The organism is Parapusillimonas granuli (assembly GCF_013416525.1).
In the GTDB taxonomy this organism is placed as follows: domain Bacteria; phylum Pseudomonadota; class Gammaproteobacteria; order Burkholderiales; family Burkholderiaceae_B; genus Parapusillimonas; species Parapusillimonas granuli.
This window is the reverse complement of sequence record NZ_JACCEM010000014.1, coordinates 1-56973: the sequence shown is the minus strand read 5'-3', so window position 1 is coordinate 56973 and position 56973 is coordinate 1. Positions and strand designations below refer to the sequence as shown.

Annotated in this window: 51 protein-coding genes and 1 pseudogene (1 of these 52 only partly in view); 21 read left to right on the top strand and 31 right to left on the bottom strand. The window is 65.8% G+C overall.

The window, feature by feature from the left end; genetic code table 11:
• The 5 genes in view from H0A72_RS20400 to alr are tightly spaced (at most 51 nt apart) and all read right to left on the bottom strand, a layout consistent with a single transcriptional unit that may run on beyond the window.
• A protein-coding gene (locus H0A72_RS20400; RefSeq protein ID WP_180158356.1) for an ABC transporter permease crosses the window boundary here: on the bottom strand, nt 1-1715 show its 5' portion. It extends 790 nt beyond the left edge of the window; 1715 of the gene's 2505 nt are visible here — the first part of the coding sequence; it begins with the start codon at nt 1713-1715; its stop codon lies off the left edge, out of view.
• A 4-nt stretch (nt 1716-1719) separates the two neighbouring features.
• The gene (locus H0A72_RS20395) at nt 1720-2508 is read right to left on the bottom strand and encodes a sulfite exporter TauE/SafE family protein (RefSeq protein WP_343060240.1); all 789 of its coding nucleotides are present in this window, start codon (nt 2506-2508) and stop codon (nt 1720-1722) included.
• Nucleotides 2509-3870, bottom strand: a complete 1362-nt coding sequence (radA, locus tag H0A72_RS20390) for a DNA repair protein RadA (RefSeq protein WP_180158355.1) — start codon at nt 3868-3870, stop codon at nt 2509-2511.
• A gap of 51 nt (nt 3871-3921) precedes the next feature.
• A complete protein-coding gene (locus H0A72_RS20385) occupies nt 3922-4638 on the bottom strand; it encodes an SDR family oxidoreductase (protein ID WP_180158354.1) in 717 nt (238 codons plus the stop codon).
• Nucleotides 4639-4681: 43 nt separating this feature from the next.
• Nucleotides 4682-5809 carry an alanine racemase gene (gene alr, locus H0A72_RS20380; protein WP_180158353.1) on the bottom strand — a complete coding sequence of 376 codons (1128 nt, stop codon included), beginning with the start codon at nt 5807-5809 and terminating at the stop codon, nt 4682-4684.
• A 75-nt stretch (nt 5810-5884) separates the two neighbouring features.
• Here alr and hpnC point away from each other — a divergent pair, with 75 nt between their 5' ends.
• Genes hpnC through hpnE form a run of 3 tightly spaced genes read left to right on the top strand, consistent with a single transcriptional unit; the run spans nt 5885 to nt 8987 of the window.
• On the top strand, nt 5885-6736 hold the full coding sequence (hpnC, locus tag H0A72_RS20375) for a squalene synthase HpnC (RefSeq protein WP_180158352.1): 852 nt from the start codon (nt 5885-5887) through the stop codon (nt 6734-6736).
• Between the two features lie 41 nt (nt 6737-6777).
• A complete protein-coding gene (gene hpnD / locus H0A72_RS20370) occupies nt 6778-7641 on the top strand; it encodes a presqualene diphosphate synthase HpnD (RefSeq protein ID WP_180158351.1) in 864 nt (287 codons plus the stop codon).
• On the top strand, nt 7638-8987 hold the full coding sequence (gene hpnE, locus H0A72_RS20365) for a hydroxysqualene dehydroxylase HpnE (RefSeq protein WP_180158386.1): 1350 nt from the start codon (nt 7638-7640) through the stop codon (nt 8985-8987). Before hpnD ends, hpnE begins: the two co-directional genes overlap by 4 nt.
• Before the next feature lie 58 nt (nt 8988-9045).
• On the opposite strand, the gene crcB is transcribed toward hpnE, so the two are convergent.
• From crcB to alaC, 4 genes are all read right to left on the bottom strand, one after another.
• Complete coding sequence (gene crcB, locus H0A72_RS20360) at nt 9046-9429, bottom strand: fluoride efflux transporter CrcB (protein ID WP_180158350.1); 384 nt, start codon at nt 9427-9429, stop codon at nt 9046-9048.
• A 12-nt stretch (nt 9430-9441) separates the two neighbouring features.
• A complete protein-coding gene (gene thrC / locus H0A72_RS20355; protein WP_180158349.1) occupies nt 9442-10857 on the bottom strand; it encodes a threonine synthase in 1416 nt (471 codons plus the stop codon).
• Nucleotides 10854-12158: a homoserine dehydrogenase gene (locus H0A72_RS20350; RefSeq protein ID WP_180158348.1), complete on the bottom strand. Its 1305-nt coding sequence runs from the start codon at nt 12156-12158 to the stop codon at nt 10854-10856. Before H0A72_RS20350 ends, thrC begins: the two co-directional genes overlap by 4 nt.
• A 67-nt stretch (nt 12159-12225) precedes the next feature.
• The gene (alaC, locus tag H0A72_RS20345; protein WP_180158347.1) at nt 12226-13413 is read right to left on the bottom strand and encodes an alanine transaminase; all 1188 of its coding nucleotides are present in this window, start codon (nt 13411-13413) and stop codon (nt 12226-12228) included.
• A gap of 160 nt (nt 13414-13573) precedes the next feature.
• Here alaC and H0A72_RS20340 point away from each other — a divergent pair, with 160 nt between their 5' ends.
• Genes H0A72_RS20340 through pdxA form a run of 4 tightly spaced genes read left to right on the top strand, consistent with a single transcriptional unit; the run spans nt 13574 to nt 17227 of the window.
• On the top strand, nt 13574-14023 hold the full coding sequence (locus H0A72_RS20340; protein ID WP_180158346.1) for an MTH938/NDUFAF3 family protein: 450 nt from the start codon (nt 13574-13576) through the stop codon (nt 14021-14023).
• Nucleotides 14020-14490 (top strand): peroxiredoxin, encoded by a 471-nt coding sequence (locus tag H0A72_RS20335; RefSeq protein ID WP_180158345.1) that lies wholly within the window; start codon nt 14020-14022, stop codon nt 14488-14490. The genes H0A72_RS20340 and H0A72_RS20335 overlap by 4 nt, the downstream gene beginning before the upstream one ends.
• 50 nt (nt 14491-14540) lie before the next feature.
• A complete protein-coding gene (locus tag H0A72_RS20330) occupies nt 14541-16217 on the top strand; it encodes a PhoH family protein (protein WP_180158344.1) in 1677 nt (558 codons plus the stop codon).
• A gap of 2 nt (nt 16218-16219) precedes the next feature.
• Entirely contained in the window at nt 16220-17227 is a 1008-nt protein-coding gene (gene pdxA, locus H0A72_RS20325; RefSeq protein ID WP_180158343.1) for a 4-hydroxythreonine-4-phosphate dehydrogenase PdxA, read from the top strand.
• 23 nt (nt 17228-17250) lie between these two features.
• Here pdxA and H0A72_RS20320 read toward each other — a convergent pair whose 3' ends face one another.
• The 6 genes from H0A72_RS20320 to htpX form a co-directional block, all read right to left on the bottom strand.
• Nucleotides 17251-18618, bottom strand: coding sequence for a replicative DNA helicase (locus tag H0A72_RS20320; RefSeq protein ID WP_180158385.1), 1368 nt, complete (start codon nt 18616-18618; stop codon nt 17251-17253).
• A 132-nt stretch (nt 18619-18750) separates the two neighbouring features.
• Complete coding sequence (gene rplI / locus H0A72_RS20315) at nt 18751-19206, bottom strand: 50S ribosomal protein L9 (protein ID WP_180158342.1); 456 nt, start codon at nt 19204-19206, stop codon at nt 18751-18753.
• A 16-nt stretch (nt 19207-19222) separates the two neighbouring features.
• On the bottom strand, nt 19223-19495 hold the full coding sequence (rpsR, locus tag H0A72_RS20310) for a 30S ribosomal protein S18 (protein WP_180068302.1): 273 nt from the start codon (nt 19493-19495) through the stop codon (nt 19223-19225).
• A 94-nt stretch (nt 19496-19589) separates the two neighbouring features.
• On the bottom strand, nt 19590-19907 hold the full coding sequence (gene priB, locus H0A72_RS20305; protein ID WP_180158341.1) for a primosomal replication protein N: 318 nt from the start codon (nt 19905-19907) through the stop codon (nt 19590-19592).
• Between the two features lie 19 nt (nt 19908-19926).
• Nucleotides 19927-20304: a 30S ribosomal protein S6 gene (rpsF, locus tag H0A72_RS20300; protein ID WP_180158340.1), complete on the bottom strand. Its 378-nt coding sequence runs from the start codon at nt 20302-20304 to the stop codon at nt 19927-19929.
• Nucleotides 20305-20529: 225 nt separating this feature from the next.
• Entirely contained in the window at nt 20530-21411 is an 882-nt protein-coding gene (gene htpX / locus H0A72_RS20295) for a protease HtpX (RefSeq protein WP_180158339.1), read from the bottom strand.
• A gap of 194 nt (nt 21412-21605) precedes the next feature.
• Between htpX and H0A72_RS20290 the strand changes: the two genes are divergently transcribed.
• Nucleotides 21606-22496 carry a DMT family transporter gene (locus H0A72_RS20290; RefSeq protein WP_246437046.1) on the top strand — a complete coding sequence of 297 codons (891 nt, stop codon included), beginning with the start codon at nt 21606-21608 and terminating at the stop codon, nt 22494-22496.
• Nucleotides 22489-23361 carry a rhodanese-like domain-containing protein gene (locus H0A72_RS20285; RefSeq protein ID WP_180158337.1) on the top strand — a complete coding sequence of 291 codons (873 nt, stop codon included), beginning with the start codon at nt 22489-22491 and terminating at the stop codon, nt 23359-23361. Before H0A72_RS20290 ends, H0A72_RS20285 begins: the two co-directional genes overlap by 8 nt.
• A gap of 42 nt (nt 23362-23403) precedes the next feature.
• On the opposite strand, the gene H0A72_RS20280 is transcribed toward H0A72_RS20285, so the two are convergent.
• Nucleotides 23404-24555, bottom strand: a complete 1152-nt coding sequence (locus H0A72_RS20280) for an aromatic ring-hydroxylating oxygenase subunit alpha (protein ID WP_180158336.1) — start codon at nt 24553-24555, stop codon at nt 23404-23406.
• A 279-nt stretch (nt 24556-24834) separates the two neighbouring features.
• On the opposite strand from H0A72_RS20280, the gene H0A72_RS20275 reads away from it, so the two are divergent.
• The 4 genes from H0A72_RS20275 to folE2 all read left to right on the top strand — a co-directional run bounded on the left by H0A72_RS20275 (nt 24835) and on the right by folE2 (nt 28946).
• A complete protein-coding gene (locus tag H0A72_RS20275) occupies nt 24835-25104 on the top strand; it encodes an exodeoxyribonuclease VII small subunit (RefSeq protein ID WP_425502539.1) in 270 nt (89 codons plus the stop codon).
• A gap of 2 nt (nt 25105-25106) precedes the next feature.
• Entirely contained in the window at nt 25107-26021 is a 915-nt protein-coding gene (locus H0A72_RS20270; RefSeq protein WP_180158335.1) for a polyprenyl synthetase family protein, read from the top strand.
• 73 nt (nt 26022-26094) lie between these two features.
• The gene (dxs, locus tag H0A72_RS20265; protein ID WP_180158334.1) at nt 26095-27969 is read left to right on the top strand and encodes a 1-deoxy-D-xylulose-5-phosphate synthase; all 1875 of its coding nucleotides are present in this window, start codon (nt 26095-26097) and stop codon (nt 27967-27969) included.
• Nucleotides 27970-28136: 167 nt separating this feature from the next.
• Nucleotides 28137-28946: a GTP cyclohydrolase FolE2 gene (gene folE2 / locus H0A72_RS20260; RefSeq protein WP_180158333.1), complete on the top strand. Its 810-nt coding sequence runs from the start codon at nt 28137-28139 to the stop codon at nt 28944-28946.
• A 102-nt stretch (nt 28947-29048) separates the two neighbouring features.
• Here the strand turns inward: folE2 and H0A72_RS20255 are convergent, their stop codons facing one another.
• The 3 genes from H0A72_RS20255 to H0A72_RS20245 are packed head-to-tail and all read right to left on the bottom strand — an operon-like array spanning nt 29049 to nt 31676.
• The gene (locus H0A72_RS20255; RefSeq protein WP_180158332.1) at nt 29049-29381 is read right to left on the bottom strand and encodes a hypothetical protein; all 333 of its coding nucleotides are present in this window, start codon (nt 29379-29381) and stop codon (nt 29049-29051) included.
• A gap of 55 nt (nt 29382-29436) precedes the next feature.
• Nucleotides 29437-30471, bottom strand: a complete 1035-nt coding sequence (locus H0A72_RS20250; protein ID WP_180158331.1) for a PI-PLC domain-containing protein — start codon at nt 30469-30471, stop codon at nt 29437-29439.
• A 53-nt stretch (nt 30472-30524) separates the two neighbouring features.
• Nucleotides 30525-31676 carry a lactonase family protein gene (locus tag H0A72_RS20245; protein WP_180158330.1) on the bottom strand — a complete coding sequence of 384 codons (1152 nt, stop codon included), beginning with the start codon at nt 31674-31676 and terminating at the stop codon, nt 30525-30527.
• A gap of 153 nt (nt 31677-31829) precedes the next feature.
• Here H0A72_RS20245 and H0A72_RS20240 point away from each other — a divergent pair, with 153 nt between their 5' ends.
• Nucleotides 31830-33500: a Na/Pi cotransporter family protein gene (locus tag H0A72_RS20240; RefSeq protein ID WP_180158329.1), complete on the top strand. Its 1671-nt coding sequence runs from the start codon at nt 31830-31832 to the stop codon at nt 33498-33500.
• A gap of 43 nt (nt 33501-33543) precedes the next feature.
• Here H0A72_RS20240 and H0A72_RS20235 read toward each other — a convergent pair whose 3' ends face one another.
• Complete coding sequence (locus H0A72_RS20235) at nt 33544-34332, bottom strand: dienelactone hydrolase family protein (protein WP_180158328.1); 789 nt, start codon at nt 34330-34332, stop codon at nt 33544-33546.
• 36 nt (nt 34333-34368) lie between these two features.
• The gene (gene polA / locus H0A72_RS20230; protein ID WP_180158327.1) at nt 34369-37092 is read right to left on the bottom strand and encodes a DNA polymerase I; all 2724 of its coding nucleotides are present in this window, start codon (nt 37090-37092) and stop codon (nt 34369-34371) included.
• Between polA and H0A72_RS20225 the strand changes: the two genes are divergently transcribed.
• The 5 genes from H0A72_RS20225 (at nt 37091) to pdxR (ending at nt 42455) form a co-directional block, all read left to right on the top strand.
• Complete coding sequence (locus H0A72_RS20225; RefSeq protein WP_484555948.1) at nt 37091-37771, top strand: LOG family protein; 681 nt, start codon at nt 37091-37093, stop codon at nt 37769-37771. The genes polA and H0A72_RS20225 overlap by 2 nt on opposite strands.
• Nucleotides 37772-38037: 266 nt before the next feature.
• Nucleotides 38038-39075, top strand: coding sequence for a taurine ABC transporter substrate-binding protein (tauA, locus tag H0A72_RS20220; RefSeq protein WP_180158325.1), 1038 nt, complete (start codon nt 38038-38040; stop codon nt 39073-39075).
• A gap of 77 nt (nt 39076-39152) precedes the next feature.
• Nucleotides 39153-39977, top strand: a complete 825-nt coding sequence (locus tag H0A72_RS20215; protein WP_425502537.1) for a taurine ABC transporter ATP-binding protein — start codon at nt 39153-39155, stop codon at nt 39975-39977.
• Nucleotides 39970-40797, top strand: a complete 828-nt coding sequence (locus H0A72_RS20210; protein ID WP_180158324.1) for an ABC transporter permease subunit — start codon at nt 39970-39972, stop codon at nt 40795-40797. Before H0A72_RS20215 ends, H0A72_RS20210 begins: the two co-directional genes overlap by 8 nt.
• A gap of 146 nt (nt 40798-40943) precedes the next feature.
• Nucleotides 40944-42455, top strand: a complete 1512-nt coding sequence (pdxR, locus tag H0A72_RS20205) for a MocR-like pyridoxine biosynthesis transcription factor PdxR (RefSeq protein ID WP_180158323.1) — start codon at nt 40944-40946, stop codon at nt 42453-42455.
• Nucleotides 42456-42471: 16 nt separating this feature from the next.
• On the opposite strand, the gene H0A72_RS20200 is transcribed toward pdxR, so the two are convergent.
• On the bottom strand, nt 42472-43881 hold the full coding sequence (locus H0A72_RS20200; RefSeq protein ID WP_180158322.1) for an NAD(P)/FAD-dependent oxidoreductase: 1410 nt from the start codon (nt 43879-43881) through the stop codon (nt 42472-42474).
• Nucleotides 43882-43909: 28 nt separating this feature from the next.
• The gene (locus H0A72_RS20195) at nt 43910-44302 is read right to left on the bottom strand and encodes a nuclear transport factor 2 family protein (RefSeq protein WP_180158321.1); all 393 of its coding nucleotides are present in this window, start codon (nt 44300-44302) and stop codon (nt 43910-43912) included.
• A 333-nt stretch (nt 44303-44635) separates the two neighbouring features.
• On the opposite strand from H0A72_RS20195, the gene xsc reads away from it, so the two are divergent.
• Nucleotides 44636-46432: a sulfoacetaldehyde acetyltransferase gene (gene xsc / locus H0A72_RS20190; RefSeq protein ID WP_246437045.1), complete on the top strand. Its 1797-nt coding sequence runs from the start codon at nt 44636-44638 to the stop codon at nt 46430-46432.
• Between the two features lie 20 nt (nt 46433-46452).
• A complete protein-coding gene (gene pta / locus H0A72_RS20185) occupies nt 46453-47460 on the top strand; it encodes a phosphate acetyltransferase (RefSeq protein WP_180158320.1) in 1008 nt (335 codons plus the stop codon).
• 18 nt (nt 47461-47478) lie between these two features.
• Here the strand turns inward: pta and H0A72_RS20180 are convergent, their stop codons facing one another.
• The 8 genes and pseudogenes from H0A72_RS20180 to infB form a co-directional block, all read right to left on the bottom strand.
• A complete protein-coding gene (locus H0A72_RS20180; RefSeq protein WP_180158319.1) occupies nt 47479-49185 on the bottom strand; it encodes a cobaltochelatase CobT-related protein in 1707 nt (568 codons plus the stop codon).
• A 6-nt stretch (nt 49186-49191) separates the two neighbouring features.
• On the bottom strand, nt 49192-50139 hold the full coding sequence (locus H0A72_RS20175; RefSeq protein ID WP_246437052.1) for an AAA family ATPase: 948 nt from the start codon (nt 50137-50139) through the stop codon (nt 49192-49194).
• A 43-nt stretch (nt 50140-50182) separates the two neighbouring features.
• Nucleotides 50183-50986, bottom strand: a complete 804-nt coding sequence (locus tag H0A72_RS20170; RefSeq protein ID WP_180158317.1) for an IclR family transcriptional regulator — start codon at nt 50984-50986, stop codon at nt 50183-50185.
• A 135-nt stretch (nt 50987-51121) separates the two neighbouring features.
• Nucleotides 51122-51421: a DUF4351 domain-containing protein gene (locus H0A72_RS20165; RefSeq protein ID WP_180158316.1), complete on the bottom strand. Its 300-nt coding sequence runs from the start codon at nt 51419-51421 to the stop codon at nt 51122-51124.
• A gap of 196 nt (nt 51422-51617) precedes the next feature.
• On the bottom strand, nt 51618-53438 hold the full coding sequence (gene typA / locus H0A72_RS20160; protein WP_180158315.1) for a translational GTPase TypA: 1821 nt from the start codon (nt 53436-53438) through the stop codon (nt 51618-51620).
• A complete protein-coding gene (gene truB / locus H0A72_RS20155) occupies nt 53435-54193 on the bottom strand; it encodes a tRNA pseudouridine(55) synthase TruB (protein WP_180158314.1) in 759 nt (252 codons plus the stop codon). The genes typA and truB overlap by 4 nt, the downstream gene beginning before the upstream one ends.
• 33 nt (nt 54194-54226) lie before the next feature.
• On the bottom strand, nt 54227-54640 hold the full coding sequence (gene rbfA / locus H0A72_RS20150; protein WP_180158313.1) for a 30S ribosome-binding factor RbfA: 414 nt from the start codon (nt 54638-54640) through the stop codon (nt 54227-54229).
• Nucleotides 54641-54644: 4 nt separating this feature from the next.
• A pseudogene (gene infB, locus H0A72_RS20145) lies at nt 54645-56789 on the bottom strand (translation initiation factor IF-2); the annotation flags it as partial.
• Nucleotides 56790-56973: the final 184 nt, after the last annotated feature.

Below are 56973 nucleotides of genomic sequence, written 5' to 3'. Positions count from 1 at the left end.
TCCCGGTCCACCATGCGCTTGGCCCGGTCGTCCTGGTAGTGGTCCGCATCCACGGGCTGCCGGTTGATCGCGACCAGCCGGCCCCTGATCATGGGCGCGAGGACCGGGTCGGCGACGCCGGCCGCGCCCAGGGCCTGGACCACCGCCTCGCGCTGGTCCGGCTGGATATTGATCACGAAGGTGTTGGGCGCGTCGGGCGGCAAGGTGTTTTGCCAGCCCCGCAGCAAATCGTTGCGCATCAGCGCAAGCAGCAGCAGGATCATCAAGCCCATGGACAGCGCGCACAGCTGCGTGACCGTCAGGCCGCGCCGCCGCGCCATGCCGGCCAGCGCGAATCGCAGCGAAGGCGAGCCGGCCAGGCGCTTGCGCACGGCATCGAGCGCGCGCAGCAGCGCCCAGGCCAGGGCGGCGAAGGCCAGCGCCGAGGCCAGGAAACCGCCTCCGACGATGAAGCTGAGCGTGAGGTCGCCCGACATCCACCAAAGCAGCAGCAGGAAGGCGGCGGCCCCCATGGCATAGGCCGGTCCCCGCCGGACCGGCGACAGCGGGAGGTCGCTGCGCAATACCCTGATGGGCGGCACGCGAGGCAGCCCCGCCAGCGGCGGCAGGGCGAAGCCCAGTAAGAGCAGCAGGCCGGCGGCCAGGCCTTGCAGGGCCGGCAGCGCCCCGGCGTCCGGCAGGCTGGTCTTCAGCCATTCGGAGACGATCGCCACCAGCCCCTGGTGGGCGAGAAAGCCCGCCACGCAGCCCGCCGCGCCGGCCGCCAGGCCCAGCACGGTGAATTCCACCCACAGCATGGCGGACAGCTGGCGGGTGCGCGCGCCCAGGCAGCGCATGACGGCGATGCCGTCATGGTGGCGCCGGCTGAAGCGCCGGGCGGCCAGGGCAATGGCGACGGCCGCGATCACCACGGTGAGCATGGCGACCAGGAGCAGGAAATTCTTGGCGCGCGCCAGCGTGCGCTGTATTTCAGGGCGGCTGCTTTCCAGCGTGCTGATGCGCTGCCCGCGCTGCAGCCGGCGCTCGACCCAGGAACGGAAGCCGTCGACCGCGCCGGCCTCGCCCGCCACCAGCAGCTGATGGCTGATGCGGCTGCCGGGGGCCACGAGCCCGGTGGCGGGCAGATCGTCCGCGCGCATCAGCAGGCGCGGCGCCACGTTGATGAAGCGCATGCCGCGGTCGGGCTCATAGGCGATGATGCGCCCGATCTTCAAGTGCGCATCGCCCACGGCCACGCGGTCGCCCACGTTCAGCCCGAGCAGGTTCAGCAGCTGGCCGTCGACCCATGCCTCCCCCGGCGCGGGGCCATGCCCGGCGGTCTGCGCCGCCCCGTCGGGGGCGGCGGCCACGCGCAATTCCCCGCGCAAGGGATAGAGGTCGGTGACGGCCTTCAAGGCGACGAGCTGGGCGTGTTCGCCGCTGCTGGCCATGGAGGGGAACTGCAGAGTCTGGACCACCCGCAGGCGCCGCTCGGCCGCTTCCCGCAGGAACTCGGCCGGGATGGGGGCGTCGGCGTCGATGGCCAGGTCGCCGCCGAGCAACTGGCCCGAGTCCCGCTGCAGGGCGCGGTCCAGCCGGTCGGCCAGGAAACCGACCGCCGTCACCGCCGCGACGGCCAGGATCAGGGCCAGCAGGAGCAGCCGCAGCTCGCCCGAGCGCCAGTCGCGCCGCAGCGCCCGCAGGCCGAGCAGAAAGTGGGACAGGAAAATAGGCATGGGATCAGGTCTTCACGAGCAGGAGCACCATGATAACAAGCAGCATGCAGGCGAAGATCAGCTTCAGCCTGGGCTCGGGCAGCGCATAGGCCAGCCTGACGCCGTAAGGCACCATCAGGACGCTGCCCAGCGCAAGCGGAATGCCGATCAGCCAGTCGGCCTGCCCGTGCGCGGCGTAGGTGGACAGCGCCACGAAGGTGCTGGGTATCATCATGGTCAGGGCCAGCGCCTGCGCGCTGGTCTGGCTCAGGCGGAACATCGTGGTCAGGATGGGAATCACCAGCACCGAGCCGCCGACTCCGAATATGCCGCCCGTCATGCCGGCGATCATGCCGATCAGGGCGAACCAGGCCGAATGGTAGTCCTCCGGCCGGCGCAGGCCGCCGGGGCGGACGGCCTTGCGGCGCTTGCGGGAGCTCTGGTGGAAGTAGAACATCGCGATGCACAGGACGAAACCGGCGTAGACGCGGCGCAACAGGACGGGTTCTATGCCCAGCGCGACCTGCGCGCCCAGCCAGGTGAAGACCATCGCCCCGGCCGCGCCGGCGCCGGCGGCGCGCAGGTCGACCTTGTCGTGCTGGTTGTATTTGCGCACCGTCAGCAGTACGGCGGGCGCGACCATGATCAAGGCCGTGCCCTGGGCCGCCTGCTGCTCCATGCCCAGGACCAGGCCCAGGAGCGGGATCGCCAGCAGCCCCCCGCCTATGCCCAGCACACCGCCGGTGAAGCCGATGAGCGCCCCCACCGCCAGGCAGGCCGGAATCAGCACATGCCATAAAGACGCGTAGTCCACTCAGCCGGCCTCGCGCAAACGTGAAATGGCGTCGCCGACGCGGTCGACGGCCCAGATCTCCAGCCCTTCGATGGCCTGCCGGGGCGCGTTCGCCTTGGGGATGAGGGCGACGCTGAACCCCAGCTTGGCGGCTTCGCGCAGGCGCTCCTGCCCCCGGGGCGCCGGGCGGATCTCGCCGGCCAGGCCGACCTCGCCGAACACCACCAGGCCGGGCGGCAGAGGCCTGTTGTTGAGCGAGGACATGATGGCCAGGAGCACCGCGAGATCCGCCGCCGGTTCGGTGATCTTCACGCCCCCGACCGCATTGACGAAAACGTCCTGGTCGAAGGTGGCCACGCCGGCGTGCCGGTGCAGCACCGCCAGCAGCATGGCCAGGCGGGTGGATTCCAGTCCGACGGACAGCCGGCGCGGATTCGGGCTGTGGGCGCTGTCGACCAGCGCCTGGATCTCGACCAGCAAGGGGCGCGTGCCCTCCTGGGTGGCCATGACGCAGGAGCCCGGGACGTTCTTCTCGTGCTGGGACAGGAACAGGGCCGAGGGATTGGCAACGCCGCGCAGGCCGCGGTCGGTCATGGCGAAGACGCCCAGTTCGTTGACGGCGCCAAAACGGTTCTTGAAGGCGCGGATCAGCCGGAACGAGGAATGCGTATCGCCCTCGAAATAGAGCACGGTGTCCACGATGTGCTCCAGCACGCGGGGGCCGGCCAGGGTGCCGTCCTTGGTGACGTGCCCGATCAGGACGATGGCGACGCCCGTCTGCTTGGCCAGGCGGGTGAGCTGAGCGGCGCATTCGCGCACCTGCGAGACCGAGCCCGGCGCGGCGCTCAGTTCGCCGGAATAAAGCGTTTGTATCGAATCGATGACGGCGACGGCGGGCTTTTGCTCGTCCAGGGCCGCCATGATGGCTTCCAGCCGGATCTCGGCCAGCAGGTCGACCCCGCCCGTGGCCAGCTCCAGCCGGCGCGCCCGCAAGGCCACCTGTTCGGCGGATTCTTCGCCGGTCACGTAGAGCACCTTGGCCGCCCGCGACAGCGAGACCAGCGCCTGCAACAGCAAGGTGGACTTGCCTATGCCCGGGTCGCCTCCGATCAGGACCACGGCGCCGGGCACCAGGCCGCCGCCCAGCACGCGGTCGAATTCGGCGATGCCCGTGGGCTGCCGGGGCAATTCGCGCGCTTCGATTTCGGCGAGGCTGCGCACGGGGCTGGCGCCCGCCAGCGGCGCGAAGCGATGCGCCGGCGCCGCGGATTCACGGGTTTCCTGCAGGGTGTTCCAGGCGCCGCAATGGGGGCACTTGCCTTCCCATTTGGGGCAGCTTCCCCCGCAATCGCTGCATACGAATGAAGTTTTAGACTTGGCCATCGCCCGAGTTTAACCGGCGCGGACGGGATCGGAGGGCGGGACGGAGCCCCTTCAGCGCCCCGCCAGGCTGCCGCCGCCGTCCACGCCCAGCACCTGCCCTGTGATGAAGCCGGCCTCGTCGCCGAGAAGGAAGGTGACCGCCGCGGCGACGTCCGCCGGCGACCCCAGCCGGCCCATGGGGATGGACGCCAGCGCCTTTTTCTCGGCCTCGCTGCCGGCGGGGTGGCCGTCGCGGAAGAGTTCGGTTTCGATGGGGCCCGGCGAGACGGCATTGACGGTGATGCCGTAGGGCGCCAATTCCAGCGCCCAGGTGCGCGTGCAGCCGATGAGCGCGCTCTTGGCCGCCGAATAGCTGCTGCGGTTGACGCCGCCGTGGGTGGCACGGCTGCAGATGTTGACGATGCGCCCTTCCTTGCGGGCCTTCATGGACGCGACGAACGTCTGCGTGACCTGGACGGCCACCCGCACGTTGAGGTCGAACACCTGGTAGAGCGAGCCCAGGTCGATTTCGCCCAGGGGTTCGGGCCGGACCATGCCCACATTGTTGACCACCGCGTCGACCGGGTATTTTTCGCGGATGACGCGCAGCATGTCTTCGGTTTCGCCGGCATTGCTGAGATCACAGGAATACAGATAGCCGGGAAAATCGATGTCCTGCGTATTGCGCGCCAGCCCCACGACATGGCAGCCCAGATCGGCGAGCCGCTGGCTGATGGCCCAGCCTATTCCCTTGGTCGCACCCGTCACCAGTACACACTTGTTCTTCACGCGATTTCCTCGATTCTGGGATTCATCAGATGCATCGGTGTGTTCAAACCGCAAATTTTGGCACACGCGGCGCGATTGCGCACAACAATTCGTAGCCTATGGTGCCCGCCGCCCTGGCGACTTCGTCGACCGAGGGCCCGCCCTCGCCCCACAGGACGACGCGGCTGCCCACGCGGGCCTGCGGCACGGGCGTGAGGTCGACCATGAGCATGTCCATGGAAACGCGGCCCAGCAAGCGGGTGCGCACGCCGTCCACCGTGACCGGCGTGCCGGTGCCGGCATGGCGCGGATAGCCGTCGGCATAGCCGCAGGCCGCCACGCCGATGCGCATGCCGGCGGGGGCGGTGAAGGTATAGCCATAGCCCACCGAGGCGCCGGCAGGCAGGTCGGCGATGCTGATCAGCTTGGCCGCCAGGGTTTGCGCCGGCAGCAGCCCGAGCTCCTGCGCCGAACGGCCGCCGAAGGGCGAGCCCCCGTACAGGCAGATGCCGGGGCGCACCCATTGGTCCTGGTCGGCCGGCAGCGCGGGCCACAGCGTGGGCGTGAGCGTCGCGGCGGAATTGCACAGGCTGAGCGCCCCCGGCAGGCCGCGGGTCGCTTCCAGGAAAAGGGCCAGCTGCCGGCTGGTGGCCTCCGGGTCGTCGTCGGCCCGGGCGAAATGGCTCATTTTGCCGACGATGTTGACGATGCCGCGCTCATGCAGCGCCTGCAGGCGGCCGAAGGCGTCGCGATACTGGCCGGGCGCGAAGCCCAGGCGGTTCATGCCGCTGTTCAGCTTGACGAAGACGTCCAGCGGCCGGGACACCTTGGACGCGGCCAGGATGTCGATCTGTTCCCGGCAGTGCACGGTCGATGCCAGCCGATACCGGTCGAGCACGGCGACGTCGGCCGGTTCGAACAGGCCTTCGAGCAGCAGCAGGGGCTTGGCCCAGCCCAGGTCGCGGCACAGCACAGCTTCGTCGAAATCCAGCATGGCCAGGCCGTCGGCCTGCGCGAAGGCCGGCACCGCGTTCCGCACCCCGTGGCCGTAGGCATCGGCCTTGATGACCGCCCAGATGTTCGGGCGCTTGCGGCCGTCGCGCGTGCACGCGGCTTCCAGCCCGCGCCCGACGGCGGCCAGGTTGTGGGTCAGGGCGGACAGGGATATCGTCGCCGAAATAGGACGAGGCATGGCAGCTCCAGAATAGAATGGTGAAGTCTAAACCAAGACGAGGCGCATGACGACCTTGACTTATACTGCGCAGCTATGGCCGTCGACCACTACGAGAACTTCCCCGTCGCCTCCCTGCTGCTGCCGCGCCGCCTGCGCGCGGCGGTCACTGATATCTACCGCTACGCCCGCAGCGCGGACGACATCGCCGATGAAGGCGACGCGGCGCCCGAACAGCGGCTGCGGCAGCTGGCGGCCTATCGCGAAGCGCTGGCGCAGATCGGCGGCGGGCGCTTGCCGCCGGACCACCCGCTGGGCGCGGTCTTCGAGCCGCTGTCCGGCACCATCCGCCGGCACGCCCTGCCCCTGCAGCCCTTCTACGACCTGATTTCCGCCTTCGAGCAGGACGTCACGGTGCAGCGCTACGACGGCCTGCCCCAGCTGCTGGACTACTGCCGGCGCTCCGCGAACCCGGTCGGCCGCCTGATGCTGCACCTGTACGGGCGGGCCGACTCCGGCAACTTCGAATGCGCCGACGCGATCTGCACCGGGCTGCAGCTGGCCAACTTCTGGCAGGACGTGGCCATCGATTGGCGCAAGAACCGCCTGTACATCCCTTTGGACGCCTTCGAGCGCCATGGCCTCGCGCCGGACTACATCGGGCGCAGGATGGCGGGCGGGCCCGGGCGGGACGCCGCCGATGCGGCCTGGCAGGCGTTGATGCGCGAGCAGGTCGGCCTGGCGCGGCGCATGCTGCGCTCGGGCATGCCGCTCACCGGGCGCCTGCCGGGCCGCATCGGCTTCGAGCTCAAGCTGGTCGTCCACGGCGGCCTGCGTATCCTGGAACGCCTGGACCAATTACACTACGACATATTCCAACACCATCCGACGCTTGAAAAACGCGATTGGATATTGCTCCTGTGGCGCGCGCTGCGGCCCCTTTCCTAGCGCCCGGGGCGGCACGCCACATCCCACGGTGACCACCAAGCATGACACCCGACGAATACTGCCAGAACAAGGCCGCCCAAAGCGGTTCGAGCTTTTATTACTCTTTTCTGTTCCTGCCGCCGGAACGGCGCAAGGCCATCACCGCCCTGTACGCCTTCTGCCGCGAAGTCGATGACGTCGTCGACGAATGCGAGGAGCACTCGGTGGCGCGCATGAAGCTCGCATGGTGGCGCAGCCAGATCGAAGACATGTACGCCGGCCGCGCCGACCACCCCGTCATGCGCGCCCTGGCGCCGCACGTGCAGCCCTACGGGCTGGACGCCGACCGCCTGTACGCCGTCGTGGAAGGCATGGAAATGGACCTGGACCACGCCCGCTATGCCGACTGGCCCGAGCTGCGCAAATACTGCTGGCATGCGGCCGGCGTGGTGGGCGAGCTCTCGGCCGGCATCTTCGGCTACACCCGCCCCGAAACCCTGGAGTACGCCGAGAAGCTGGGCCTGGCCTTCCAGCTGACCAACATCATCCGCGACGTCGGCGACGACGCGCGGCGCGGGCGGATCTACCTGCCCCAGGAAGACTTGCGTGCCTTCAACGTCAGCGCGGCGGACATCCTGAACCGGCGGTACAGCGACAACTTCGCGGCGCTGATGCGCTTCCAGACGGATCGGGCCCGGCAGTATTATCGCGAAGCCATGCGGGCGCTACCCGAGGAAGACCGTCGCGCGCAACGGCCCGGTCTCTTGATGGCCGCCATCTACCACACCCTGCTGCACGAGATCGAGCGCGATCAGTGGCGGGTGCTCGACCAGCGCATCTCGCTCACGCCCATACGCAAATTCTGGCTGGCATGGAAAACCTGGGTGGGCGGCGGCCGCGGGCTGGTGCGCCGCCTCGGCCGGTGAGGCTTGCCGTGGTGGGCGGCGGCTGGGCCGGCCTGGCCGCCGCCGTCCGCCTGCGGCGGGCCGGCCATGGCGTCGTCGTGTATGAATCCTCCGCCACGCCCGGCGGGCGGGCGCGCCGCGTGCCGTGGCGGCCGGGGGTCGACATCGACAACGGCCAGCACATCCTGCTGGGCGCCTATGCCGCCACGCTGGGCCTCATGCGCGATCTCGGGCTGGACGCCGGGGCCGCCTTCCACCGCATGCCGCTGGCCATCGAATCGGCGGACGGCGGCTTCCGCCTGAAAACGCCCGGCATCGCCGCGCCCTTCCATCTCCTGGCCGGCATATTGTCCGGGCGCGGCATGCGCGCCACGGAACGCCTGTCGCTCATGCGCGCCGTGGCCGCCCTGCGCCTGCGCGGGTGGCGCATGCCGCCCGGCGCCACCGTCGGCGACTGGCTGCTCGCAACCCGGCAATCGCCGCACATGGTCGAGCGCCTCTGGCGGCCGCTCTGCGTGGCGGCCCTGAACACCCCGCCGGACCAGGCATGCGCCGGGCTGTTCGCCCGCGTGCTGCGCGACAGCCTGGGCGGCCGGCGCGAGGCGACCGACATGCTGCTGCCGCGCGTCGACCTGTCGGCCTTGTGGCCCGACCAGGCCGTGCGCCGCCTGGCCGCGGGCCCGGACGGTGCGTCCGCCTGGCGGCCGTCGCACACCGTGCGGCAGCTGGCGGCGGGCGCCGGCCACGTCGAAGTGGACGGAGAATCCTACGACGCCGTCGTGCTGGCCGGAAACGCGGCATCCGTCCGAACGCTGCTGGCGCAGCTGCCCCGCCGGCCCGGCGGCGAGGATTACCTGGGCATGCTGTCGGCCTTCGCCTATCTGCCCATCGCCACGCTCACGCTGCAGCTGAAAGCGGCCTGGCCCGACTCCAGCCCCATGCTCTTGCTGCGGGAAGACCCCGCGCGCCTGCACTTCGGCCAATGGCTGTTCAACCGGCGGGCGTATGCCGCCCCCGGGACGCCGGCGGCCGCCGCGCTGCTGCACGTCGTCGTCAGCGACGCACGCGCCCTGATGGAGCACGACCGCCCGACCGTGATCGCGCGCATCATCGACCAGGTCCGCGAACAGACGCGCGCCCGCGCGCGCCTGCCCGAGGTCCTGGGGCACCATCTCATTGTTGAAAAACGCGCCACCTTCGCCGCCCTGCCCGGTCTGCGCCGCCCGCCCAACACCACGCCCTGGCCGCGCGTCTGGGCGGCGGGCGATTGGACGGATACGTCTTATCCGGCGGTTCTGGAGGGCGCGGTGATCAGCGGGAACCGCGCGGCCGAGGAATTGATGGCGTCGAGGGATCTCGGGGGCTAAGGCCCGTCAACGCCAGAAGGCGGGCGCCACGCGAGGCGTGACCCTTCGCCTCCCCTCTTTACTTCAGCCCGCGCAGCGTGGCGAACCCGGCCGCCGTCAACAGCAGGCTGCCGAACAGGCTGGCGCCGGCATAGAGCAGCGCCTGCCCGAACTCGCCGCGTTCGAGCAAGCCGTAGACCTCGCCGGAAAACGTGGAAAACGTCGTCAGGCCGCCCAGGAAGCCGGTGATGAGGAATAGCCGCAGCCAGGCCGGCACTTCCGGCCACTGCAGCAGCACCGCGAGGATCAGCCCGACCAGATAGCCGCCGGCCAGGTTGGCCGCCAACGTGCCCCAAGGCAAGGCCGCATGCGCGGTATTCAGCCACAAACCCAGCAGCCAGCGCAGCACCGCGCCGATGGCCGCACCCACGCCGACCGCCAGGAAATGCCCGAAGGTCAGCATGATGCGCCCCGATCAGGCCTGGGCCGCCACGTGGCGCTTGATGTAGTCGCGCACCAGCTCGGCGTCGCAGTCCATGACCTCGACACGCTGCGGCAGCCGGGCCAGCCCCTGCAAATGCGCGGGGATGGGCGCGGGCTTGCCGATGGCTTCTTGGATGGTCTCGCCGAACTTGGCCGGCAAGGCGGTTTCGAGCACCAGCATGGGGATGCCCTCTTCCACATGGCCGGCGCCGACCTTGACGCCGTCGGCCGTGTGCGGGTCGATGAGCACCCCGGTTTCTTCATAGACCTGCCGGATGGTGGCCAGCCGGTCGGCATGGGTGCTGGCCCCGGCGACGAAACCGTAACGCGATTCGAACAAGGGCTTCAGGCCGCTGAGATCGAAGGCGCCGGTTTCGTCCAGCTGCTTCCAGCAGGCCTTGACCTTGCCGGCGTCCTGGTCCACGAGATCGAAGACGAAGCGCTCGAAGTTCGAGGCGCGGGAGATGTCCATGGACGGGCTGGACGTGGCGTGGGTCTGCTCGGCCGAACGCGGGCGGTAGACGCCGGTGCGGAAGAATTCTTCGAGCACGTTGTTCTCGTTGGTGGCCAGCACCAGGCGCCGGATCGGCAAGCCCATCCGGCGGGCGATGTGCCCGGACAGGATGTTGCCGAAATTGCCCGACGGGACCGTGAACGACACCTGCGCCCCCGCCGCCGTCGTGGCGCGCAGCCAGCCCCAGAAGTAATAGACCACCTGCGCGGCGATGCGCGCCCAATTGATGGAGTTGACGGCGCCCAGCCGGTAGCGCGACTTGAAGTCCAGGTCGCCCGCCAGCGCCTTGACGATGTCCTGGCAGTCGTCGAACACGCCCTTGAGCGCCAGGTTGTGGATGTTCTCGTCCTGCAGGGAATACATCTGGGCGCGCTGGAACTCGCTCATGCGGCCATGCGGCGACAGCATGAAGACGTTCACGCCGCGCTTGCCGCGCAAGGCGTATTCGGCGGCGGAACCGGTATCGCCGGACGTCGCGCCCAGGATGTTCAGCGTGGCGTTGCGCTTGCCCAGCACGTATTCGAAGACCTGGCCCAGGAACTGCATCGCCATGTCCTTGAAGGCCAGCGTCGGGCCTTCGGACAGGCCGAGCAGCGTCAGGCCGCGATTCAGCGGCTTCAGGGGCACGATTTGTTCGCTGCCGAACACCGAGGCGTTGTAGGCGGCCCGCGTCAGGGCCAGGAGGTCGTCGCGGGGAATGTCGTCGATGTACAGCCTCAGGATCTCCGCGGCCAGTTCGGCGTAGGAAAGCGCCCGCCAGGACTCCAGGGTGTCGGCATCGACGGCGGGAAAGCGCTCCGGCAGCGCGAGGCCGCCGTCGGGCGCCAGGCCTTCGAGCAGGATGTCGGAGAACGATTGCGGCGCCATGCCGCCGCGGGTGGAACGGTATTTCATATCAGGTGCTCCATGCGCAGGCGCGTGACGTCGGAATGCACGAAAGCCAGGGCGCCGATGCGCTGCAAGGCGCTGTCGATGTCGCCTTCGCGCGCCTCGTGCGTCAGGAAGATGATGTCGGCTTCGGTTTCGCCGTGCGGCTCCTGGATCATGGACCCTATGGAAATGCCGACGTCGGCCAGTATGCGGGCGATGTCGGCCAGTACGCCGGGGCGGTCCAGCACGCGCATGCGCAGATAATACGAGGAACGGACTTCTTCGATGGGCAGTATGGGCGTGTCGTCCAGCGCGTCGGGCTGGAAGGCCAGATAGGGAACCCGGTGCTCCGGGTCGGCCGTCTGCAGGCGGGTGACGTCGACCAGGTCGGCGACCACCGCGGACGCCGTGGGCAGCTCGCCGGCTCCCTGGCCGTAATACAGCGTGGGGCCGACCATGTCGCCGCTGACCAGCACCGCGTTCATGGCGCCTTCGACGTTGGCCAGCAGGCGCTCGGCGGGCACCAGGGTGGGGTGCACCCGCAGTTCGATGCCGTCGTTGCGCCGGCGCGTGAAGCCCAGCAGCTTGATGCGATAGCCCAGGCGCTCGGCATGGACGATGTCTTCGCGGGCCAGGCTGGAAATGCCCTCGATGTGGGCTTTGTCGAACTGCACCGGCACGCCGAACGCCAGCGAGGCAAGCAGCGTGAGCTTGTGCGCGGCGTCCACGCCCTCGATGTCGAAGGTGGGGTCGGCTTCCGCATAGCCCAGCCGCTGCGCTTCGGCCAGCACTTCATTGAAGGACAGCCCGCGCGCGCGCATTTCCGACAGGATGAAATTGGTCGTGCCGTTGATGATGCCGGCCAGCCACTGGATGCGATTGGCCGTCAGGCCTTCGCGTATCGCCTTGATGATGGGGATGCCGCCGGCCACGGCGGCTTCGAAGGCCACCATGACGCCTTTCTGGTGCGCGGCGGCGAAGATTTCATTGCCGTGCTTGGCCAGCAAGGCCTTGTTGGCCGTCACGACGTGCTTGCCCCGGGCGATGGCCTCCATGACCAGTTCGCGGGCCAGGGTGTCGCCGCCGATGATCTCGACGACGATGTCGATGTCGGGCCGGCGCACGACCTCGAAGCCGTCGCGGCAGACCTGCGCCTGGTCGCCCACCAGTTTTCTCGCCTTTTCGACGTCACGGACGGCGATGGCCGAGACCTCGATGCGCCGGCCGGCGCGGCGCGCGATCTCTTCGGCATTGCGCGTCAATACCTTCCAGGTGCCGCCCCCGACGACGCCCAGCCCCAGCAAACCAACTTTAATAGGACTCATTTACCCGATCCGTACTTGCGGAAAAAACGCTGAAAAAACGCTTATTGTAGCCAAGCGCCGCCCCGGCCTACCTGCCCATGCCGTCTTTGCGGAACATGTCCTTGATGCCGCGCACCGCCTGGCGGATCCGCTGCTCGTTTTCGATCAGGGCGAAGCGCACGTAGTCGTCGCCGTATTCGCCGAAGCCCACGCCCGGCGACACCGCCACCTTGGCGTCGGCCAGCAGGCGCTTGGAGAATTCCAGCGAGCCCATGCCCTGGTAGAAATCGGGGATCTTGGCCCAGATGTACATGGACGCCTTGGGAATGTCGACGGGCCAGCCCGCTTCGTGCAGGCCCTTGGCCAGGACGTCGCGCCGCAGCCGGTATTGCTCCACGACCTCTGCGACGCAGTCCTGCGGGCCTTCGAGCGCAGCGATGGACGCGACCTGGATGGGCGTGAACGTGCCGTAGTCGTGGTAGCTCTTGATGCGCGCGAGCGCGTTGACCAGCTCCTGGTTCCCGACCATGAAGCCCACCCGCCAGCCGGCCATGTTGTAGCTCTTGCTCATGGTGAAGAACTCGACCGCCACGTCGCGCGCGCCTTCCACCTGCATGATGGACGGGGCCACGTAGCCGTCGAAGGTGATGTCCGCATAGGCCAGGTCGTGCACCACCAGGATGTTGTGCTCGCGCGCCAGCGCGACGATGCGCTCGAAGAAGGACAGGTCCACGCACTGCGCCGTGGGATTGCTGGGGAAGCCCAGGATCATCATCTTGGGCTTGGGTATGCTTTCGCGCACGGCGCGCTCGATTTCCTCGAAGAAGTCCAGCCCCGGCGTCATCGGCACCGAACGGATGTTCGCGCCCGCGATGACCGCGCCGTAGATGTGGATGGGGTAGCTGGGGTTGGGCACCAGCACCGTGTCGCCGCGGTCCAGCGTGGCCAGCATGAGGTGGGCCAGGCCTTCTTTCGAGCCTATGGTGACGATGGCCTCGCTGTCGGGGTCGATCTGCACGCCGTAGCGCCGCTCGTACCAGCCCGAAATGGCCTTGCGCAGCCGCGGGATGCCCTTGGAGACGGAATAGCCGTGGGTGTCGGGCCGCGAGGCCGCCTCGACGAGCTTGTCCACGATGTGCCGCGGAGTGGGGCCGTCGGGGTTGCCCATGGACATGTCGATGATGTCCTCGCCGCGCCGTCGCGCCGCCATCTTGAGTTCGCCGGTTATATTGAACACGTAGGGCGGCAAACGCTCTATGCGAGGAAAGTTCGTCATGATGGTCCTTGGGTCTGTAGACGGAAATGGTGAGGGTGTGCAGTGCAGCAAAATGAGTAATCTAGCGCAAGCCGTCGCCTGCGGCAAATGGCGAACAAGTTTAATCCATCCTATGAAAACGAGCTTTGCGCTATCATCAAGTTGACTTGGGGAGTAACCAGTGCAATTGCAAAGCGAATCCAATCCCGCCCTCAATACCGTGACGGCGTTCCGGGACGACCACATCGAGATAAACGAAACGGCCTATACTCATGCCGTCTATTTCGCCCCCGAAGGGGAAATCCACGAATGGAAGGTGTCCTCGGCGGCCGACATCACCACCGCGGTCCTGCGCGACATCGCCGGCCTGCAGGACGAAAAGGCCGATCCCATGGCGTTTCTGGACGACTCCGCAGCACCGCAAAAGCCGCCGGACGCCCCCGAGGTCATCCTCATCGGCACGGGCCGCAAGCAGTACCTGCTGCCCGCCCGGGTGACGGCGCCCATCCTCAGGCTGGGCATAGGGATAGAATCCATGAGCACCCAGGCGGCCGCCCGAACCTACAATATTCTGATGTCCGAAGGGCGGCGCGTGATCGTGGCCCTTCTACCCTACAAGGAGCCCGCATGAGCCAGGTCACCGTCGGCAAGCCCATACCCGCATTCACCGCCGCCAGCACGCAAGGGGAAGTCGGCGCCCAGGGCCTGCGCGGCCACCTCACCGTGCTGTACTTCTATCCCAAGGACAACACGCCGGGCTGCACCACGCAGGCCCAGGGCTTCCGCGACCGCTACCAGGATTTCGTCGATGCGGGATGCCAGATCATCGGCGTATCGCGCGATTCCCTGAAGTCCCACGCCGGCTTCACCGAGAAGCAGGACCTGCCCTTCCCCCTGATCGCCGACGAAGACGAAAGCCTGTGCCAGCTCTTCGGCGTCATGAAGATGAAAAACATGTACGGTAAACAAGTGCGCGGCATCGAACGCAGCACCTTCCTCATCGACGAGCACGGCGTGCTGCAGCGCGAATGGCGCGGCCTCAAGGTGCCGGGCCACGTCGACGACGTCCTGCAGGCCGTGCAGGCGGCCAGGGGCTGAGCCGCCCGCCCGTGCCAGGACCTCAAAAATTTTCAGGAGCTAAGACCCTTATGCCGCTACCCAAGTTGCCAACACGCATGGGCGCCACGGTTGCCATCGACACCACAGAACCGCCCATCGCCGTCAAAGCCAAGGCAACTGCCCCCCGCCCGGCCGGCAAGGCCGCGGCGCCCGCTCCCGCGGCGCCGCAGGCGGGCCCTGCTTCAACCGCGCTGCCGGTCCAGCCGCCGGCCGTGGCCGACGCCATCAAGCCTGAAATCACCGCCGCCGAACCGGCGCCCGTCGCCCAGGCGCGCACGCCCTCGAAAAGAAAGCGGCTGGCGGCGTCCAAGCGCAAGCTGTTCGTGCTGGACACCAACGTCCTGCTGCACGATTCCAACTCGCTCTTCAAGTTCGAAGAGCACGACATCTTCCTGCCCATGATCGTCCTGGAAGAGCTCGACCATCAAAAGAAAGGCATGTCGGAAGTGGCGCGCAACGCCCGGCAGGTCAGCCGTTCGCTGGACGGCCTGGTCAGCGGAACCAAGGACCTGGAAGCCGGCGTGGACCTGGACGCCCTCGGCAACGCCGAGGCCCTGGGGCGGTTGCACCTGCAGACGACGGCGCTGGAATCCAAGCTGCCCATCGACCTGCCCCCGGGCAAGGCCGACAACGCCATACTCTGCGTCGTGCACGCGCTGCAGCGCATCCACGACAAGCGCGAAGTCATCCTGGTGTCCAAGGACATCAACATGCGGCTCAAGGCCCGCTCGCTGGGCCTGGAAGCCGAGGACTACCTGAGCGACCACGTGCTGGACGACTCCGACCTGCTCTATGACGGCGTCATGCCGTTGCCGGAGAACTTCTGGCTCAAGCACGGCAAGGACGTCGAATCCTGGCAGCAGGGCGGCACCACGTATTACCGCATCCGCGGCCCGCTGTGCTCGGAATTCATCGTCAACGAGTTCGTCTACTTCGACGGCGACCTCCCCCTGCAGGCCCAGGTGAAGGAAGTCAGCGGCAAGAGCGCGGTGCTCGCCACCCTGCGCGACTACAGCCACGGCAAGAACAACGTCTGGGGCATCACGGCCAGGAACCGCGAACAGAACTTCGCACTCAACCTGCTCATGAACCCCGATTGCGACTTCGTATCGCTGCTGGGCCAGGCGGGCACCGGCAAGACCCTGCTGGCCCTGGCCAGCGGGCTCACCCAGACGCTCGAAACCAAGCGCTACAACGAGATCATCATCACCCGCGCCACCGTGCCGGTCGGCGACGACATCGGCTTCCTGCCGGGCACCGAAGAAGAAAAAATGCTGCCCTGGATGGGCGCGCTGGAAGACAACCTCGAAGTGCTGCACCTGGGCGCGGGCAATGCCGAATTCGGCGGCGGCTCGGGGCCGGACTGGCCCAAGAACTCCACCATGGAGCTGATACGCTCGCGCATCAAGGTGAAGTCGCTCAATTTCATGCGCGGCCGCACCTTCCTGAACAAATTCCTGATCATCGACGAAGCGCAGAACCTCACGCCCAAGCAAATGAAGACGCTGGTCACCCGCGCCGGCCCCGGCACCAAGATCGTCTGCCTGGGCAACATCGCCCAGATCGACACCCCCTACCTGACGGAAGGCAGCTCGGGGCTGACCTATGTGGTGGACCGCTTCAAGGGCTGGCCGCATGCCGGCCACATCACGCTGCAGCGCGGCGAACGCTCGCGGCTGGCCGACTACGCAAGCGAGGCGCTCTGAGCATGGACGCGCCCAGCGGGCCCATCGGCATCACCATGGGCGACGCCGCCGGCATAGGCCCGGAAATCATCGCCAAGCTGTTCGACGGCGGCCTGCCCCATCCTTCCGTCGTCTATGGCGACGCGGGCATCCTGGACGCCGCCATCGCGCGGCTGGGCCTGGCGGGCAGGCTGCGGGTCGAGCTCGTCGGCGAGCCGGATGCCGCGACCGGCGCGCCGGGCGCGGTGCCGGTGCTGAACCGCTGGCAGGCCCTGCCGCCCGACCTGCCTCCGGGCCGGCCCGACCCGCGCGCCGGGCGGGCCGCCTACGAATTCCTTTGCCACGCCATCGACGACGCGCTGGCCGGCAAGCTGCGCGCCATCGTGACGGCTCCGCTCAATAAAAAGACCATGCAGGCGGGCGGCGCCGACTACCCGGGCCACACCGAGATCCTGGCCGAGCGCAGCGGCACGCAACACTATGCCATGATGCTGGCCAACCAGGAATTGCGCGTGATCCTGGTCACCATACACGTGCCCTTGCGGCGCGTCAGCGAACTCATCACCATCGACAACGAACTCGAAACCATACGGCTGGCGCATCGCGCCTGCCGGCAGGCCGGGATCGCATCGCCCCGCGTGGCGGTCGCCGGGCTCAACCCCCATGCCGGGGAAGACGGCCGGTTCGGCCGGGAAGACCTGGACATCATCGCCCCCGCCGTTGAACTGGCCCGCCGCGAAGGCGTGGACGCCACCGGCCCCTGGCCGGGCGACACCATATTCATGCGCGCCCGGCGCGGCGAGTTCGACATCGTGGTGGCGCAATACCACGACCAGGGCCTGATACCGGTCAAGTACCTGGGCGTGGACGAAGGCGTGAACGTGACGGTGGGCCTGCCCTTCGTGCGCACCAGCGTCGACCACGGCACCGCCTTCGACATCGCCGGGCGGGGCATCGCCGACCCGGGGTCGCTGCGCGCGGCGTACGACCTGGCCCTCGGCATGACCCGGGGGCCGGGCCCCTTGGCTTAGCACCCCGCCAACGTTGGCGGGCCCTAGCCGCCCATGCCCGAGGTGAAATTCAGGAAGCGGGTGCTCGAGCCCTGGAAAGTCAGGCGCACGGTTCCGATGGGACCGTTGCGCTGCTTGCCGATGATGATCTCGGCCGTGCCCTTGTCGGGGGAATCCGGGTTGTAGACTTCGTCGCGATAGATGAACAGGATCAGGTCGGCGTCCTGTTCGATGGCGCCGGATTCGCGCAGATCGCTCATCACGGGGCGCTTGTTGGGCCGCTGCTCCAGGCTGCGGTTCAGCTGCGACAAGGCGATCAGCGGGCAGTTCAGCTCCTTGGCCAGGCCCTTCAGCGAGCGGCTGATCTCGGAAATTTCGGTCGCCCGGTTCTCGCCGGCCGAACTGGCGGACATGAGCTGCATGTAGTCGATGATGATCAGGCCCAGCTGGCCGCACTGGCGCGCCAGCCGCCTGGCGCGCGCCCGGACTTCCATGGAGGACAGCGCCGGGGTCTCGTCGATGTAGATCTGCGCTTCCTGCACCTGCTGCACGGCATGGGTCAGCCGCGGCCAGTCGTCGGCGGTGAGCTTGCCCGTGCGCATGCGGTGCTGGTCCAGCATGCCCACGGAGCCGACCATGCGCATGGCCAGCTGCACCGCGCCCATTTCCATGGAGAACACCGCCACCGGCAGCCCCTGCTCGATCGCCACGTGCTCGCCGATGTTCATGGAGAAAGAGGTCTTGCCCATGGACGGGCGGCCCGCGACGATGACCAGGTCGCCCGGCTGCAGGCCGGAAGTCATGCGGTCGAGGTCGGTGAACCCCGTCGGCACGCCGGTGACGTCGGAATCGCCTTCGCGGTGGTAGAGCTCGTCGATGCGCTCGACCACCTGCGTCAGCAAAGGCTGGATGTCCTGGAAGCCGGTGGCGCCGCGCGCGCCTTCCTGGGCGATCTGGAACACCCTGGATTCGGCTTCGTCCAGCAATTGCCGGGCTTCCTTGCCCTGCGGGTTGAAGGCCGCCGCGGCGATCTCGTCGGCCACCGAAACCAGCTTGCGCAGCATGGAGCGCTCGCGGACGATCTCGGCATAGCGGCGGATGTTGGCCGCCGAAGGCGTATTGTGGGCCAGCGCGTTCAGGTAGGACAGCCCGCCGACTTCTTCGGCCTTGCCCGCGCTGGCCAGCGACTCGTTCACGGTCACCACGTCGGCGGGCCGGGCCAGCCCGATCAGGCGGGTGATGTGGTGCCAGATGATCTTGTGGTCGAAGCGATAGAAGTCGTCTTCGTTCAGGACGTCGGTCACGCGGTCGAACGCGCTGTTGTCCAGCAGCAAGCCGCCCAGCACGGACTGCTCGGCCTCCACCGAATGGGGCGGCACGCGCAGATACTCCAGCTGCGGGTCGTTGGTCATCTTCTTGCTGTCCACTTCGGGCTCCGGCAAATACAGGAAAAGCAAATGGAAAAAGCCGGCGCGAGCCGGCTTTTTGCTTGCGGCCGCGGCATCGCCTTCAAGTGAAGGAATGTACCACGGAGGCAGGACGGATCAGGCCACTTCGCCTTGCACCACCACGGTGATGTCGGCCACCACGTCGGTGTGCAGCGCGATCTGGACCGGGTATTCGCCAACGGCCTTCAGCGCGCCGTCGGGCAGGCGGACTTGCGTCTTTTCGACGCCGGCAAAGCCGGCCTGAGCCAGCGCGGCGGCGATGTCCATGGTCGTGACCGAGCCGAAAAGACGGCCGTCGACGCCCGCCTTTTGCGTGATGGTGATGCTTTGACCGCTCAGCTTCTCGCCGACCGATTGGGCGGCGGCAAGCTTTTCGGCCTGGGCTTTTTCCAGTTCGGCGCGGCGCGCTTCGAATTCCTTGAGCGCGGCATCGGTCGCGCGGCGGGCGATGCGCTGGGGAATCAGGTAATTGCGGGCATAGCCGTCGCGCACGCGCACGACGTCACCGAGGTTACCCAGATTGATGACTTTTTCGAGCAGAATGACTTGCATGACGATAGGCCTCGGATTAGTTGTGGTTGTCAGTGTAGGGCAACAGGGCCAGGAAGCGCGCGCGCTTGATGGCGGTGTCGAGCTGACGCTGATAGTGAGCCTTGGTGCCGGTCAAACGCGCAGGGATGATCTTGCCGTTTTCCTGGATGAAATCACGCAGGGTGTCCAGATCCTTGTAGTCGATTTCGTCGACGTTGGCCGCGGTGAAGCGGCAGAACTTGCGACGCTTGAACAGCGGATTCTGTTGGGTGAACTTGCGTTTTTCCTTGCCTTTCTTGAAGTAAGCCATGATGTGCCTCTTTAATGCCCGGACCGAGCCGAGCCGTATATTCCATGCGCCTGGGGCGATGCGCCCCTGCGCTGCTGATTTGCCATGAGTTCCGCTAGACGACGGCGCTGGCACCGCCTGAAAAAACCCGGTTCGCCTGTTGTATGTGCAGCACCAGCTTGCTGGAGCCCTTGCGCGAGGGGGCGAGAAAGCCCTGTATCGACAAGGACGCCCCCAAGGGGGTGTCGGCCAGCAACAAAGCGACGTCTCCGAGAGCGATCGCGGAAAGAACCATTTCGACGCGGCGCGCGTGGCCGGCCTCCTGGACTTCCGATGCGTGTTCCAGGATCATTTCCACTGCGGGCAAGCCGGCCGGCGTATACCGTAGCGGCTGGACCTCGAAGGCGTTCGCAGTCAGGATGACCTGGTTCACATCGCTTCCGGGAACCGGATTATTCCGGCTGGTTCGCCGCTGCCGCTTCGGCGCTGGCCTTGCGGGCCTCTTCGCGCTCGACCGATTTCATCATGACCGAAGGCGTGGTGTGGGCTTTCTTGGTCTTGATGACGAGGTGGCGCAAAATGGCGTCGTTGTAGCGGAAAGAATGCTCGAGTTCGTCGAGGGCGGCCTGGCCGCATTCGATGTTGAAGCACACGTAGTGCGCCTTGACGAGCTTCTGGATGGGGTATGCCAGCTGGCGGCGGCCCCAGTCTTCCAGGCGGTGAACCTGGCCGCCATTGCCGGTGACGACCGACTGATAGCGTTCGATCATGGCGGGCACCTGCTCGCTTTGATCGGGATGCACGATGAACACTACTTCGTAGTGACGCATAAACTACACTCCTTGTGGATGGCTTCCGGCAAAGAAAATGCCGAAAGGGTCAGCCCGCCGCGCTTCGCATTTGCCAAAACACATTTGCCAAACCGGTCGAGCAAGAAACCAGCAATAGTAGCATTTTTACAGGGGTAGGCGCAAGGAACATATGGCGGGGGCGGGGGGCGGGAGCGTTCGTTCCGCCACCCGCCCCCCCTTCGCGGGACTGCCGCGCCAAGCTTCCTAGATGCGCTGCGCGGCCTGAAGCGCGTGAATGCGCGCCTCGATGGGCGGGTGCGAAGCGAACATCGCGCTGATCGACCGGGCGCCCGAAATGCCGAAGGCCTGCATCGCCTTGGGCAGTTCGCCCGCCTCGACCCCGCCCAGCCGCGCCAGTGCGCGGATCATCGGCTCGCGGGAGCCCAGCAGGCTGGCCGAACCCGCATCGGCGCGGTATTCCCGCTGGCGCGAGAACCAGGCCACGATGATGGACGCCAGCACACCGAAGACGATTTCACAGACGATCACCGTAATGTAATAGCCCGCGCCGACGTCGCGCTCGTTCTTGAAGACCACCCGGTCCACGAAATACCCCACGATGCGCGCAAAGAAGATGACGAAGGTGTTGACCACGCCCTGTATCAAAGTGAGCGTCACCATGTCGCCGTTGGCGACGTGCGCGACTTCGTGGCCCAGGACCGCGGCCACTTCTTCTTCCGTCATGCTTTCCAGCAGCCCGGTCGACACCGCGACCAGCGCCTCGTTCTTGAAGGCCCCGGTGGCGAAGGCATTGGGCGCGCCCTCATAGATGGCCACTTCGGGACGGCCGATGCCCGCGCGGTCGGCCAGCTGGTAGACGGTGTCCAGCAGCCAGGCCTCCCGGGCGTTGGCGGGCGCTTGCGGATCGATCACCCGCGCGCCGGTCGATTGCTTTGCCATCCATTTGCTCATGAGCAGCGAAATGATCGAGCCCGTGAAGCCGATGATGGCCGAGAAGACCAGGAGCTGCGTCATGTCCAGCCCCTGGGCCGTCAGGTAGCGGCCGACACCCAGTATGTTCATGGAAGCGCTGAGCACGACCATGACCGCGATGTTGGTGAGCAGGAAAAGGAATATGCGTTTCATGTTATGTGTGTATCCCGAGACGATGCGAGCCAAAGATTGGACTATTTATATAGGGTCTGGTTCCGGATTTCAAAGCCCGCGCGGCAAAAAAAATCCAGGCATCAGAGTATAGTATCGGCTGGTCGAAAAACTAATCCGAATACCGGTCCAGGTCTATATAAATGCAGTCTCTGTGGATGTTACTGGCGAGTGTCATGTTTGCTGGCATGGGGGCTTGCATAAAAGTCGCCTACGAGCTTGGGGCATCGCTTTCCTACGTCGTCATCTTTCGTGGCATCCCGTCCGTCCTCCTGCTTTTTTTTTGGACCCTGTTCACTAAACGCAGCCTGCGGCCCAAAAGCTGGAAGCTGCACTTCTGGCGCAACATATCGGGCGTCACCTCGATGTGGCTGGGTTTCTACGCCATTTCCCATCTTCCGCTGTCCACGGCCGTCAGCCTGAACTACACCGCGCCGCTGTTCATCGCCGGCTGGATGCTGGCCTGGGGCGGCACGCAGCGCGACCCCGTCCGGATCGCGGCCGTCGTCCTGGGCTTCCTGGGCGTGGTCGCGGTGCTCAGGCCCAGCATCGGGCAGGACCAGCTGCTGCCCGCGGCCGTGGGTCTTGCCGCGGGAGCCTTGTCGGCGGTCGCCATGATGCAGGTGCGCGAACTGGGCAGGGTGGGCGAACCCGAGTGGCGCACCGTGTTCATTTTCTCCTGTTTCGTCTGTTTTACCGGCTTCGCCGGCTTCGCGGCCGACGGGCCGCGCGAAATCGACGGCCTCGCCCTGCTGGCGCTGATCGGCGTGGGCCTGCAGGGCCTGGTCGGGCAGCTGGCCATGACCCGCGCCTTCGGCCTGGGCTCCGCCTTGCTGACCGCCGCGCTGCAGTACACGACCATCATTTTCGCCGCGCTGCTGGGCATCGCATTCTGGGACGACCTGCCCGACATCATCGCCTGGGCGGGCATGGCGCTGATCATCGCCTCGGGCCTGCTGTCCATCTGGCGCACCTACAGCGAAGACCGTATCATGAGGGGGCAGACCGCGCTGCAGGCGCAGCCGGTCGGTGCGGAAACAGCAACACAGGAGACCAGGCGTGTCTAACTTATTGATCTCTGCAGAAGACCTGCGCAACAACCTCTCCTCGCGGGGATGGCTGATTTTCGACGTCAGGCACGATCTTTCCGACCATTCAGCGGGGCGCCGGGCGTACCAGCAGGGCCACATACCCGGCGCGCTGTATCTCGACCACGAAACGGAATTGTCGGCGCCCAAGACGGGCTCCAACGGCCGCCACCCCTTGCCCGAACGCCGGGATTTCGCCGCCTTGATGCGGTCGCAAGGCTTGACACGCCAATCGCAGGTGGTGGTCTATGACGCCGGCAACGGCATGTTCGCCGCGCATCTGTGGTGGCTGCTGCGCTGGCTGGGCCACGAGCACGTGCGGGTGCTGGACGGCGGCTGGAACGCCTGGCTGAAGGCGGGCGGCGAGGTCGAAACCGGCGAACGCGCGCCTTCGGTCACGGAAGCGCAGGCGCTGCAAAGCCTGGGCCTGCCGCCCCAGCCGGCGATGCCCACGGTCGACGCGCAGGCGGTGCTGGCCAACATCAGCCAGCCGTCGTTCACGCTGCTGGACGCCCGCACGGCCGAGCGCTACCGCGGCGAGAACGAACCCATCGACCCCGTGGCGGGCCATATCCCGGGCGCCCTGAATCGGCCCAGCACCGAGAACCTCCAGGAGGACTGCCGGTTCAAGCCGGCGGAGCGGCTGCGGCAGGAATACCTGGCGTTGCTGGGCGGCCGCAAGCCCGAACAGGTGGTCCATCAGTGCGGGTCGGGCATCACGGCCTGCCACAATCTGTTCGCGATGGAACTCGCGGGGCTGGGCGGCTCGGCTCTGTATCATGGATCCTGGAGCGAATGGATCAGCGACCCTTCGCGGCCGATGGCGCGCGGGCAAGAGGGCTGACGGCATCGGCCGGGGCGGGGGCGGGGGCGCGGCCCCCGGCGATCAAATCCCGACCGGCCCCATCATCTTCCGGTACCACTCATGGAAATGCCGCATGCCGTCCTCCATGGGCGACTGGTACGGCCCCGCCTCGCTGGTGCCGCGCAGCATCAGCGCCTTCCGGCCCGCATCCATGCGTTCGGCGATCTCGTCGTCCTCGATCGCCGTTTCCATGTAGGCCGCGCGCTGCGCCTCGACGAATTCCCGCTCGAAGGCCACGATGTCCTCCGGATAATAGAACTCCACGATGTTCACCGTCTTTTGCGGCGAGACCGGATGCAGCGTCGACAGCACCACCACGTGCGGATAGAGCTCGATCATGTGCGTCGGGAAATACGTGACCCAGACCGCGCCGAAGTCCGGCGCGTCGCCGCTGCGGTACTCCAGCAGCCTGTCGTGCCACTTGCGGTAGACGTCGCTGCCCGGCTGCGCCAGCGCCTTGTTCACGCCGACCCGCTGCGAACTGTACCAGCCCGAAAATTCCCACGTCAGGTCGTCGCAAGTCACGAAATGGCCCAGGCCGGGATGGAAAGGCGCGACGTGGTAGTCTTCCAGATAGACCTCGATGAAGGTCTTCCAGTTGTAGTTGCACTCGTGGACCTCGATGTGGTCGAGCACGTATTCGGAAAAGTCGAATTCCGGGCGCTCGAACAGCGCCGCCATGTCTTTGGCGGGGTCGCGCGGGCCCTCGAACAGCAGCCCGTGGCAGTTCCTGAGCGTGAAACGCTGCAAGTCCATGCAGGGCGTCGTGGGAAACTGCGGCGCCCCGATCAGCCTGCCCTGGTCGTTGTAGGTCCAGCGATGCACGGGGCAGACGATGTTGCCGCCGGTGTCGCGCAGGTTGCCGCTGGCCAGCCGGGTGCTGCAGACGTCCCCCGCCTCACCGCCCAGCATGATGGCCTGCCGGTGGCGGCAGACATTGGAAATGAGTTCAACCCCGCCCGCATTGCGCACGAGCGCGCGCCCGGCGCGCTCCTGGAGCAGGGTGTGCCAGTCGCCGACCTCGGGAACGAATTTTTCGTGTCCCACATAGAGGGCGGATTGCTTGAAAATGAATTCTTGCTCTCGAGCAAAAATGGCTTCGTCAAAATAGCTGCTGACGCTGAGCTGCGTTTGTGCCGGCGCAAAATGCGCTTCCCGACCGATGTCGGTCATGGTTCCCCCCGCGATGATTAAACCGGAAGAACCCCCGATGCGATTCGTGTTCCCGGTGCGAAGAAAAAAACGGACTGGCCGATGAAATTTTAAGGAGGTAGGATTGTACCCTAGATTTCTTCTTATAAAACAAGACTTAGTGTGTTGTTTGGTTAGCCCGGGCGCTCGGGTTCGGGCGCCGGGGCCCGGCTTCCCGTACAATTTGGCCAGTGCCGCCGAATAGGGGCGGAGCGCCGCGGGCGCGCAAGCTTATTGGAAACGTTCATGGACCACACTGACATGGCTACACCTTCGGACACCGGCATGGCGCAAAGCAAGGCGGGCGAGCTGCCCCAGGATTTCGAGACCGCGCTGGCCCAGCTCGAAGCATTGGTTGCCCAGATGGAAAACGGCACGCTCGCGCTGGATCAATCCCTGGCCGCGTACGAGCGCGGCGTGGAACTGGTGAAGATCTGCCAGCGCCGGCTCGATCACGCGGAACAGCAGGTCAAGGTGTTGCAAGACAATCTTCTCAAGCCGCTGGACGACCTCTCCGGCGACCAGGAGTAGCCATGGGGCGCCACACCATCGATTTCCCGGCCTGGCTCGACGACCGCGTGCAGCACATCGAAACCGTGCTCGACCAGTTCCTGCCGCCCGTCACGGCGGTTCCGCCCACGCTGCATGAAGCCATGCGCTACGCGGTTCTGGGCGGCGGCAAGCGGATCAGGGCGGCGCTGGTCTACGCCGCGGGCGAAGCCTCGCTGCAGTCGGGCACAGCCGCGTCCGCCCAGGAAATCGCGCTCGATCACGCCGCCGCGGCGGTCGAGCTCATCCACGCCTATTCGCTCGTGCACGACGACCTGCCCTGCATGGACGACGACGAGCTGCGGCGCGGCCGCCCCACGGCGCACGTGAAGTTCGGCGTGGCCAACGCCATGCTGGCGGGCGACGCGCTGCAGCCGCTGGCCTTCGAGCTCCTCGGGCTGATGCCGATCGCGCCGGCGCTCATCGTCCAGGCCACCCAGTTGCTGGCCCGCTCGGCCGGCAGCCTGGGCATGGTCGGGGGCCAGGCCATCGACTGCGCAAGCGTGGGCCTGGCGCTCAGCGGCGAGGAACTCAAGCTGATGCACAGCATGAAGACCGGCGCCATGCTGGAGGCCAGCGTGCTGCTGGGCGGCATCGTGGCGGGCGCCGGCTCCGCCGTGCGGCAAGGCCTGGAGGCCTATGCGGCCGCCATCGGCCTGGCTTTCCAGGTGGTAGACGATATACTGGACGTCACGGCCGATACCGCCACGCTGGGGAAAACCGCGGGCAAGGACGCCGCCGAGAACAAGCCCACTTATGTTTCCATCATGGGCATGGACGGGTCGCGCGACCTGCTGCAGTCCCTCCATGCCCAGGCGCATGCCGCCCTACTGCCCCTGGGGCCGTCGGCGGCGCACCTGGCAAGCATCGCGGACTACATCGTGGGGCGCGACCGCTGATGCGGCATACCCGTACCATCCCGGCCGCCGGCACGCGGCTTAAAATGCCGGTTGACTGAACAGACTGATTCGTATGGCTTCCCTAGAAAACATCAAGACACCAGCCGACTTGCGCAAGCTGGACCGATCCGAGCTCGATGGCATCGCGACGCAATTGCGGGAATTCGTCCTGCAATCGGTCTCCAGGACGGGTGGCCATTTATCCTCCAATCTGGGCACGGTGGAGCTCACCATCGCCCTGCACTACGTATTCAACACCCCCGACGACCGCATCGTCTGGGACGTCGGGCACCAGTCCTATCCGCACAAGATCCTGACGGGCCGGCGCGAACAGATGTCCACGCTGCGGCAGCAGGGCGGCATCTCGGGCTTTCCCAGGCGCTGCGAGTCCGAATACGACGCATTCGGGACGGCGCATTCGTCCACGTCCATCTCCGCCGTGCTCGGCATGGCGGTCGCGTCGCGCAACGCCAAGCGCGACCGCCAGCACATCGCCGTGATCGGCGACGGTGCCATGACGGCCGGCATGGCCTTCGAGGCGCTGAACAATGCCGGCGTCACGCCGGGCGTCAATATGCTGGTGATCCTGAACGACAACGACATGTCGATCTCGCCGCCGGTGGGGGCGCTGAACCGCTATCTGGCGCGCCTGATGTCGGGCGGGTTCTACGCCGCCGCCAAGAACGTCGGCCGGGCGGTCCTGCAGCACGTGCCGCCCATGCTCGAGTTCGCGCGGCGCGTCGAGGGCCACGCAAAAGGCCTGATGTCGCCGGCCACGCTGTTCGAGGAGCTGGGCTTCAATTATGTCGGCCCCATCGACGGCCACGACCTGGACGCCCTGATCCCCACGCTGGAAAACCTGAAGGCGCTGGGCGGGGCCCAGTTCCTGCACGTGGTGACGCGCAAGGGCCAGGGCTACAAGCTGGCGGAAGCCGACCCGGTGCTCTATCACGGTCCGGGCAAGTTCGACCCGAGCGTGGGCATACAAAAGCCCAAGGCGCCCACCAAACAGACCTTCACCCAGGTCTTCGGGCGCTGGCTGTGCGACATGGCGCAGTCCGACGCGCGCCTCGTCGGCATCACCCCGGCCATGCGCGAGGGCAGCGGCATGGTCGAATTCGAGCAGCGCTTTCCCGCCCGCTACTTCGACGTCGGCATCGCCGAGCAGCATGCGGTGACGTTCGCCGCCGGCCTGGCCTGCGAAGGCCAGAAGCCGGTCGTGGCCATCTATTCCACCTTCCTGCAGCGCGCCTACGACCAGCTCATCCACGACGTGGCCCTGCAGGACCTGGACGTCACGTTCGCGCTCGACCGCGCCGGCATCGTGGGCGCGGACGGCGCCACGCACGCGGGCAATTACGACATCGCGTATTTGCGCTGCATCCCGAACATGGTGGTGGCCACGCCTTCCGACGAAAACGAGGCCAGGCTGCTGCTCAGCACCTGTTACCAGCATCCGGGGCCGGCTTCGGTCCGCTATCCCCGCGGCAGCGGTTCGGGGGCGACCGTTTCCGAAGGCCTGGACACCGTGCCGCTGGGCAAGGCCGTGGTTCGGCGCCAGGGCGGGCGCATCGCCATACTGGCGTTCGGCACGCTGGCCGTCGCCGCCGGCAAGGCCGCCGACGCGCTCGATGCCACCCTGGTCGACATGCGCTTCGTGAAGCCGCTGGACGAAGCCCTGCTCCGGGAACTCTCGCAATCGCATCAGGCTTTCGTCACCGTCGAAGAAGGCGCCGTCATGGGGGGCGCGGGCAGCGCCGTGCTGGAATTCTTCAGCCGCGAGCGCATCGACCGCCCCGTGCTGCAGCTGGGCCTGCCCGACCGCTTCATCGATCACGGCGAGCAGGCGGCCATCCTGGCCGGGCTAGGCCTGGATGCCGAAGGCATGCAGGCGTCCATTCGCGCGCATTTTGCCGAAATGTTCAATAATGAGCGGGCAGGCTCCTGAATATGGGTGTATAAATGACCAGGGCCGATGCCTTCCCGCGTCCAGTCTCATTCAGCCCTAATCCCATTATGGTTATAGGGTTAATCGGTGCTCGGGTGCAGCATAATGATTTGTTGACCGTAATTTACGCCGCGTTCGCCAGGCGGCGTTACAGAGGTTTCGTTTAAATGAATACACTGATTGATCCCGTTGTCGCCATGCCCGACGTCCAAAGCAGCCTAGACACGCGTCACATTGCGATCCAGCGGGTGGGTGTCAAAGGGGTGCGCCATCCCATGCTGATCTCCATGCGCGACGGCACGGCCATGCCGACCGTCGCCAACTGGGAACTCACCGTCGCCTTGCCCGCGCACGAAAAAGGCACGCATATGTCGCGTTTCGTCGCGCTGCTGGAAGAACACCGCCAGACGCCGATGACGCCGGCCGGGTTCTGCGACATGGCGCGCAAGATGCTGCCCCTGCTCAATGCCGAACGCGGCGACATGACGGCATCCTTCCCCTACTTCCTGAACAAGACGGCTCCGGTCTCGGGCGTCGCAAGCCTCATGGACTACGAGCTCACCTGGGCCGCCCGGGTGGGGAAAAACCCCGAATCCATCGAGTTCGAGCTCTCGGTGCTGGTACCCGTGACCAGCCTGTGCCCATGCTCCAAGGCGATCTCGGAATACGGCGCCCACAACCAGCGCTCGCACGTCACGGCCACCGTGGCGTATGGCGACCCCCGCCTGGCCGACCCCGAAGCCCTGATCCACGAGGTCGAGCGCCAGGCGTCCTGCGAGCTGTGGGGCTTGCTGAAGCGCGTCGACGAGAAATTCGTCACCGAGCGCGCCTATGAGAATCCGAAATTCGTCGAAGACCTGGTGCGCGATGTCGCGGACCGGCTCAAGCGGCTGTCCGGCCTGCGCCGCTACCGGGTCGTGGCGGAGAATTTCGAATCCATACACAATCATTCCGCCTACGCCGTGGTCGAAGGCTGATTCGCAGCCGGCGAGCCAAACGGGCCGGGCCCCATGCGGAGCCCGGCCCGTTTTGCTTGGTCCCGGGGCCAGGGCCCGCCTGGGCCCGGCCCCTTTTTCATTTCACCATGGCTCCAGTGCCATCACGCTGGCGGTTTTCCTTGCGCGCAAGTCGTTGCCGGCGACAGGCAATGCACGGCGGTCCTTGGCCCCGGACGGTCGCGCATCAGGCACGATTTCCTCAACGAGAATGGAGTTCAACGTCTTGATCACATGCGACTTCGGAAGATGTCTGGCCAAAAGTTCTGCTGTCGCCGGTTCTCCACGTTCCAATTCTGGAATGCGCCCAAACTGGGGAAGTAATTCTGCGGGTTGAGGACGGCTTTTTATCGCATGGGCGACGTTGTAGTAGAGCGTGTCGCCTTTGGCGATGGCCGGCAGGAGCGACAGCGGCAAGAGGCCCGTCCGCGCGGACAGGCCCTGACGGAATCGAGCTTTTGCGCTCGGAAGCTTACAGCGGGTCTCCCGGGCGCGCCATGCGCCGCCCGTTCGGAAGCGGGACCAGGTAAGTCTGCATGACCTCTTTCAGCGTCCTGGGGCTATTGGTCATGATCCCCCGCACGCCCAGGGACAGGTAGTGATCCATTGGGTTTCTGGCGTCCAGCGTCCAGATATAGTTCATGCGAAGCCTGCCTCCCCGTTCGGCTGCGACACCTGCCCGGAAGGTATCCGTCAAGCCGCCGATCACCTCCAGGTTGGCCGAGATGCCATTGCCGTAAACGCCTTTGTCCGGAGCGAGGCGGTGCAGCAGCTCGATGGTGCGTTCCACCGGGCTGCCCAGCAGCCACTTCTGCACGCCGGTTATCCAGCCCCGCAGGACGCCTGTTTCGTCGAAGCTGAAGTAGATGCGGTCCTCGTACTTCGTGCCGCGCGCGGCAGCCGCGGCGGCCTTGATATAGGCCTGATGCGACGCCTTGTCCACACCGACGATCACGTTTCCTTTGTAGTCCTTTTCGAAGAGTTCTTCGATCAGCGTCGCAATGACGTTGTTTCCCGCCGCGGCCTTCGCGGTGTCATTGTCCGCCACGCTGTCCCCGACCTTGCTGTCGACGATGAACAGCGCGATCGACGGATTCCTGGCGAGCGTATTCATGAAGCTGGGCGCCGTCTCATGGACCAGGCATGCATCGTCTCCCGACCGGATTCTTTCCACTTTCCCTTTCTTCGGATCGGGAATGAAAAGCGGGTCGACCTTCACCATCTGGCGACAGATATCGGTCTCGTTCCATATCACCCTGGGCAGCTTGCCCAGAAATCGAAGAAACTTGCACTCGCACGGCGCGCCATGCTGGAACTTGACCACCTCGCCGCTGTCGCTGAAGCGCAGGTCCGCCTCGATTGCATTGGCGCCTTCCTGCACCGCCCAGTCGATGTATTTGGAGTGATTGATCGCGTGAGCGATGTTGTAGTAAAGCGTTTCGCCTTGAGCCATGGCCGGAAACAGCCATAGCGGCAGCAGGCAGGCCAGCAGGAGTTTTCGGATCATGTTCTGAGCGGGATTCGTTATTGAAGTCATAGGGGAAGAGGCCATGGAACTTCCTATTGCTCCATGAAACGCGTGCCAACGCAGCTTTCGCCGAAACCGCCATTCGGCTCGAGCGCGCAGCCATAAACGGTATCGTTGTACAGGCTGGTGAGGAACAAAGACGCCGATCCGAGGTTCTCGTTCAGCGCGAGATCGGTCGTGAGCATGAACCCTTCGATACTGTAGGGATTGCAATCCGACAGTTCGGCGCCGCCATTCTTCAGCTTGCAATGTGTGACGCGGCTATTGCGGGCGCTGACGGCATAAAGATTGGTGCCGTCGGCGTCGACCGCGATTTTTTGAATTCCGGCAAAGATTTCCTGTTCCCCGGCTTCCGTCGCGACGCAGGCTGAAAGCGAAGCATCGTTGCCGATGCGGCAAGCCACGATACTGTCGTCGACATTGCCGATATAGGCATACTTTCCGTTGGGCGAAAAAGCCATGGTGGCGGGAGCGGTGAACAGCTCGTTGCTTTGGGCCTGGCAGGCGCTTGGCATGCCGCCGGGCGCCAAAGTGCAGCCGGTGATCATGGATTTGGTTTCACCGTTCAGGAAAAAGGCATGCGTGCCGTAGTCTCCGGAGGCCAGGCCGACTTGGACCGGCGTATCCAGGGCGCCGTTCACGTCGGTTACCGTGCAACTGCTGAAACCGCCGTCGCCCAGCACCTGGCACACGGTGAGCGTGTCGTCTTCATTGGTGGCGTAGGCCACCGTGCCGGTATCGTTGAGGGCCAAGGAGGACGGGTCTTTGAAGGCCCCGCCGCCCGTTGAGGGCTTGCAGGAAGACAGTGCGCCCCGGGCCCCGTCGCAGACGAGGACGGAATCGGTGCTGTCCTGCAGGAAATACACGGAGCCGGTGCGCGGATTCACCACCATCTGATGCACGACGTCGGCGCCGTCCAGTTCATCGATTCCGCAATTTGAAAGTTCGCCCATGCCGTTGGATGCGCAAGTGGTCAGCGTGTCATTCTCATTGAGAATACGCAGCAAGGCATCCGGAGCGCCGGCTATTTTATGGACGGCCAGGTTCTTGGGGCCATAGAAGTAGGTTGGACTGTCTTCGCTGGGGACGGCGGCATTGCCCGACGAGCCGCCACCGCCGTCGGAACACCCGACGAGCGTGGCGGCCGATGCGATGGCAATCAGTGCGATGGCGACTTTTTTCATAAGTGACGGGTTCTTCTCGGCGCGATGTCTCAGGATGCGATGGAGGCTGCAAATTGTAACAACAATGGTCTCATAGCAACAGGATCATGGCCCAGAATGGAGAAAGGCGCAAGGGCGGCGGTTGCGCGGTCTTGGGTGGTTTATCATGCACCGATGAGCGATATTGTCGGACTTCTGAACTTCGGCGGCTTCGTCGCCCTCCTCATCTGGGGAGTCCACATGGTCCAGAGCGGCGTGCAGCGCGCCTTCGGCGCAGCCCTGCGGACCTGGATGGGCCGCGCCCTCAGCACCCGGGCGCGGGCCTTCTTCGCCGGGCTGGCCATCACCTCGGCCGTGCAGAGCAGCACCGCGACCGGCCTCATGATCACCAGCTTCGCCGCCAGCGGCCTGCTGAGCCTGGTTCCCGGCCTGGCGGCCATGCTGGGCGCGAACGTCGGCACGACCATCATCGTGCAGCTGCTCTCCTTCAACCTCACCGCGCTCGCGCCCTCATTGATACTGATCGGCGTATGGCTGTTCCGCCGCTACGAGCCCGGCCGCAAGCGCGACCTGGGCCGGCTCTTCATCGGCCTGGGCCTGCTTCTGCTGGCCCTGCACGAACTCGTCCTGATGTTCGCGCCCCTGCAGGACGCCCACCTGCTCGAAATCGCGCTCGAGGCGCTGTCGGGCCAGCCCGTGATCGCCCTGCTGCTCGCCGCCGCGCTGGCGTGGGCCGCCCATTCCAGCCTGGCGGTCGTGGTGCTGATCATGTCGCTGGCCCACCACCAGCTGATCAGCGCGCAGCTGGCCTGTGCGCTGGTGCTGGGCGCCAACCTGGGCACCGCCATCAATCCCATGCTGGAAGCGGGCGCCGGCGACGACCCCGCGGGCAAGCGGCTGCCGCTGGGCAATCTGGGCACGCGCATCGCCGGCTGTCTGTTGGCGCTGCCGGCCCTGCCCTGGCTGCCGGATCTCATGGACGCGCTCAGCGACGACCCGTCCCGCGCCGTGGCGAATTTCCATACGCTGTTCAACGTGGCGGTGGCCATGATCTTCCTGCCGCTGCTCACGCCCTATTCCAAGCTGCTGATACGCCTGCTGCCCAAGCGCGCCGACCCCGACGATCCTTCCCGGCCCCAGTACCTGGACGAGTCCGCGCACGAAGTGCCGGCCATCGCCCTGGGCAACGCGGCGCGCGAAGCCCTGCGCATCGCCGACATGGCCCAGAACCTGCTGGGCATCGCCCGCGCGGGCTTTCTGCGCGACAGCCGGCACCGGGTGGCCCACGCCCGCTACGTCAACAACGCGGTCAGCCGCCTGGAAAACCACATCACCGCCTACCTGGCCACGCTGGATCCGGAAACCATGAACCAGGACGACAACCGCCGGCGTGAGGAAATACTGAGCTTTTCGTCCAACATGGCGCATGCCGCCGGCGTGGCGACGCAAGGCCTGCTGGGCCACGCCGCCACGATGAGCAAGAAAGGCTGGATGTTCACGCCGCAGCAGCGGGACAACCTGATCCAGGTGATGGACCGCCTGATCCGCAACCATCGCCAGAGCGCCGCCCTGTTCGTGGCCGAAGACCTGCGCAGCGCCCGTTACCTGGCGTTCGAAAAAGACCATTTCCGGGAAGTCGAGGCCAATGCCACCGAGCAGCATCTGCAGAGCCTGAAGTCGGGCGACCTGGAGCGGGCGCAGCAAGGCTCGCTATACCTGGACATCCTGCGCGAAGCCAAGACACTGAATTCATGCCTGGTCGAGGCCGCCGCCTACCCCATCCTGGCCAAGCACAACGAGCTGCTGCCCAACCGGCTGCGCGAAAGCGACCAGCCGGCCGAATAGCCGGCGCAGCCCCGCGGGCCGGCCGGCATGGGCGGAACCGGCCTCAGACCCCGTGGCGCTTGAACCAGTCGAGCATCCGCCGCCAGGCATCGGCGGCGTCGGCCTGCACATAGCTGGGGCGATAGTCCGCGAAAAACGCGTGGCCGGAATCGGGGTACACCACGAATTGCGAGGCCCGGGCCGCGGCGCTGCCCTGGGCCAGCGCCGCTTCCATGCGCGCGACGCCGTCCAGCGGGATGCTGGCGTCCTGGGCGCCGTAAAGCCCCAGCACCGGCGCCTGCAGCGCGCCGCAGACGTCGATGGGGTTGCGCACCTGCAACGGCCCGTGCCCCGAAACCAGGCGGCCATACCAGGCCACCGCCGCCTTGCAGGCCGGATTGTGGGCCGCGTACAGCCAGGTCAGGCGGCCGCCCCAGCAGAACCCGGTGACGCCCAGGCGCGCGGCGTCGGCGCCTTGATCCGCCGCCCATTTCACGCTGGCGTCCAGGTCGGCCATGACTTGTTCGTCGGGCACCTTGGCGACCACTTCCTTGATCAGGGTGGGCGCGTCAATGTAGGCGGCCGGATCGCCCTGCCGGTGGTAGAGCTCCACGGCCACCGCCATATAGCCTTCTTTCGCCAGCCGGCGGCATACGTCCCGGATGTGCTCGTGCAGGCCGAAGATTTCCTGGATCACCAGCACCACGGGATGCCGGCCGCCGTCTTTCGGGGCGGCGAAGTAGGCGGGTATCGTGCCGTCGAAGGTGGGCATGTCGACCATGCCGCAGCGCAAGGACGCGCCGTCGGTTTCCACCACGGTTTCCGCCATTCCGGTTATGGATGAATACGCCATACAGACTCCTTTTCCGTTCAACGACGCCTGGCGGCGTCAGTGCGCCTGTTCCCAGTTCGGCCCCTGGCCGACTTCGGCCACCAGCGGGACATCCAGCCTGGCGACGTTGCACATGAGGCCGGGCAGGTGCCGGACTATGGTTTCCACCTCGTCCTGCGGCGCATCGAGGACGAGTTCGTCATGCACTTGCATGATCAGCAGGGTGCGCAGCTTTTCGCGCTCGATCCAGTCCTGGACGGCCACCATCGCCATCTTGATGAGGTCGGCCGCGGTGCCCTGCATGGGCGCGTTGATGGCGGCGCGCTCGGCCGCTTTCTGGCGCGGGCCCTTGGCGCCGCGCAATTCCGGCAGCCACAGGCGGCGCCCGAAGACCGTTTCCACGTAGCCCTGTTCATGGGCGCTGCGCTTGATGCGTTCCATGTAGTCTGCCACGCCCGGATAGCGCACGAAATACCGGTCTATGTAGGCCCGCGCGGCATCGCGCGTGATGCCCAGGTTGGCCGCCAGGCCGAACTCGCCCATGCCGTAGATCAGGCCGAAATTGATGGCCTTGGCCGCGCGCCGCTGCTCGGACGTGACGTCGGGCAGCGGCACGCCGAAGACTTCGGAGGCCGTAGCCTTGTGGATGTCCAGGCCGGCTTCGAAGGCCCCTTGCAGGTTCCGGTCGCCCGAGACGTGGGCCATGACCCGCAGTTCGATCTGCGAGTAATCGGCGGACACGATGCGGCCGTCGGTCGCGATGAAGGCGGTGCGCACGCGCCGGCCCTCGGCCGTGCGGACGGGGATGTTCTGCAGATTGGGATCGGAAGAAGCCAGCCTGCCGGTGATCACGGCGGCCTGGGCGTAGCGGGTATGCACACGCCCGGTCGAGGCGTTGACCATGCGGGGCAGCTTGTCGGTATAGGTGGACTTGAGCTTGGACAGTCCGCGGTATTCGAGCAGCAGCGCCGGCAGCGGGTAGTCGCGCGCGAGCTTGGACAATACGTCTTCGTCGGTCGACGGCACGCCGCTGGCCGTCTTCCGCAGGACGGGCAGCTGCATGCGCTGGAACAGGATCTCGCCCAGCTGCTTGGGGGAATTCAGGTTGAAGGGCTGGCCCGCCAGGTCGTAGGCCCGCTTTTCGAGATCCAGCATTTGCTGGCCCAGTTCATTGCTCTGGGCCAGCAGCAGGGCGGCGTCCACCTTCACCCCGTTGCGTTCCATGGTGGTCAGGACCCGGGAAGTCTGGACCTCGAGCAGGTAGATGCGTTCCATCCCGGGCTCGGCCGCGACCTTGGGCCGCAGCACCTGATGCAGCTGCAGGGTGAAGTCGGCGTCTTCGCAGGCATAGTGCGCGGCGCGCTCGACCTCGACCTCGTCGAAGCAGATCTGCTTGGCGCCCTTGCCGCACAAGTCTTCATAGCTGATGCCGCTGCGCCCCAGCCAGCGCTCGGCCAGTTCCTGCATGTTGACGCGTCGGTGGGATTCGAGCACATAGGCCTGCAGCATCGTGTCTTCGACGATGCCGGCCAGGGCCACGCCTTCGTTGAGGAAGACGTGGGAATCGTATTTCGCGTTGTGCAGCAGCTTGCGGGCGGACGGATCTTCCAGCCATGGCCGCAGGCGGTCCAGCACTTCCTGGCGCGGCAGCTGCTCGACCCGGTCCGGCCCGCGATGGGCGACGGGAATGTAGCAGGCCTCGCCCGCCTTCACCGACAGCGAAATGCCCACCAGGCGCGCGGCCATCGGGTCCAGCGACGTGGTTTCGGTGTCCAGCGCCACGAGCTCGGCCGAACGGAGCTTGGCCAGCCAGCCGTCGAGGGCGTCGCGGTCGAGTATGGTCTCGTAGCGGATGTCGTCGGCCGGCGGCGGGGCCGGGGCGTCGGCGGCGATGCGGCTGTCTTGCGCGGGTATCCTTTCGTGGTCGCCCGTGAGCTCGCGCAGCCAGGTGCGAAAGCCGAAGGCGTCGTAGAGCTCGACCAGCTTTGCGCGGTCCGGCTCCCTGGGGACGAGCGTATCCATGCCTATGCCCAGCTCGGCCATGTCGCAGTCGGTCTTGACGGTGATCAGCTTGCGGGTCAGGTCGAAATTCGGTATGGACGCCCGCAGGTTTTCGCCCGCCACGCCCTTGATGGCATGCGCGTGCTGGACCAGGTTGTCCACGCTGCCGTATTCGGCCAGCCACTTGGCCGCCGTCTTGGGCCCCACCTTGGGCACGCCCGGGATGTTGTCGACGGCGTCGCCGGTGAGCATGAGGTAGTCGACGATCTGCCCAGGGTCCACGCCGAATTTGCTCTTGACGCCGGCGATGTCCTGGCGCTCGCCGTTCATGGTGTTGACGAGTTCGACGTGCTCGTTCACCAGTTGCGCCAGGTCTTTGTCGCCCGTGGAGATGATGGTGTGGATGTTTTCGCTGGCGGCGCGGCAGGCCAGGGTGCCGATGATGTCGTCGGCCTCGACCCCCGGCACCGCCAGCACCGGCCAGCCCAGCGCCTGCACCGCCTGGTGGATGGGAACGATTTGTGCTGCCAGTTCGTCGGGCATGGACGGCCGGTTGCCTTTGTAGTCCGGATAGAGGTCATTCCGGAACGTCTTGCCTTTTGCATCGAACACGCATGCCGCGTAGTCCGCCTTGTAATCCTGGACCAGTCTCCGTAACATGGAGATGACGCCGTACAAGGCGCCGGTGGGTTCGCCCATGGCGTTTCTCAGGTCGGGCATCGCGTGATAGGCTCGGTACAGATAGCTCGACCCATCAACAAGTAACAAGGTTTTTTTCATGTCAAACAATAAATTGGTCCGTCTGCCGGCAAGTATGCAGATTCCTGGGATTATGGCAGAGATGCAACGCGCTGCCGAGACGCTGAAGGATCTGGGCTGGGGCGTCAGCGTGTTCGGCAGCGCGCGCATACGCCCCGATTCACCCTATTACGCGCTCAGCGAACAAGTGGGCGCCAGGCTTGCGCAGGCCGGCCTGCCGGTGATCGCGGGCGGCGGCCCCGGCATCATGGAAGCGGCCAACAAAGGCGCCTTCGAAGCCGGCGGCCAGAGCGTGGGCCTGAACATCAAGCTGCCCATGGAAACCACCAACAACCGCTACCAGACCCACAGCCTCACATTCGATTACTTTTATTCTCGGAAAGCTACTTTTTTCATGCACAGCGCGGCCTACATCGCGCTGCCCGGCGGTTTCGGCACGCTGGACGAGCTCTTCGAAGTGCTGACCCTGGTCCAGACGCGCAAGGTGCCGGCCGCGCCCATCATCCTGATCGGCACCGCCTTCTGGGAAGGGCTCGTGGCCTGGGTGCGCCAGGAACTGCTGGCGAACCGCCTGATCGGGCCCAACGACCTGGACCTGCTCACCATCACCGACGACCTCGACGTCGTCATGCAGACCATCAACCACTACTGCGACGTCTTCTCCGAAGAACGCCAGGCCGCCCCCGCCCTGCCCGAATGACTCGGGGCGCCGCGCCCCGATGCCCGGCTCAAACGGGCATCGGCATTTACCCTTAAGCCGATCGGCCCCCCACCCCCCATTCACCAGCAAATTCGCCCTGCGCGCGGCTTCTTTGATCATCGTCAAAGCCGGGCGCCGAAACTGGTCCAATCTAATAAAATCAACTGGACCTAGTCGCAGACCGGGACTATAGGCACTATCCATTGGCAAGGCGACACAAAGCCGCACATTTCCAGAGTGTCGCGATAACGAAATGGAGACAAACCATGAAGCCCCTGTTTCAACGTGGTCGCAAATTCGCCCTGATCGGCATGGCAGCTGGAATACTCGGCCTGGGCCCGATGGCCGCCCAGGCACAGACCAAGGTGGTCGTGGGATACCAGCAAATCGTGGGTCCCTTCGTCAGCGCGATCGCTGACGGCAGCTTCGACAAGGCCGCCCAGGAAGCCGGCTACAAGATCGACTGGCGCCAGTTCTCGTCCGCCGGCGACATTTCCACGGCCTTCGCCTCGCGCGACGTGCCCATCGGCATCCTGGGTTCCACCGGCATCACCGCCGCGGTCACGCGCGGGGTCAACATAGAACTGTTCTGGATCCTGGACAACATCGGGAAGTCCGAAGCCCTGGTCGCGCGCAACGGTTCGGGCGTGTCCAAGCCCCAGGACCTGGTCGGCAAGAAGGTCGGCGTGCCCTTCGTGTCCACCGCGCACTTCCACCTGCTGGTCGGCATGGACAAGGTCTGGAACATCGACCCGCGCAAGGTCAACATCCTTAACATGCAGCCGCCGCAGATCGTCGCCGCCTGGCAGCGCGGCGACCTGGACGCCGCCTACGTATGGCCGCCCGCCCTGACGGAAATCCAGAAAACGGGCACCACCATCGCCGACTCCGAGCAAATCGGCAAGGCCAGCGTGCCCACCTTCGACGGCATCGTGGCCGACCGCGACTGGGCCGCCAAGAACCCGAAGTTCATGGCCGCCTTCACCAAGGTCCTGGCCAAGTCCTATAAAGACTACAACGACAACGTCGGCAAGCTCGCGCCCGACTCGCAGGGCGTGAAGGGCATCAGCAAGATGATAGGCGGCAAGCCCGACGACATCGTGTCGGCGCTGCAGCTGCTGCTGTTCCCCAACGTCGCGGAACAGGCGTCCGGCACCTGGCTGGGCGGCGGCAAGGACGGCGGCGCGGTCAAGGCTCTCACGGAAAGCGCCAAGTTCCTGAAGGAACAGCGCCAGATCGACAAGCCGCTGGACGACTACAGCAAGTTCGTCAACGCAAGCTACGCCGAAGCGGCGGCCAAGTAACAGGCCCGGCCGTCCCGCCGTCGCGGCGCCCAGGCGCCCGCCGCGGCGGGACGGCCACCAGACAAGGAGCGAAACACATGTCAGCCCCCATGGCCCGACTCAGTGTGAAAGACGTCAGCGTCACGTACCCGGCCCTGCGCGACGGCGGTTCCGTCATCGCCTTGAAAGACGTCAACCTCGACATCGAACCCGGCGACTTCGTGGTCGCGCTGGGGGCTTCGGGTTGCGGCAAGACGACGCTGCTGAACCTGCTGGCCGGTTTTCTGTCCCCGACGCAGGGCGAGATCCTGCTGGGCGACAAGCCCATCGTGGGCCCCGGCTCGGATCGCGGCGTGGTGTTCCAGAAGCATGCCCTGCTGCCCTGGCTGAACGTCATCGAGAACACCGAATTCGGCCTCAAGCTTCAGGGCGTGGACAAGGCCACCCGCCGCGGCATCGCGCAACGCAATCTCGAACTGGTGGGGCTGCAGGATTTCCACCAGCACATGATCTACCAGTTGTCGGGCGGCATGCAGCAGCGGGTCGGCATCGCCCGGGCGCTGACCTGCGATCCGGCGATGCTGCTCATGGACGAGCCCATGGCGGCGCTCGACGCCCTCACGCGCGAGACCATCCAGGAACTGCTGCTGGACGTCTGGCAACACACCCACAAGATGTTCTTCTTCATCACCCACAGTGTCGAAGAAGCCCTGTTCCTGGGATCCCGGCTCATCGTCATGTCGCCCCGCCCGGGCCGCATCACCAACACCTATGAGCTGGATTTCAATAAACGCTATCTTGAAACGAGGGACGCCCGTGCCATCAAATCCAGTCAGGACTTTATCGAGATGCGCGAAATCATCCTTAGTATCATCTACGGCGACGAGCGCGCAGCCGGCGAACCGGAAATCATCCATGCCTAAGAAGCGGTTTCTCGGCAAGCCCGCCACGCCGGGCAAGGTCTATGGGGCGCCCGGCGCCGGCTATAGCGGCTTCATCAGCTTCATGACGGCCGTGGTGCTGATCGCCCTGTGGTTTCTGGTCACCACCATGGGCTGGGTCAAGCCCATATTCATGCCTTCGCCCTACGCGGTCTTCAACAAATTCATCGAAGCCTGGACCGAAGGGGTCGCCAACTCGACGCTGCTGCAGCACACCATGGCGAGCCTGGGCCGCGTCATGGGCGGCTTCCTGCTGGCGATGGCGACCGCCATTCCCATCGGCGTCCTGATGGGCGTCAACCGCATCACCCGCGGCATCTTCGACCCCATCATCGAGTTCTACCGGCCGCTGCCGCCGCTGGCCTATCTGCCCCTGGTGATCATCTGGTTCGGCATCGGCGAATTCCCCAAGGTCTTCCTCATTTACCTGGCCATCTTCGCCCCCATGGCGATCGCCGCCCGCTCGGGCGTGCGCTCGGTGTCCATCGAGCAAATCCATGCCGCCTACGCCATGGGCGCATCCAGCCGGCAAATCATCACCCACGTCATCCTCAAGGCCGCCATGCCGGAAATCTTCACCGGCATGCGCATCGGCATCGGCGTGGGCTGGACCACCCTGGTCGCCGCCGAAATGGTCGCATCCTCGCGCGGCTTGGGCTTCATGGTGCTGAACGCCGCGCAGTACCTGGCCTCGGACACCGTCATCATGGGCATCCTGGTCATCGGCTTCTTCGCCCTGATCTTCGACCTGCTGCTGCGCCACCTGGAAAAAGTGCTGATCCCCTGGAAAGGCAAGGTGTAGGGGCCCAGCTCCGCACACGGGGCCGGACCCCACGCGGGATCCGACCCTTCAGGCGAAATTTGCTTTATCATCGTTGAAGCGCTTGCTTCAGCCGCATCGGGGCCGCAAGGCCCCGATGGCTTTCGTTCAGCCATTTGGTGAAATCCATGCAAGTACCCGCCACCGCCCCCATCTCCAGCGTTCTCTGGACATCCCTGTTCGAGCGGGTCGGCGATTCCGGCCTCAGCTTGCAAGGCCGCATCCGGCAGATGCTCGTGTCGGCGATACTTTCCGGCCACCTGCCGCCCGGCGCCCCCGTGCCGTCCAGCCGCCTGCTGGCCGACAACCTCGGCGTGGCGCGCAACACCGTGGTGTTCGCCTATCAGCAGCTGGTCTCCGAAGGCTATCTGGTCTCGCGCGAGCGCAGCGGGCATTTCGTGTGCGACGACGTCCGCAAGAGCCACGTGGCGGCGCCCATCGAACCCGAATCCGCGTCCCGCCGGCACGCCGCCAGGTGGCACCAGCGCGTCGTGTTCCATCCTTCACGGCAGCGCAATATCGTCAAGCCCGACAACTGGCAGAGCATGCCCTACCCCTTCGTGTACGCCCAGTTCGACGCCGCCCTGTTCCCCACCGCGGAATGGCGCGAATGCTGCACCCGGGCGCTGTCCGTGCTCGACATACGCAGCTGGGCGCCCGACCTCATCACCAACGACGACGCCGCCCTGATCGAAGAAATCCGCACCCAGGTGCTGCCCCGGCGCGGCGTCTGGGCGGAAAAAGACGAAATCGTGATCACGGTGGGCGCGCAGCATGCGCTTTACCTGCTGGCCGACCTGCTGATACACGCCCATACCGTGGTCGGCATGGAAGACCCGGGCTACCCCGACGCGCGCAATACCTTCGCCCATCGCAGCGACCGGCTGATGCCGCTACCGGTGGACGAAAACGGCCTGTGCATCACCCCGGAGCTCACCGCCTGCGACTACATTTTCGTGACGCCCAGCCACCAGTGCCCCACCACGGTCACCATGCCCATAGAGCGGCGCGAGGCCTTGCTGGAACTCGCCGCACGCTCGGACAGCATCATCATCGAGGACGACTACGAAACGGAAAACCGCTACGGCAACCCGCCCACGCCCGCGCTCAAAAGCCTGGACAAGCACGGCCGCGTCATCTATGTGGGCAGTCTTTCCAAAAGCTTCGCGCCGGGGCTGCGCATCGGCTACATCGTGGCGCCCGCCGAACTGACCCACGAGCTGCGGGCCTTGCGCCGCCTCATGCTGCGCCATCCATCGGCCTATGTGCAGCGGGCCTTCGCCCTGTTCATTTCCCTGGGCCACCACCATGCGCTGCTGCGCCGGATTTCCCTGATCTACCAGGAGCGCGCGCAAGCCCTGACCGAAGCCCTGGCATCGAGCCTGCCCGAATTCAGCCTGGTGCCCATCACGGGCGGCTCGTCCAGCTGGGTCAAGGCCCCGGCCCACGTCGATACCGAAAAACTCGCGCGCGCGGCCCTGGACGTGGGCGTGGTCATAGAGCCCGGCCATGTGTTCTACCACACGCCGGGACCCGGCAGGAACAGCGACATCCGCATCGGCTTCACGTCCATCGACACGGAGAAGATCCCGGCGGGCATAGACAAGCTCGCGGGCGTCTATCGCAAGCTGTACGGCTGAGCCCGCCGGCGTCCGATCACAGCATTTCGTCCCGCAAGTAGTAGTACTTGTAGAGCATCGCCTGCCCCAGGCGGCGGAAAGGCGCGAACAAATGGCCGGGCAAGGGGCTGTTGTAAATGGGCAGGTCCCACTGCTTGCCGTCTTTGCCGACGACGCGTTCCGCCAGCCGCCGGCCGGCATTGGCCGAGGACGACACCCCATTGCCGCCGTATCCGAAAGCATAGAACACGAGCTCGTCGGGATTGGGCTGCGTCACCCGCGGCATCATGTCGTGGCTGACGTCGACCCAGCCCCACCACGAATACGCGATGGGAATGCCGCGCAGGCGCGGAAACTTCCTGTACAGGCCGTTCTTGAGCAAGTCCAGGTGGCGCGCGTTCTGGGCGTCCGCGCCGGTCAGCGCGCTGCGGCTGCCGATCTGCATGGAGCCGTCGGGCAGCAGCCGGTAATAGAAGCGCAGCGTGCGCGTGTCGGTGATGAAGGTCGTGCTCTTGAGACCCGCTTCGGCACGCTCGTCGGCCGTCAAAGGCCGCGTCACCATGGAGTTGGACAGGATCGGCATCATGCGGTTGGTCAGCGAGGGATGCAGGCCCTGAGGCGTGTAGCCGCCGGTTGCCACCGCCACCCGCCGGGCGCGGACCGTGCCGCCGGGCGTGCGCAGGTAGTGTATGCCGCCGCGGGTCTCCCAGCCTAGCACCGGGCTGGCCGGGTGCACTTTCACGCCCAGCGCGCGCGCCTGGCGGATATAGCCGAAAGCCAGCTTCAGCGGATGCACCCCCACGCCTTCCTGCTCGTGCAGCGCGCCCGCGGCTTCCTGGTCTTCGACATAGCGCTCGTGCAGCTCCGCGCGGCTGAGCATGCGGCTGTCGTAGCCGAAGACCTCGCGCATGATGCGGCATTCGTTCTGCAGGAAGGCCAGCTTCTTGGGCCGGTGCGCGGTATATAGATGGCCGCCCGGCTGGGCGTCGCAATCTATGGTGGCCACCAGGCTTTTCCAGTATTCGAAGCCTTCGCGGATTTCCGCATCCAGGCGCTTGGCGACGTCCTGGCCCCAGCGCTGTATCCATTGCGAGCGATACAGCCGGCCGGATGCGTTCTGCCCCTGCCCGCCATTGCGGCTGGAGCATCCCCACACCACGCGGTTGGCCTCCAGCACCACCGCGGCGACGCCGTGTTCCTTGGCGAGGGTCAGCGCCGCGACCAGACCGGTGAAGCCGGAGCCGATGACGACGACGTCGGCATCGAAGTCGGCCCGGACGGGGCCGTCGTCTTCGGGCGGCGGGCCCGCCGTGCCGACCCAATAGGTGGGCGCATAGGCCTGGCCGCAGCCGGTCTTGGAGACCAGCGGATCGTAGGTGGGATCATAGGGGTTTTCGTGGAATTCCTCGGGCGAGGAAGGGTCCGCAACTTCGGTAATGGCTGCCATCACGACTCCGTAACAGACAAGATATTTTTCAGTCTCGGGCCGGCAGGTGGGGCCGGTTCTTGCGGAATGCGTTCTTCAGGATGATCTTGCCGTCGCGGAACTCGAGCAGATCCACCATGTTGGCTTCGATCCGGGAGCCGTCGGCGGCGGTTCCGGTGAACGTGGATTCCATGACGCCTTTGTCGCCGTGCGCCCAGCACTTGGCGTTGAGCCATTGGGCGTCCGGTATGGTCTGCCACGCCGCTTCGAAGGCTTTGCGCACGGCGGCCATGCCTTGGTGCCGCGAGCCATGGGCTTCGGGGCCGGCAACGGTTTCGAACACGCAGTCTTCGTGCATGAACGACATCAGCGCGTCGATGTCGTGCCGATTCCAGGCGTCGCCAAACGCTTTGATGCGCGCGACCAGTTCTTCGTCGGACATTCCTGTGTCTCCTGTCGGTTTGGGGCAGAGATGCGCCGCCCCTTTGCTTCGTAAGGTAGAAGATCCTTGGTCCCGGGGCTAGAGCCAGACCGGACGTTTCGCATGAGCCAGTTGGAGGCCCGGCCGGCCGCAGAAAAACCGCCACGCCTAGGTGTTTTTACCTAAATCAATATATTTCGTTCCAAAAACCATAAATGAAATTGACTTTTTCCCATCCAACTTTAAAATTGCCACATAGAACAAATAACGGAACGTATTATTTCATTTTCGGTTTAAAAAAGGCGGCCCAATAAGGCGCCTTTTCCACCGCCACCCTCGACAGGAAACACCGCCATGCAAACAGACAACCGAGAGCCCGTCAGCGGCGTACAAAGAATGACCCCGTCCGAAGCCTTCGTCGAAACGCTGGTCGCCAACGGCGTCCGCGAAATCTTCGGCATCATGGGCTCGGCGTTCATGGACGCCATGGACATCTTCGCGCCCGCCGGCATCCGCCTCATCCCGGTCGTCCACGAACAGGGCGCGGGCCACATGGCCGACGGCTACGCGCGCGTCAGCGGGCGCCACGGCGTCGTCATCGGGCAGAACGGCCCCGGCATCAGCAATTGCGTCACCGCCATCGCCGCCGCGTACTGGGCCCATTCCCCCGTCGTCATCGTCACGCCCGAAGCCGGCACCATGGGCATCGGCCTGGGCGGGTTCCAGGAAGGCAACCAATTGCCCATGTTCCAGGAATTCACCAAATACCAGGGGCACGTCACCAACCCCGCCCGCATGGCCGAGTTCACCGGCCGCTGCTTCGACCGCGCCATGTCCGAAATGGGCCCCACGCAGCTGAATATCCCGCGCGACTACTTCTACGGCGACATCAAGGTCGAGATCCCGCGTCCGCAGCGCCTGGATCGCGGCCCCGGCGGCGACAAGACCCTGGACGAAGCGGCCGAGCTGCTGGCCTCGGCGCGCTTCCCCGTCATCATCTCGGGCGGCGGCGTGGTCATGGCCGACGGCGTGGAAGAATGCAAGGCGCTCGCCGAGCGCCTGGGCGCGCCCGTCGTCAACAGCTATCTGCACAACGATTCCTTCCCCGCCAGCCATCCGCTTTGGTGCGGCCCGCTGGGGTACCAGGGCTCCAAGGCGGCCATGAAGCTCATTTCCCAGGCCGACGTCGTGCTGGCCCTGGGCACGCGCCTGGGGCCCTTCGGCACCCTGCCCCAGCACGGCATGGACTACTGGCCCAAGAACGCCAAGATCATCCAGATCGACGCCGACCACAAAATGCTGGGACTGGTCAAGAAAATCACCGTCGGCATCTGCGGCGACGCCAAGGCCGCCGCGGCGGCCCTGTCCAAGCGCCTGCAGGACCGCAAGCTGGCCTGCGACGCCAACAAGGAAGAACGCGCCGCCAAGATCAAGGCTGAAAAAGACGCCTGGGAAAAAGAGCTCGACGAATGGACGCACGAGCGCGACCCCTTCAGCCTGGACATGATCGAAGAACAAAAGAACGAGCCGGGCAGCTATCTGCACCCCCGCCAGGTGTTGCGCGAACTCGAAAAAGCCATGCCCGAGAACGTGATGGTCTCGACCGACATCGGCAACATCAATTCGGTCGCCAACAGCTATCTGCGCTTCGAGAAGCCGCGCAGCTTCTTCGCGCCCATGAGCTGGGGCAACTGCGGCTACGCCCTGCCCACCATCATCGGCGCCAAAGTGGCCGCGCCCGACCGGCCCGCCATCGCCTACGCGGGCGACGGCGCCTGGGGCATGAGCATGTCCGAAATCATGACTTGCGTGCGCCACGACATTCCCGTCACCGCCGTGGTGTTCCACAATCGCCAGTGGGGCGCCGAAAAGAAGAACCAGGTCGACTTCTACAACCGCCGCTTCGTGGCGGGCGAACTCGACAACCAAAGCTTCGCCGGCATCGCGCGGGCCATGGGCGCGGAAGGCATCGTGGTGGACAAGCTCGAAGACGTCGGCCCGGCGCTCAAGAAGGCGGTCGACATGCAGATGAACGAAGGCAAGACGACGATCGTGGAAATCATGTGCACGCGCGAACTGGGCGACCCCTTCCGCCGCGACGCCTTGTCCAAGCCGGTGCGTTTCCTGGAAAAGTACAAGGATTATGTCTGAACACTGACCTGAGGCCGGCCATGAGTCTGCTCGACGCCATCATCCGCAAAGCACGGCTGAACCCGAAGCGCATCGTGATGTGCGAAGGCGAGGACGTCCGCATACTCGAAGCCGCCCACAAGGCGGCGGCCACGGAGCTGGCCGACATCACGCTGGTCGGCGATGCCGGGCGCATCGCCGAGGCGCTGGCGCGGCACGGCTGGAACGATCCGCGCATCCGCGTCGTCGATCCGGCCCACTCTCCGCTTGCGCCCGCCTTCGCGCAGGAATTGGCCCGCCTGCGCGCCAAGCGCGGCATGACCGCGCAGCAAGCCGAGGCGGCCGTCCGCGAGCCCCTGGTCTTCGCCATGCTGATGCTGCGCATGGGGCATGCCGACGGCTCGGTCGCGGGCGCCGTCCACACCACGGCCGACGTGGTGCGCAACGCCATACAGATCGTCGGGACGAAGCCGGGCACGCGGCTGGTGTCCAGCTTTTTCATCATGCTGCGCGAAGAGCCTTTCCATACGGACGCCCATGCGCTGATTTTCGCCGACTGCGGGCTGGTCATCGAACCCGACGCCGACGAGCTGGCCGACATCGCCATGGCGGCGGCCGACAGCGCGGCGGCGCTGCTCGATACGGAACCGAAGGTGGCCTTGCTGTCTTTCTCGACGGGCGGCAGCGCCCGGCACGGCTGCGTCGACAAGGTCAGGCAGGCGGCCGAGAAGCTGCGGGCGCGGCGGCCGGATCTCGCGGTGGACGGCGACATCCAGCTGGACGCGGCCATCGTTCCCCGGGTGGCGGAAAGCAAGCTGCCGGGATCCCAGGTGGGCGGGCGGGCCAATGTGCTGGTGTTTCCGAACCTGGACGCGGCCAATATCGGCTACAAGCTCACGGAGCGCCTCGGGCATGCGACGGCCATCGGGCCGCTGCTGCAGGGGCTGGACAAGCCGGCGAACGATCTGTCGCGCGGGTGCAGCGCCGACGACGTGTACAACGCGATCGCGGTGACGGTGGTTCAGGCCCAGGCGGTGCCGGTCGAATAGCGCGGGCGCGCCGATACGCTAACGCCTGCCCTGCCCCGCCAGCAGGCCGAGAAACACATCGAACACCGAATTGCCGACTCCCTCGGAAAGATCCAGGCTCAGCGACCGCGCATAATAGGCGCTGAGATCCAGCCCCAGCCCCACGCCGAGAATCTCGATGCCCGCCTGCCCATAGTGCCCCACCACCGCGCGCAGATGCCGGTCGAGATAGAACTCGTCATTGGCCAGATGCGTCGCGCGGTCCATCGGGCAGCCGTCCGAAATCACGAACAGGATGCGCCGCTCCTCGTCCCTCGCCAGCAGCCGTTCGCACGCCCATTGCACCGCCTCGCCGTCGACCCCTTCGCGGAACAGGTCGGGCTTCATCAGCGCCACGATGCCGCCCCGCGCACGCCGCCAGGGCCGGGCGGCCGGCTTGAACACGATATGGCATAGCTCGTTCAGGCGCCCGGGCGCCGCCGGCCTGCCGGCGGCCCACCATGCTTTCTGCGCGCGGCCGCCGTTCCAGGCCTGCGTCGTGAACCCCAGGATCTCGGACCGCACGCCCGCCTGGTCCAGCGCGCGCATCTGCACGTCCATGATGAAGGCCAGGTCATCGCGATATTGCTTCATCGAGCCCGAGCAGTCGATCAGGAAGCCGACCACGCAATTGGACACGGGCGTGGTCCGGTCCTGGTAGAAGACGCGGCGCTCGGCCGGCGAGCTGACGATCGCCGCCAGCCGGCGGCCGTCGATCCGGCCTTCTTCTTCGCCGTACTGGAAACCGTCGCGGCGCGGGCGGGTCAGCAAGGCGCGCAGGGCGCGCGACAGGCGGCCGACGTTCACGCCCTCTTGCGCCAGGCGCCGGTCCAGCGCTTCCCGATATTCGCGCGCCAGCCCGGCGCGCAAGAGATCCACCGCATCCACCTCGCGGTCATAGCGGCGCGTGAAGACGCGGTAGCCGTCGCGGCCCGCAAGGACGTCGGCGCGCGCGCCGCCCGCCGCCTCGCCCCCCGGCGCATCGGCGTCGCCCGATTCGAAGTCCAGCGACAGGCTGAAGCCGCCCCGCTCGACGGATTGGCTCTCGGGACTGTCCTCGTATTCGCAGGCGACGCGCTCGGCGATCTCGCGCGCGATGTCGAGCGCATGGCGGGCGTAGGCGGCCTGGTCGCCGCGGCATCGGCGCAGGCCCGCCAGGGCCGGACCCAGCGCGGGCGCCAGCCCGGCACGCACCGGTTCGAGCAGGTCCTGCACGTGTTCCGGCAGCGCCTCCGCCATCAGGCGGCTCCATACGATCTGGGAAAATGCGAACAGCAATATTCCCAGGCTGCTTTCCGCCGCGCCCGAATCGACGAACTCAGCCGACCAGCGCCGGTAGTTGCGGACCAGATTGCGCCGGGCGCCCGGCAGCGACGGCGGCACGAGCGATTCGGTGCGCAATTGCTCCAGCCACTCGAACAGCAGTTTTTCGATGGTGTTTTCCGGCATCAGCCGCCGATGCAAGGCCGCGTCGGAATAGCGGCTGCGCAGCGCCAGGGCGTCCGCCACGGCGCGGCTCGACTCGAAGTCGGCGCGCATCAGCTGCCTTTGCAGATGCGGCGCATGCACGGGCACGGAGCGGGCGTCGTCGTACACCCGGCCGCCTTCGAAATGCAGCCTGACGTTGCCGCTCAGCGCCCGCAAGGCGGCGGCCGCCAGCTGTTCGGTCTGAATCGTGAGGCGCCGGGGACCGATGCCGCTGCCCATGGCGGTTCAGCGCAAAGCCTGCGCGGCCGACTCGCTGAGATCGCGGTCGAAGCAGCGCTGATAATATTCCGCCACGATGGGCTTTTCGGCGTCTTCGCATTTGTTCAGGAAGGACAGGCGGAACGCCAGCTCGACGTCGGAGAAAATGCGGCTGTTCTCGGCCCAGGAAATCACCGTGCGTGGCGACATCAGGGTGGAGATGTCCCCCGCCTCGAACCCCTTCCGGGTCAGGTTCGCCACGCCTATCATGGCTTCGACCGTCTGCCTGCCTTCGGCGTCGTCCAGGCCGGGCACCCGCGCGAGCACGATCTCGAGCTCTTCCTGCGGGTGCAGGTAGTTGAGGGTGGCCACGATGTTCCAGCGGTCCAGCTGCGCGTGGTTGAGCGCCTGCACGCCGTGATAGAGGCCGTTCAGATTGCCCTGGCCCACCGTGTTCGAGGTGGCAAAGAGCCGAAAATACGGATGGGGCCGGATCACCCGGTTCTGATCGAGCAGGGTGAAGCTGCCCTCGCGCTCCAGGATGCGCTGGATGATGAACATGACGTCGGGCCGGCCCGCGTCGTATTCGTCGAAGACCAGGGCCACGGGCCGCTGCAGCGCCCACGGCACGATGCCCTCTTGGAATTCCGTGACCTGCCGGCCTTCGCGCAGCACGATGGCGTCCCGGCCGACCAGGTCCAGGCGGCTGATCTGGCCGTCCAGGTTGACCCGTATGCAGGGCCAGTTCAAGCGGGCGGCGATCTGCTCGATGTGCGTGGACTTGCCCGTGCCGTGCGCCCCCTGGATCAGGACGCGCCGATTGCGCATGAAACCGGCGAGCACCGCCAGCGTGACTTCGGGGTTGAAGCGATAGACGGGATCGATCTCGGGCACGTGTTCGTCGCGCTCCGCGAAGGCCGGCACCTGGAAATCCTGTTGCAGGCCGAAAGCGGCCCGGCTGGACACATGCTGCATGGGCGGGATGGCGGACATCTATGTGCTCCTGAAAAGGGTGGGCCTAGGGCCGGCCGTTCTCGGTTTCGATCTCGGACAGCGCGCGGGCCGCCCGGTACAGCGCGGGCAGGCATTGCAGGGATTTCTCGACGGTCATGCGGATGGTGGGCGCCTGGATGGCCACCGCGATGTTGGACTTGCCTTCTTTCACGGGCACGAGCACCGCCACGCAGACCAGCCCCGGAAGGAACTCTTCGTTGTCGACGGCATAGCCGTCGCGCCGCACGCGGTCGATTTCGGCTTCCAGCTGCTCCATGGTCAGCAGCGTCTTGTCGGTGTATTTGGCCAGCGCGGCATGCGCCAGCAACCGCCGCCGCTGCGAAGGCGTCATTTGCGACAGGAACAGCTTGCCGCTGGCCGAACAATGCACCGGCACCCTGGACCCCGGATGCAGATAGAAACGCAAGGGCGCGACGGTCTCGACGCGGTCCAGGTACACGACCTCGTTGCCGGTGCAGCTGGTGATGTTGCAGCTTTCACCGACTTCCTCCACCAGCTGGCGCAGTATGGCGTGCCTTGCGCCATGCACGGTGTTGTTCAGCAGCAGGTTCTCGGCCATGCGGCGCAGGCGCAGGCCGGTGCTGTACTGGCGGCCGTCGCCGTCGCGCTGTATCATGCCGGCGCTTTCCAGCTGCTGCAGCATGCGGTGCAAGGTGGGCTTGGGCAGGCCGAGTTCGTCCACCAGGCTTTGCAGGGAAAAGAACTGGTTCTTGCGGGCGATGACTTCCAGCAGCGCGAAAAGCCGCATGGTGGGGGTGTTGCCGTCCAGCTTGAGCTCGTCGGACGCGGCGATGCTGTCTTTTGCCATGAGGATACAGATTCCGGAAATAGGAATGAATTGTATCGTTTTTTTGAGCTAAAGAGGGTGAAAGTCAAAAATTTCGACAGCGGCTGGATTTAGCCGACACACGGCCGTCCTGTATCGGACTCGCATTCAGGCGCGTTAGTTGAAATAATCGATGAAGTCGGCGTCGACGAAATTCAGAGACCAAGTCTCCAGCTCTGAATCGCTACCCGTGCGGATGCGCTGAATCAGGGTATCGGACAAGGGACCGAATTTGCGGGCGAGCAGGCGTTCCAGCAGCGCCGCTCGGCCAGACAGCTCGCCTTGTCGCAAGCCCTGAGCAATGCCTTCCTGACGGCCTTCTTGAAACCCTTCTTCGCGCCCTTCCTTGCGCCCCTCCAGAATCCCCTCGCGCTTCCACTGCCGGGCCCACATGCCCGGCTTCTCACTGATCAACATGACAAGCCCCTACAAACTCGTGACCTGGGACACCGCCTCTTGCGGCTGGGCCCGCGACAGCACCAGGTGCTGGATATAGGCGGCAACTGCAGGCGCTCGGCCACGTACTGCGTGTTGACCTCGCGCGGGGGCGGCGGCTGCCGAGGAAATGAGCATCGCGACAATCGCGCATGGACGGCGCGATGATCAGGCTTCCTCAGCTCGCTTCGCGCGACATCCTGCGGCGCTCGTGCTCCTGCAGATAGCGCTTGCGCAGACGGATGGACTTCGGCGTCACTTCCACCAGTTCATCGTCGGCGATGAATTCCACCGCGTACTCCAGCGTGATCTGGATCGGCGGCACCAGGTCGATGTGCTCGTCCTTGCCCGATGCCCGCACATTGGTGAGCTTCTTTTCCTTCGTGGGGTTGACCACCAGGTCATTGTCGCGGCTGTGTATGCCTATGATCATCCCTTCGTACAAAGGATCCTGGGGCGACACGAACATGCGGCCGCGTTCCTGCAGCTTCCAGAGCGCATACGCCACCGCCACGCCGTCGTCCTGGCTGATGAGCACCCCGTTGCGGCGCTCGCCCACGCCGCCCTCGCGCATGGGCGCGTAGTCGTCGAAAATATGGCTCATCAAGCCGGTGCCGCGCGTCAGCGTCATGAACTCGCCCTGGAAGCCGATCAGGCCGCGCGCGGGAATGCGGTATTCGAGCCGGGTGCGGCCGCGGCCGTCGGCCTGCATGTCCAGCAGGTCGCCCTTGCGGCGCCCAAGCTCTTCCATGACGCCGCCCTGGTGGGCGTCCTCCAAGTCGACCGTCAGCAGCTCGTAGGGCTCCAGCTTGACGCCGTTCTCTTCCTTGAACACCACGCGCGGGCGCGACACGGCCAGCTCGTAGCCCTCGCGGCGCATGTTCTCCAGCAAAATGGTCAGGTGCAATTCACCCCGGCCGCAGACTTCGAACACGGTGTCGTCGTCCGTATCGTTGACGCGCAGCGCCACGTTGGATTTCAGCTCGCGCTCCAGGCGGTCGCGCAATTGCCGGCTGGTCACGAACTTGCCTTCGCGCCCCGCCAGCGGCGACGTGTTCACCATGAAGTTCATGGTCAGCGTGGGTTCGTCGATGCGCAGCATGGGCAGCGCCTCCGGCTGGGCCGGGTCCATGACGGTGCAGCCGATGCCGATCTCTTCGATGCCGTTGATCAGCACGATGTCGCCCGCCTGGGCTTCATCGACCAGCTCGCGTTCCAGACCCTTGAACTTCAGCACCTGGTTGATGCGGCCCTTGATGGGGTCGCCTTCGGGACCGAACTTGACGATCACGTCCATGCCCGGCCGCATGCGGCCGCGGTTGATGCGGCCCACGCCGATCTTGCCCACATAGGTGCTGTAGTCCAGCGAGATGACCTGCATCTGCAACGGCCCTTCGGCATCGTCCTCGCGTTGCGGGACATGCTTCAGGATGGCGTCGAACAAGGGACGCATGTCGCCGCTGCGCACGTCGTCGCTCAGGCCCGCGTAGCCCGACAGCCCCGAGGCGTAGATGACCGGGAAGTCCAGCTGTTCTTCCGTGGCGCCCAGCTTGTCGAAGAGGTCGAAGGTGGCGTTGATGACGAAGTCGGGGCGCGCGCCCGGGCGGTCGATCTTGTTCACGACGACGATGGGTTTCAGGCCCAGCGCCAGGGCCTTGCGCGTCACGAAGCGGGTCTGGGGCATGGGGCCTTCCACCGCGTCGACCAGCAGCACCACGCCGTCGACCATGGACAGCACCCGCTCCACCTCGCCGCCGAAGTCGGCGTGCCCCGGCGTGTCGATGATGTTGATGTGCGTGCCTTCATACTGCACGGCGCAGTTCTTGGCAAGAATGGTGATGCCGCGTTCTTTTTCGATGTCGCCCGAGTCCATGACACGCTCGGACACCTGCTGATTGTCGCGGAACGTGCCCGACTGACGCAGCAACTGGTCGACAAGCGTGGTCTTGCCGTGATCGACGTGGGCGATGATCGCCACATTGCGCAAAGCGCGGTTCATAATTTCAAATCCTTTTGTGTGGAGGTTGCCGGGTTCAGTCCGGCGGGCAAGGCATCCAGCGCGATCAGGGCCGCCTTGGGGTCGGGCATGGCTTGCAGGGCTTCGAGGCCGACGGCCGCATCGAGCCCGAAAGGGCCGACGCGGGTGCGCCTCAAGGCCTTCAAATGCGCGCCGCAACCCAGTTGGCGGCCTATGTCCTGCGCAAGCGTGCGAATGTAGGTGCCTTTGCTGCATTGGACCGCGATCACCGCCTCGAACCGGTCGCAGCTCAGCAGTTCGATGTGATGGATCGTGACCGTCCTGGGCGGGCGGTCCAGTTCTAGCCCTTGGCGCGCATACTCGTACAGCGGCTTGCCGTCGCGCTTCAGGGCGGAATACATGGGCGGGACCTGCTGGATTTCGCCTTTGAAATTCAGCAGCACGCGTTCGAGCTCGGCCCGGTCGACGCCGTCGAAACCTTCCGGCGCGCTGCTGACGAGATTGCCGGTGAGATCGCCGCTATCGGTTTCCTCGCCGAAGCGTATCGTCGCCACATAGCCTTTGTCGGCATCGAGCATCTGTCCCGAGATCTTGGTCGCCTTGCCCAGGCAGCAAACCAGCAGGCCGGTGGCAAAAGGGTCCAGCGTGCCGGTATGGCCGGCCTTGCGTGCGTCGAGCGCGCGCTTGGCGCGTTGTAAAGCGTGGTTGCTGGATAGACCTTCCGGTTTGTCCAGCAACAGGACACCATCGAGCATCTGCCCGCGTCGGGAAGCCATCGTTCATAGATCCTGATGAAAAACGACAGCCCCCTAGGGCTGCTCGTCGGGGTCCTCGGGTTCCGAGGGCTTGAAGGGTTCGCTGCGGAGGGGCTGGTTCGCCCGGTCGATCAGCTGGGAGAGCTCGAGGCCACGGACGATTTGTTCATCGTGGATGAATCGCAGCGTGGGAACGGTGTGGATGTGCAGCAGTTTGAACAGGAGCGAATGCAGCCAGCCGGCTTTTTCGGTCAGGGCGGCGGTGGCCGCTTCGGGCTCCGCCCCCATGACGGTGAAATAGACTTTCGCATGCGCGTAGTCGGCCGAGAGCTCCACGCCCGTGAGCGTGATGAGCCCGGCGCGCGAGACATCGATCTCGCGCTGTATCAGGCCGGCCAGATCCTTCTGGATCTGGTCGGCCAGCCGGGCGTTGCGGCCGGGATTGGGTTTGGATTTATGGCGACCCATGATGCTACAGCGACCGTGCCACTTCTTTGATCTCGAAGATTTCGAGCTGATCGCCCACTTCGATATCGTTGTTGCCCTTCAGGGTGATACCGCAATCGAAGCCGGCCTTGACTTCCTTGACGTCGTCCTTGAAGCGGCGCAAGGAATCGATGTGCCCGGTCCAGTGCACGACGTGGTTGCGCAGCAGGCGCACCTGCGAATCGCGCCGGACCACGCCGTCGGTGACCATGCAGCCGGCGATGTTGCCCACGCGCGAAGTCGTGTAGACCTCGCGTATCTCGACCATGCCGATGATTTCCTCGCGCTGTTCGGGCGCCAGCATGCCGGACATGGCGTTGCGCACGTCGTCGATCGCGTCGTAGATGATGTTGTAGTAGCGCAGGTCGACGCCGTTGTGCTCGGCCAGCTTCTTCGCGCTTTGCTCGGCGCGCACGTTGAAGCCGATGATGACGGCATGCGATGCGATCGCCAGGTTCACGTCGCTTTCGGAGATTCCGCCCACCGCGGCATGCACCACCTGTACGCGGACTTCTTCGGTGGACAGCTTGAGCAGCGAGGAGACCAGCGCTTCCTGCGAACCCTGGACGTCGGTCTTGACGATGAGCGCCAGCGTCTGCGTGCCTTCGCCGATGTTGTCGAACATGGACTCGAGTTTCGCGGCCTGCTGGCGAGCCAGCTTGACGTCGCGGAACTTGCCCTGGCGGAACAGCGCGATTTCGCGCGCCTTGCGCTCGTCGGCCATGGCGATGACCTCGTCGCCGGCGGCCGGGACGTCGGTCAGGCCCTGGATCTCGACCGGGATGGACGGGCCGGCGCTGTTCACCGGCTTGCCGTTCTCGTTGAGCATGGCCCGCACGCGGCCGAAGCTCGCGCCGGCCAGGACCGCGTCGCCGCGATGGAGCGTGCCGCTTTGCACCAGGATGGTGGCCACCGGCCCGCGCCCCTTGTCGAGGCGGGCTTCGATGACGATACCTTTGGCTGGCGCGTCGACAGGCTCTTTGAGCTCGAGGATTTCGGCCTGCAGCAGCACGTTTTCCAGGAGGTCGTCGATGCCCTGGCCGGTCTTGGCCGAAACGCCCACGAAGGGGACGTCGCCGCCGTATTCTTCCGGCACGACCTGTTCCGCCACGAGCTCCTGCTTGACGCGCTCGGGGTTGCCGTCGGGCTTGTCGATCTTGGTGATGGCCACGACCAGGGGCACGCCGGCCGCCTGCGCGTGGTGGATGGCTTCCTTGGTTTGCGGCATGACGCCGTCGTCGGCCGCCACCACCAGGATGACGATGTCGGTGGCTTTCGTGCCGCGGGCGCGCATGGCCGTGAAGGCCTCGTGGCCCGGGGTGTCGAGAAAGGTGACCATGCCGCGGTCGGTCTTGACGTTGTAGGCGCCGATGTGCTGCGTGATGCCGCCCGCTTCGCCGGACGCCACCTTGGTGCGGCGGATGTAGTCCAGCAGCGAGGTCTTGCCGTGGTCGACGTGGCCCATGACGGTGACCACGGGCGCGCGCGGCAAGGCCGGCGCCTCGGGGCCTTCGGCCAGTTCGAGGAAAGCCTCGGGGTCGTCGAGCTTGGCGGCGATCGCGGTGTGGCCGAGTTCCTCGACCACGATCATGGCGGTTTCCTGGTCGAGCACCTGGTTGATGGTGACCATTTGCCCCAGTTTCATCAGATGCTTGATGACCTCGGCGGCCTTGACCGACATCTTGTGGGCGAGATCGGCGACGGTGATGGTTTCCGGCACGTGGACTTCGCGGGCGATGAATTCGGCCGGCGCGGCTGCCTGGCGTTCAGGCTGGGCGTTCCTGCCGCGCGCCCGGGCATTGCCCTTGGCGCCCTTGCCCGCCTTGCCGCCCGCGCGCCAGCCGTCGCGGCTCGCGCCCGGGGCCTGGGGCTCGGCCTTGGCGGCCGGCTTCTTGCGGCCGCTTTCGTCGGACCACGACGAGGAGACGTCGGAGGCCTTGATGGTTTTCTTGGCTTCGCCCGTCGTGGCCTTGGCTTCCTTCTTGGCGCCCTTGCCGGGCGCCGGCTTGTGCAGCGTGCCGGACAAGTTGCCGGCATCGGGTTCCGGCGCCTTCAGGACCTTGCGGGGACGGCTGAGCATTTCGCGCAGCGCCGCGGCTTCGGCTTCGGCCGCGCGGCGGGCGCGCTCGCGCTCCGGGTCGACGAGATCGGAAGAGCGTCGTGGAGGGGAGGAGTGTAGGGAAAGAGGGAGAGGGGGGGGGGGGGGGGGGGGGTGGGGGGGGGGGGAGAAGAGGGGACGGAACATTGCGGAGAGGATCATAGAGGAGCACGAATCAAGTGAAGGACAACATATGTGCACAGTGATACGCAGTGAC

What these genes read in the sequence shown, in the direction of transcription:
- H0A72_RS20335 (WP_180158345.1), top strand. Translation starts at nt 14,020, where the DNA reads ATGAGCCAGGTCACCGTCGGCAAGCCCATACCCGCATTCACCGCCGCC.
- htpX (WP_180158339.1), bottom strand. Translation starts at nt 21,411, where the DNA reads ATGAAACGCATATTCCTTTTCCTGCTCACCAACATCGCGGTCATGGTC.
- H0A72_RS20180 (WP_180158319.1), bottom strand. Translation starts at nt 49,185, where the DNA reads ATGGGCAGCGGCATCGGTCCCCGGCGCCTCACGATTCAGACCGAACAG.
- rplI (WP_180158342.1), bottom strand. Translation starts at nt 19,206, where the DNA reads ATGCAAGTCATTCTGCTCGAAAAAGTCATCAATCTGGGTAACCTCGGT.
- H0A72_RS20330 (WP_180158344.1), top strand. Translation starts at nt 14,541, where the DNA reads ATGCCGCTACCCAAGTTGCCAACACGCATGGGCGCCACGGTTGCCATC.
- H0A72_RS20320 (WP_180158385.1), bottom strand. Translation starts at nt 18,618, where the DNA reads ATGACCAACGACCCGCAGCTGGAGTATCTGCGCGTGCCGCCCCATTCG.
- dxs (WP_180158334.1), top strand. Translation starts at nt 26,095, where the DNA reads ATGGCTTCCCTAGAAAACATCAAGACACCAGCCGACTTGCGCAAGCTG.
- H0A72_RS20170 (WP_180158317.1), bottom strand. Translation starts at nt 50,986, where the DNA reads ATGGCAAAAGACAGCATCGCCGCGTCCGACGAGCTCAAGCTGGACGGC.
- alaC (WP_180158347.1), bottom strand. Translation starts at nt 13,413, where the DNA reads ATGACGAACTTTCCTCGCATAGAGCGTTTGCCGCCCTACGTGTTCAAT.
- pta (WP_180158320.1), top strand. Translation starts at nt 46,453, where the DNA reads ATGAGTCTGCTCGACGCCATCATCCGCAAAGCACGGCTGAACCCGAAG.
- H0A72_RS20225 (WP_484555948.1), top strand. Translation starts at nt 37,091, where the DNA reads ATGTCAAACAATAAATTGGTCCGTCTGCCGGCAAGTATGCAGATTCCT.
- rpsF (WP_180158340.1), bottom strand. Translation starts at nt 20,304, where the DNA reads ATGCGTCACTACGAAGTAGTGTTCATCGTGCATCCCGATCAAAGCGAG.
- H0A72_RS20350 (WP_180158348.1), bottom strand. Translation starts at nt 12,158, where the DNA reads ATGAGTCCTATTAAAGTTGGTTTGCTGGGGCTGGGCGTCGTCGGGGGC.
- H0A72_RS20275 (WP_425502539.1), top strand. Translation starts at nt 24,835, where the DNA reads ATGGCTACACCTTCGGACACCGGCATGGCGCAAAGCAAGGCGGGCGAG.
- xsc (WP_246437045.1), top strand. Translation starts at nt 44,636, where the DNA reads ATGCAAACAGACAACCGAGAGCCCGTCAGCGGCGTACAAAGAATGACC.
- H0A72_RS20215 (WP_425502537.1), top strand. Translation starts at nt 39,153, where the DNA reads ATGTCAGCCCCCATGGCCCGACTCAGTGTGAAAGACGTCAGCGTCACG.
- H0A72_RS20240 (WP_180158329.1), top strand. Translation starts at nt 31,830, where the DNA reads ATGAGCGATATTGTCGGACTTCTGAACTTCGGCGGCTTCGTCGCCCTC.
- crcB (WP_180158350.1), bottom strand. Translation starts at nt 9,429, where the DNA reads ATGCTGACCTTCGGGCATTTCCTGGCGGTCGGCGTGGGTGCGGCCATC.
- typA (WP_180158315.1), bottom strand. Translation starts at nt 53,438, where the DNA reads ATGAACCGCGCTTTGCGCAATGTGGCGATCATCGCCCACGTCGATCAC.
- radA (WP_180158355.1), bottom strand. Translation starts at nt 3,870, where the DNA reads ATGGCCAAGTCTAAAACTTCATTCGTATGCAGCGATTGCGGGGGAAGC.
- hpnC (WP_180158352.1), top strand. Translation starts at nt 5,885, where the DNA reads ATGGCCGTCGACCACTACGAGAACTTCCCCGTCGCCTCCCTGCTGCTG.
- H0A72_RS20250 (WP_180158331.1), bottom strand. Translation starts at nt 30,471, where the DNA reads ATGATCCGAAAACTCCTGCTGGCCTGCCTGCTGCCGCTATGGCTGTTT.
- polA (WP_180158327.1), bottom strand. Translation starts at nt 37,092, where the DNA reads ATGAAAAAAACCTTGTTACTTGTTGATGGGTCGAGCTATCTGTACCGA.
- H0A72_RS20195 (WP_180158321.1), bottom strand. Translation starts at nt 44,302, where the DNA reads ATGTCCGACGAAGAACTGGTCGCGCGCATCAAAGCGTTTGGCGACGCC.
- pdxR (WP_180158323.1), top strand. Translation starts at nt 40,944, where the DNA reads ATGCAAGTACCCGCCACCGCCCCCATCTCCAGCGTTCTCTGGACATCC.
- H0A72_RS20165 (WP_180158316.1), bottom strand. Translation starts at nt 51,421, where the DNA reads ATGTTGATCAGTGAGAAGCCGGGCATGTGGGCCCGGCAGTGGAAGCGC.
- truB (WP_180158314.1), bottom strand. Translation starts at nt 54,193, where the DNA reads ATGGCTTCCCGACGCGGGCAGATGCTCGATGGTGTCCTGTTGCTGGAC.
- H0A72_RS20280 (WP_180158336.1), bottom strand. Translation starts at nt 24,555, where the DNA reads ATGACCGACATCGGTCGGGAAGCGCATTTTGCGCCGGCACAAACGCAG.
- H0A72_RS20270 (WP_180158335.1), top strand. Translation starts at nt 25,107, where the DNA reads ATGGGGCGCCACACCATCGATTTCCCGGCCTGGCTCGACGACCGCGTG.
- H0A72_RS20235 (WP_180158328.1), bottom strand. Translation starts at nt 34,332, where the DNA reads ATGGCGTATTCATCCATAACCGGAATGGCGGAAACCGTGGTGGAAACC.
- rpsR (WP_180068302.1), bottom strand. Translation starts at nt 19,495, where the DNA reads ATGGCTTACTTCAAGAAAGGCAAGGAAAAACGCAAGTTCACCCAACAG.
- rbfA (WP_180158313.1), bottom strand. Translation starts at nt 54,640, where the DNA reads ATGGGTCGCCATAAATCCAAACCCAATCCCGGCCGCAACGCCCGGCTG.
- H0A72_RS20290 (WP_246437046.1), top strand. Translation starts at nt 21,606, where the DNA reads ATGTTTGCTGGCATGGGGGCTTGCATAAAAGTCGCCTACGAGCTTGGG.
- thrC (WP_180158349.1), bottom strand. Translation starts at nt 10,857, where the DNA reads ATGAAATACCGTTCCACCCGCGGCGGCATGGCGCCGCAATCGTTCTCC.
- pdxA (WP_180158343.1), top strand. Translation starts at nt 16,220, where the DNA reads ATGGACGCGCCCAGCGGGCCCATCGGCATCACCATGGGCGACGCCGCC.
- folE2 (WP_180158333.1), top strand. Translation starts at nt 28,137, where the DNA reads ATGAATACACTGATTGATCCCGTTGTCGCCATGCCCGACGTCCAAAGC.
- H0A72_RS20200 (WP_180158322.1), bottom strand. Translation starts at nt 43,881, where the DNA reads ATGGCAGCCATTACCGAAGTTGCGGACCCTTCCTCGCCCGAGGAATTC.
- hpnD (WP_180158351.1), top strand. Translation starts at nt 6,778, where the DNA reads ATGACACCCGACGAATACTGCCAGAACAAGGCCGCCCAAAGCGGTTCG.
- H0A72_RS20175 (WP_246437052.1), bottom strand. Translation starts at nt 50,139, where the DNA reads ATGCAGCATGTGTCCAGCCGGGCCGCTTTCGGCCTGCAACAGGATTTC.
- H0A72_RS20245 (WP_180158330.1), bottom strand. Translation starts at nt 31,676, where the DNA reads ATGAAAAAAGTCGCCATCGCACTGATTGCCATCGCATCGGCCGCCACG.
- H0A72_RS20210 (WP_180158324.1), top strand. Translation starts at nt 39,970, where the DNA reads ATGCCTAAGAAGCGGTTTCTCGGCAAGCCCGCCACGCCGGGCAAGGTC.
- alr (WP_180158353.1), bottom strand. Translation starts at nt 5,809, where the DNA reads ATGCCTCGTCCTATTTCGGCGACGATATCCCTGTCCGCCCTGACCCAC.
- tauA (WP_180158325.1), top strand. Translation starts at nt 38,038, where the DNA reads ATGAAGCCCCTGTTTCAACGTGGTCGCAAATTCGCCCTGATCGGCATG.